Annotated in this window: 51 protein-coding genes and 1 riboswitch (1 of these 52 cut by a window edge); of the genes, 29 read left to right on the top strand and 22 right to left on the bottom strand. The window is 66.3% G+C overall.

Annotated elements, in window-relative coordinates:
- Both ISS20_RS02345 and ISS20_RS02340 read right to left on the bottom strand, forming a co-directional pair.
- Positions 1-659, bottom strand: partial view of a glycine zipper 2TM domain-containing protein gene (locus ISS20_RS02345; RefSeq protein WP_291433308.1) — the 5' portion only. It extends 139 nt beyond the left edge of the window; 659 of the gene's 798 nt are visible here — the first part of the coding sequence; its start codon is at positions 657-659; its stop codon lies off the left edge, out of view.
- A 318-nt stretch (positions 660-977) separates the two neighbouring features.
- The gene (locus ISS20_RS02340; RefSeq protein WP_291433307.1) at positions 978-1,952 is read right to left on the bottom strand and encodes a YihY/virulence factor BrkB family protein; all 975 of its coding nucleotides are present in this window, start codon (positions 1,950-1,952) and stop codon (positions 978-980) included.
- 328 nt (positions 1,953-2,280) lie between these two features.
- Here ISS20_RS02340 and ISS20_RS02335 point away from each other — a divergent pair, with 328 nt between their 5' ends.
- The 4 genes from ISS20_RS02335 to ISS20_RS02320 all read left to right on the top strand — a co-directional run bounded on the left by ISS20_RS02335 (position 2,281) and on the right by ISS20_RS02320 (position 6,992).
- The gene (locus tag ISS20_RS02335) at positions 2,281-3,054 is read left to right on the top strand and encodes an SDR family oxidoreductase (protein ID WP_291433306.1); all 774 of its coding nucleotides are present in this window, start codon (positions 2,281-2,283) and stop codon (positions 3,052-3,054) included.
- A 179-nt stretch (positions 3,055-3,233) separates the two neighbouring features.
- Positions 3,234-4,934, top strand: a complete 1,701-nt coding sequence (locus tag ISS20_RS02330) for a long-chain fatty acid--CoA ligase (RefSeq protein WP_291433305.1) — start codon at positions 3,234-3,236, stop codon at positions 4,932-4,934.
- Positions 4,935-5,041: 107 nt separating this feature from the next.
- Positions 5,042-6,193, top strand: coding sequence for a serine hydrolase domain-containing protein (locus ISS20_RS02325; protein ID WP_291433304.1), 1,152 nt, complete (start codon positions 5,042-5,044; stop codon positions 6,191-6,193).
- Between the two features lie 244 nt (positions 6,194-6,437).
- Positions 6,438-6,992, top strand: coding sequence for a shikimate kinase (locus ISS20_RS02320; protein ID WP_291433302.1), 555 nt, complete (start codon positions 6,438-6,440; stop codon positions 6,990-6,992).
- Between the two features lie 27 nt (positions 6,993-7,019).
- Here the strand turns inward: ISS20_RS02320 and ISS20_RS02315 are convergent, their stop codons facing one another.
- From ISS20_RS02315 to ISS20_RS02305, 3 genes are all read right to left on the bottom strand, one after another.
- Entirely contained in the window at positions 7,020-8,204 is a 1,185-nt protein-coding gene (locus ISS20_RS02315) for a GGDEF domain-containing protein (RefSeq protein ID WP_291433300.1), read from the bottom strand.
- 134 nt (positions 8,205-8,338) lie between these two features.
- Positions 8,339-11,155: a methionine synthase gene (gene metH, locus ISS20_RS02310; protein ID WP_291433363.1), complete on the bottom strand. Its 2,817-nt coding sequence runs from the start codon at positions 11,153-11,155 to the stop codon at positions 8,339-8,341.
- Positions 11,113-11,227: riboswitch (S-adenosyl-L-homocysteine riboswitch) on the bottom strand. It overlaps the preceding gene by 43 nt.
- A 32-nt stretch (positions 11,228-11,259) precedes the next feature.
- Positions 11,260-11,691 carry a PACE efflux transporter gene (locus ISS20_RS02305; protein WP_291433361.1) on the bottom strand — a complete coding sequence of 144 codons (432 nt, stop codon included), beginning with the start codon at positions 11,689-11,691 and terminating at the stop codon, positions 11,260-11,262.
- A gap of 105 nt (positions 11,692-11,796) precedes the next feature.
- Between ISS20_RS02305 and ISS20_RS02300 the strand changes: the two genes are divergently transcribed.
- The 6 genes from ISS20_RS02300 (at position 11,797) to ISS20_RS02275 (ending at position 18,899) form a co-directional block, all read left to right on the top strand.
- Positions 11,797-12,738 carry a LysR family transcriptional regulator gene (locus ISS20_RS02300; RefSeq protein WP_291433298.1) on the top strand — a complete coding sequence of 314 codons (942 nt, stop codon included), beginning with the start codon at positions 11,797-11,799 and terminating at the stop codon, positions 12,736-12,738.
- 172 nt (positions 12,739-12,910) lie between these two features.
- Positions 12,911-13,036 (top strand): AraC family transcriptional regulator, encoded by a 126-nt coding sequence (locus ISS20_RS02295; protein WP_366827483.1) that lies wholly within the window; start codon positions 12,911-12,913, stop codon positions 13,034-13,036.
- Between the two features lie 52 nt (positions 13,037-13,088).
- Positions 13,089-13,988, top strand: coding sequence for a PPK2 family polyphosphate kinase (locus tag ISS20_RS02290; RefSeq protein ID WP_291433296.1), 900 nt, complete (start codon positions 13,089-13,091; stop codon positions 13,986-13,988).
- Between the two features lie 147 nt (positions 13,989-14,135).
- Entirely contained in the window at positions 14,136-15,443 is a 1,308-nt protein-coding gene (locus ISS20_RS02285) for a Glu/Leu/Phe/Val dehydrogenase (protein ID WP_291433294.1), read from the top strand.
- Between the two features lie 295 nt (positions 15,444-15,738).
- Positions 15,739-17,427: an AMP-binding protein gene (locus ISS20_RS02280; RefSeq protein ID WP_291433292.1), complete on the top strand. Its 1,689-nt coding sequence runs from the start codon at positions 15,739-15,741 to the stop codon at positions 17,425-17,427.
- Positions 17,428-17,435: 8 nt separating this feature from the next.
- A complete protein-coding gene (locus ISS20_RS02275) occupies positions 17,436-18,899 on the top strand; it encodes an MFS transporter (protein WP_291433290.1) in 1,464 nt (487 codons plus the stop codon).
- Positions 18,900-18,918: 19 nt separating this feature from the next.
- Here ISS20_RS02275 and ISS20_RS02270 read toward each other — a convergent pair whose 3' ends face one another.
- Positions 18,919-20,061, bottom strand: coding sequence for a hypothetical protein (locus ISS20_RS02270; RefSeq protein WP_291433288.1), 1,143 nt, complete (start codon positions 20,059-20,061; stop codon positions 18,919-18,921).
- A gap of 207 nt (positions 20,062-20,268) precedes the next feature.
- On the opposite strand from ISS20_RS02270, the gene ISS20_RS02265 reads away from it, so the two are divergent.
- The gene (locus ISS20_RS02265) at positions 20,269-20,916 is read left to right on the top strand and encodes a hypothetical protein (RefSeq protein WP_291433286.1); all 648 of its coding nucleotides are present in this window, start codon (positions 20,269-20,271) and stop codon (positions 20,914-20,916) included.
- A gap of 56 nt (positions 20,917-20,972) precedes the next feature.
- The gene (locus ISS20_RS02260) at positions 20,973-21,614 is read left to right on the top strand and encodes a hypothetical protein (protein WP_291433284.1); all 642 of its coding nucleotides are present in this window, start codon (positions 20,973-20,975) and stop codon (positions 21,612-21,614) included.
- A 28-nt stretch (positions 21,615-21,642) separates the two neighbouring features.
- Here the strand turns inward: ISS20_RS02260 and ISS20_RS02255 are convergent, their stop codons facing one another.
- From ISS20_RS02255 to ISS20_RS02240, 4 genes are all read right to left on the bottom strand, one after another.
- Positions 21,643-23,019: an SH3 domain-containing protein gene (locus tag ISS20_RS02255; RefSeq protein WP_291433282.1), complete on the bottom strand. Its 1,377-nt coding sequence runs from the start codon at positions 23,017-23,019 to the stop codon at positions 21,643-21,645.
- Positions 23,020-23,037: 18 nt separating this feature from the next.
- Positions 23,038-24,477, bottom strand: a complete 1,440-nt coding sequence (yegQ, locus tag ISS20_RS02250; RefSeq protein WP_291433280.1) for a tRNA 5-hydroxyuridine modification protein YegQ — start codon at positions 24,475-24,477, stop codon at positions 23,038-23,040.
- 36 nt (positions 24,478-24,513) lie between these two features.
- Complete coding sequence (ttcA, locus tag ISS20_RS02245) at positions 24,514-25,461, bottom strand: tRNA 2-thiocytidine(32) synthetase TtcA (protein ID WP_291433278.1); 948 nt, start codon at positions 25,459-25,461, stop codon at positions 24,514-24,516.
- Positions 25,462-25,638: 177 nt separating this feature from the next.
- Positions 25,639-26,703: a homocysteine S-methyltransferase family protein gene (locus ISS20_RS02240; RefSeq protein ID WP_291433276.1), complete on the bottom strand. Its 1,065-nt coding sequence runs from the start codon at positions 26,701-26,703 to the stop codon at positions 25,639-25,641.
- Positions 26,704-26,888: 185 nt separating this feature from the next.
- Between ISS20_RS02240 and recQ the strand changes: the two genes are divergently transcribed.
- Complete coding sequence (gene recQ, locus ISS20_RS02235) at positions 26,889-28,748, top strand: DNA helicase RecQ (RefSeq protein ID WP_291433357.1); 1,860 nt, start codon at positions 26,889-26,891, stop codon at positions 28,746-28,748.
- Between the two features lie 140 nt (positions 28,749-28,888).
- Here the strand turns inward: recQ and ISS20_RS02230 are convergent, their stop codons facing one another.
- Entirely contained in the window at positions 28,889-29,317 is a 429-nt protein-coding gene (locus ISS20_RS02230) for a hemerythrin domain-containing protein (protein WP_291433274.1), read from the bottom strand.
- 72 nt (positions 29,318-29,389) lie between these two features.
- Positions 29,390-31,687, bottom strand: a complete 2,298-nt coding sequence (locus tag ISS20_RS02225) for a nitric-oxide reductase large subunit (RefSeq protein ID WP_099731581.1) — start codon at positions 31,685-31,687, stop codon at positions 29,390-29,392.
- A 238-nt stretch (positions 31,688-31,925) separates the two neighbouring features.
- On the opposite strand from ISS20_RS02225, the gene norR reads away from it, so the two are divergent.
- The 5 genes from norR to ISS20_RS02200 all read left to right on the top strand — a co-directional run bounded on the left by norR (position 31,926) and on the right by ISS20_RS02200 (position 38,002).
- On the top strand, positions 31,926-33,530 hold the full coding sequence (norR, locus tag ISS20_RS02220; protein WP_291433273.1) for a nitric oxide reductase transcriptional regulator NorR: 1,605 nt from the start codon (positions 31,926-31,928) through the stop codon (positions 33,528-33,530).
- A gap of 82 nt (positions 33,531-33,612) precedes the next feature.
- Entirely contained in the window at positions 33,613-34,812 is a 1,200-nt protein-coding gene (locus ISS20_RS02215) for a threonine ammonia-lyase (protein WP_291433271.1), read from the top strand.
- Positions 34,813-34,888: 76 nt separating this feature from the next.
- Positions 34,889-35,035 carry a hypothetical protein gene (locus tag ISS20_RS02210; RefSeq protein ID WP_291433269.1) on the top strand — a complete coding sequence of 49 codons (147 nt, stop codon included), beginning with the start codon at positions 34,889-34,891 and terminating at the stop codon, positions 35,033-35,035.
- Positions 35,036-35,125: 90 nt separating this feature from the next.
- Positions 35,126-35,836, top strand: a complete 711-nt coding sequence (gene queC / locus ISS20_RS02205; protein ID WP_291433267.1) for a 7-cyano-7-deazaguanine synthase QueC — start codon at positions 35,126-35,128, stop codon at positions 35,834-35,836.
- 294 nt (positions 35,837-36,130) lie between these two features.
- Positions 36,131-38,002 (top strand): phosphoenolpyruvate carboxykinase (GTP), encoded by a 1,872-nt coding sequence (locus ISS20_RS02200; RefSeq protein ID WP_291433265.1) that lies wholly within the window; start codon positions 36,131-36,133, stop codon positions 38,000-38,002.
- Between the two features lie 188 nt (positions 38,003-38,190).
- Here the strand turns inward: ISS20_RS02200 and ISS20_RS02195 are convergent, their stop codons facing one another.
- On the bottom strand, positions 38,191-38,631 hold the full coding sequence (locus ISS20_RS02195; RefSeq protein WP_056057089.1) for a hypothetical protein: 441 nt from the start codon (positions 38,629-38,631) through the stop codon (positions 38,191-38,193).
- A gap of 137 nt (positions 38,632-38,768) precedes the next feature.
- On the opposite strand from ISS20_RS02195, the gene ISS20_RS02190 reads away from it, so the two are divergent.
- The 5 genes from ISS20_RS02190 to ISS20_RS02170 all read left to right on the top strand — a co-directional run bounded on the left by ISS20_RS02190 (position 38,769) and on the right by ISS20_RS02170 (position 42,781).
- Positions 38,769-39,746: a LysR family transcriptional regulator gene (locus tag ISS20_RS02190; RefSeq protein ID WP_015012001.1), complete on the top strand. Its 978-nt coding sequence runs from the start codon at positions 38,769-38,771 to the stop codon at positions 39,744-39,746.
- Between the two features lie 12 nt (positions 39,747-39,758).
- Positions 39,759-40,604, top strand: coding sequence for a metallophosphoesterase (locus tag ISS20_RS02185; RefSeq protein WP_291433260.1), 846 nt, complete (start codon positions 39,759-39,761; stop codon positions 40,602-40,604).
- Between the two features lie 113 nt (positions 40,605-40,717).
- The gene (locus ISS20_RS02180; RefSeq protein WP_015011999.1) at positions 40,718-41,140 is read left to right on the top strand and encodes a universal stress protein; all 423 of its coding nucleotides are present in this window, start codon (positions 40,718-40,720) and stop codon (positions 41,138-41,140) included.
- A gap of 191 nt (positions 41,141-41,331) precedes the next feature.
- Positions 41,332-41,787, top strand: coding sequence for a fasciclin domain-containing protein (locus tag ISS20_RS02175; protein WP_291433257.1), 456 nt, complete (start codon positions 41,332-41,334; stop codon positions 41,785-41,787).
- Between the two features lie 55 nt (positions 41,788-41,842).
- Complete coding sequence (locus ISS20_RS02170) at positions 41,843-42,781, top strand: fasciclin domain-containing protein (RefSeq protein WP_291433256.1); 939 nt, start codon at positions 41,843-41,845, stop codon at positions 42,779-42,781.
- A 101-nt stretch (positions 42,782-42,882) separates the two neighbouring features.
- Here ISS20_RS02170 and ISS20_RS02165 read toward each other — a convergent pair whose 3' ends face one another.
- Positions 42,883-43,506: a TetR/AcrR family transcriptional regulator gene (locus ISS20_RS02165; RefSeq protein WP_291433255.1), complete on the bottom strand. Its 624-nt coding sequence runs from the start codon at positions 43,504-43,506 to the stop codon at positions 42,883-42,885.
- A 115-nt stretch (positions 43,507-43,621) separates the two neighbouring features.
- On the bottom strand, positions 43,622-44,533 hold the full coding sequence (locus ISS20_RS02160; protein WP_291433254.1) for a LysR family transcriptional regulator ArgP: 912 nt from the start codon (positions 44,531-44,533) through the stop codon (positions 43,622-43,624).
- 176 nt (positions 44,534-44,709) lie between these two features.
- Here ISS20_RS02160 and ISS20_RS02155 point away from each other — a divergent pair, with 176 nt between their 5' ends.
- Together ISS20_RS02155 and ISS20_RS02150 are read left to right on the top strand one after the other, a co-directional pair.
- Positions 44,710-46,047 (top strand): D-amino acid dehydrogenase, encoded by a 1,338-nt coding sequence (locus ISS20_RS02155; protein ID WP_291433252.1) that lies wholly within the window; start codon positions 44,710-44,712, stop codon positions 46,045-46,047.
- Between the two features lie 48 nt (positions 46,048-46,095).
- Positions 46,096-46,671 (top strand): NAD(P)H-dependent oxidoreductase, encoded by a 576-nt coding sequence (locus ISS20_RS02150; RefSeq protein WP_108497655.1) that lies wholly within the window; start codon positions 46,096-46,098, stop codon positions 46,669-46,671.
- 44 nt (positions 46,672-46,715) lie between these two features.
- Here the strand turns inward: ISS20_RS02150 and ISS20_RS02145 are convergent, their stop codons facing one another.
- The gene (locus tag ISS20_RS02145) at positions 46,716-47,492 is read right to left on the bottom strand and encodes a YdcF family protein (RefSeq protein WP_291433248.1); all 777 of its coding nucleotides are present in this window, start codon (positions 47,490-47,492) and stop codon (positions 46,716-46,718) included.
- A gap of 39 nt (positions 47,493-47,531) precedes the next feature.
- Positions 47,532-48,323: an alpha/beta hydrolase gene (locus tag ISS20_RS02140; RefSeq protein WP_291433246.1), complete on the bottom strand. Its 792-nt coding sequence runs from the start codon at positions 48,321-48,323 to the stop codon at positions 47,532-47,534.
- A 104-nt stretch (positions 48,324-48,427) separates the two neighbouring features.
- Between ISS20_RS02140 and ISS20_RS02135 the strand changes: the two genes are divergently transcribed.
- Together ISS20_RS02135 and ISS20_RS02130 are read left to right on the top strand one after the other, a co-directional pair.
- The gene (locus ISS20_RS02135) at positions 48,428-48,949 is read left to right on the top strand and encodes a flavin reductase family protein (RefSeq protein ID WP_015011990.1); all 522 of its coding nucleotides are present in this window, start codon (positions 48,428-48,430) and stop codon (positions 48,947-48,949) included.
- The gene (locus ISS20_RS02130; protein ID WP_291433245.1) at positions 48,946-49,536 is read left to right on the top strand and encodes an MOSC domain-containing protein; all 591 of its coding nucleotides are present in this window, start codon (positions 48,946-48,948) and stop codon (positions 49,534-49,536) included. The genes ISS20_RS02135 and ISS20_RS02130 overlap by 4 nt, the downstream gene beginning before the upstream one ends.
- Before the next feature lie 36 nt (positions 49,537-49,572).
- Here the strand turns inward: ISS20_RS02130 and yccS are convergent, their stop codons facing one another.
- The 4 genes from yccS to minC all read right to left on the bottom strand — a co-directional run bounded on the left by yccS (position 49,573) and on the right by minC (position 53,839).
- On the bottom strand, positions 49,573-51,771 hold the full coding sequence (gene yccS, locus ISS20_RS02125) for a YccS family putative transporter (RefSeq protein WP_291433243.1): 2,199 nt from the start codon (positions 51,769-51,771) through the stop codon (positions 49,573-49,575).
- Between the two features lie 170 nt (positions 51,772-51,941).
- Positions 51,942-52,208 (bottom strand): cell division topological specificity factor MinE, encoded by a 267-nt coding sequence (gene minE / locus ISS20_RS02120; protein WP_015011987.1) that lies wholly within the window; start codon positions 52,206-52,208, stop codon positions 51,942-51,944.
- Positions 52,209-52,211: 3 nt separating this feature from the next.
- Positions 52,212-53,030, bottom strand: coding sequence for a septum site-determining protein MinD (minD, locus tag ISS20_RS02115; protein WP_291433237.1), 819 nt, complete (start codon positions 53,028-53,030; stop codon positions 52,212-52,214).
- A 44-nt stretch (positions 53,031-53,074) separates the two neighbouring features.
- A complete protein-coding gene (gene minC / locus ISS20_RS02110) occupies positions 53,075-53,839 on the bottom strand; it encodes a septum site-determining protein MinC (protein WP_291433236.1) in 765 nt (254 codons plus the stop codon).
- Positions 53,840-54,010: 171 nt separating this feature from the next.
- On the opposite strand from minC, the gene ISS20_RS02105 reads away from it, so the two are divergent.
- Positions 54,011-54,931, top strand: coding sequence for a DMT family transporter (locus ISS20_RS02105; protein WP_291433235.1), 921 nt, complete (start codon positions 54,011-54,013; stop codon positions 54,929-54,931).
- A 24-nt stretch (positions 54,932-54,955) separates the two neighbouring features.
- On the opposite strand, the gene ISS20_RS02100 is transcribed toward ISS20_RS02105, so the two are convergent.
- On the bottom strand, positions 54,956-56,119 hold the full coding sequence (locus ISS20_RS02100; protein WP_291433234.1) for a GGDEF domain-containing protein: 1,164 nt from the start codon (positions 56,117-56,119) through the stop codon (positions 54,956-54,958).
- Between the two features lie 182 nt (positions 56,120-56,301).
- On the opposite strand from ISS20_RS02100, the gene ISS20_RS02095 reads away from it, so the two are divergent.
- Positions 56,302-56,521, top strand: a 220-nt coding sequence (locus ISS20_RS02095; protein ID WP_291433233.1) for a LysR family transcriptional regulator, incomplete at its 3' end; no start/stop codon positions are given.

Genomic DNA, 56,521 nt, shown 5'->3' with positions numbered 1-56,521 from the left:
TCGGTGCGCTGGAAGTGGCGCAGCGAGCCATCTTCCATGCGCACCGCCACCTGGTACACCGTGTGGGTGCGGGTGCGCTCTTCGACCTTGTGGCCCACATAACCACCGCCCACGGCACCTAGCACGGTGGCAGCGGTGCGGCCGCTGCCCTTGCCGATCTGGTTGCCCACCACGGCGCCCAGCACACCACCGGCCACGGCCCCCACGCCTGTGGCGGGGGCGGCTTGTTGAACGGCCTGCACCGACTCGACGCGACCACAGCTGCGGCACACGGGCGCTGCAGAACGCACGGGCTGGGCAGCGCCCCCGGGGGCCATGCCACCCGCCATGTCGCCGGACCGGCCTGCGCTGCCGCCGGTCTGTGGACGGTAGTTTGCTCCGCTATTCATAGCACTCTGGGCAAGCTTAACCGGCGCTTGGGCCCGTTTTTCTTCAATGATCTCGGATTCGGGCGTGCGGGGGGCCGCCGCCAGGGTGGCGGGGGCTGCAGCATCGGCTGCCGAGGGCGTGCGGTTTTGCATCACCAGGGTGGCACCCAAGGCCAACACGCTCACGCCCAGCGCGCCAATGGCCGCCCACATCCATTTCAGGGCCGGGCCCGCAGGGGCTGCAGCAGGTACAGAAGCAGGCGGGTTGGGAGAAGAAACCGTCAGGTTCATGGTCATTTCCTTGTTCAGGTCAGAGGAGTCCGCAGGGGGTAGGCGTGTAGAAAAAGCGCTGTGCGCCCGCTACGGAATGGGGCCGTAGTGTTCCAACGGCCTGGATGGTGCAAAGGTACACAGCGGCAGGCGCTGAGGTGTGGCCGGTTTGTAAGTGGCCGTAAGCAGCGGTAAACCTCTTTGGCTGGCGCTTGCCGCCTCAGGCCAAGGGTGCGGGCGCTGCCCGCGCAGCCCGGCAGCGCAATGAGCGCGACCATGACGGCCTGCAGGACCAGGGCGCCGCGCCGGCGCCCGCTTGCTGCATGCTGTTGCCAACATTTACAGCTCCTGCACCCGTGCGCGGGCCAATGCCCTCCACCGTGCCCAGGCCGGTGGGCGGCGGGGGCCGGAGTGCAGGGCATCCTCCAGCGCCTGGGCGCAGCTGGCAGAAAAGAGCAGGATGGCCGATGAAAAATAGATCCACATGAGCAACACCACCAGCGAGCCCGCCGCCCCATAGGCCGACACCACGGCTGCCGTGGACAGGTACCAGGCCAGCAGCTGCTTGCCCACCGTGAACAGCGTGGCCCCCACCACGGCGCCCATCACCAGGTAACGCAGCGACGGTTTGGGGCCCGCGCCGATGCGCATGAGCCCCACAAACAGGGCCACCGCAAACCCGAAGGCAATGGCTTCGTTGACGACCTGCAGCAGCGGTGCCAGGGGCGCCAGGGTGGGCAGGTGGGCCATGGTCAGCCGCTCTCCAGCCCAGCCCGCCAGCAGGTGGATCAGTGTGGACAACGCCAGCGACACCATGAGCAAAAAGCCCAGCGCCAGCACATAGGCCAGCCCCCGCAGCCGCAGCGACGCCATGCGCCACCACGCGGCCCGCTGGGGCGGTGTGTAGCCATCCCGGCGCCACAGCCGCTCCAGCGCGGACTGCAGCTCCACAAACACCCCGGTGGCGCCCGAGACCAGCACCACAAACCCGATGGCCGATGCCAGCCGCCCCTCGGACGGCGCCTGGGCGCTGGCCATGGCCTGGCGCACCACATCGGCCACCTGCTGGCCCATCACCGACTGCACCTGGGCGACCAGGCTGCTCTCCAGGTAGCTGCGGTCCACCCACCAGCCCAGCACGCCCACCAACAGCAGCAGCAGGGGCGCCAGGCTGAGCATGCCGTAGAACGACATGGCCGCGCTCATGCGCAGCCCATCGGCGTCCAGCCACATCTGCGCGGCGCGCCAGAACGGCTGCACCAGGCGCCAGAGCGGCAACAGGGGCTGGGCGATGCGGGCAAGCGAAGTCGCCATCAGGGACGGAGGGGGCGCGGTCATCCCCGCGAGCGTAAGGCCTGGCGGCAGCCCCATCCATCCGCCGCAGCCGCGAGGCGGGGTAGGCGCTGTCCCACACGCAGCGTGCCGGGCGCAGCGCACAGAGTTTCAAAGGTGACAGCACCGGTTTTACACGGTGCCTGGGCAGGGCTAGCATGGGGCGCAGTCGGTTGACTCGACCGCCATTGACACAGCGGCCACCGCCGCCCCAGCCGCACCTCCTCACCCACTCTGCGAGCCACAAGCCGTCGGGCCGGTCTTGGCATTCATTCACCTTCACCCCTCTCTGCACGAAAGCGTTTTTTCCATGAGCGTCAAGCAACTCTTCGATCTCACCGGCCAGGTCGCCCTGGTCACTGGCGGCTCGCGCGGCCTGGGCCTGCAGATGGCCGAAGCCCTGGGCGAGATGGGCGCCAAACTCGCCATCACCGCACGCAAGGCCGACGAACTGGCCGAAGCCAAAAAGCATCTGGAAGGCCTCGGCTACGAGGTGCTGACCGTGGTGAACGACCTGCAAAAGACCGAGGACATCCCCGGCCTGGTGGACCAGGTGGTCGAGCGCTTTGGCACCATCGACATCCTGGTCAACAACGCGGGTGCCACCTGGGGCGCCAAGGCCGAGGACTACCCCGACGCCGCCTGGCACAAGGTGATGGACCTGAACGTGAGCGCGCCGTTCTTCCTGTCGCGCGAAGTGGGCAAGCGCTGCATGATCCCGCGCGGCAAGGGCTCGATCATCGTCACGGCTTCGGTGGCCGCGCTCAAGGGCACGCCCCCCGGCATGAACACGATTGCCTACAACACCTCCAAGGCCGCCGCCCTGCACTTTGCGCGCACGCTGGCGTCCGAATGGGGGCACTACGGCATTCGCGTCAATGCCATCTGCCCCGGCTTCTTCCCGAGCAAGATGGCCAGCGGCCTGATCGAAAAACTGGGCCCTGCGATGATCGAGCGCACGCCCCTGCGCCGCATTGGCGGCGAAGAGGACCTCAAGGGCGCGGTGGTGTTTTTGGCGTCCAACGCCTCGCGGCACATCACGGGTGAAAGCATCGTGGTGGATGGTGGGGCGAGTTTGATTTGAGCCCCCCCCTGAGCCGCTGCGCGGCTTCCCCCCGCTCTCGCAGCGCTTCGCTTGCGGGCAGGGGGACGACGCCCTCGCTGCGGGGCGGCCCTTGCTCGGCGTCCCTGGCCTGGGGCGCGCCCTATCTTGCACAGCTTGCGCCTTAGACGCATAAACGCATAAAACTGGCAACACCCCCCATGTCCGACCGCCACCTCGCCCATTGGCCGCCCGGCCTGTCGCGCCACCTCACGCTGCCACAGACCCATCTGTTCCACAACGCCGAGGTGTCGGCCGCGCGTTACCCGGACAAGCCCTTTCTGGTGTTCTACGACACGCTGGTGACCTTTCGGCAGTTCCAGGAGCAGGTCAAGCAGATTGCGGGCTTTTTGCAGCAGGTGTGTGGCGTGAAGGCGGGCGACCGCGTGCTGCTGTACATGCAGAACAGCCCGCAGTGGATTCTGGCGTTCTACGGCATCCTGCGCGCCAATGCGGTGGTAGTGCCGGTGAACCCGATGAACCTCACTGACGAGCTGCGCCACTACGTGCACGACAGCGGTGCCACCGTGGCCTTTGTGCCGCAGGACCTGCATGCCCAGGCGCAACCACTGGTGGATGCGGCAGGAGGTGAATGTGGTGAGGGCAAGCTCCAGCACCTCATCGTGGCCGCCTACAGCGACTACCTGCAGGTGCCCACCGACCTGCCCGTGCCCGCCTTTGTCCGCGCCCCGCGCCAGGCCATCGATGCCCCGGGCGTCACGCTGTGGAGCGACATGCTGGCGCAGCAGCGCGCCCCCGGCCCCATCACCACCGGGCCCGACGACCTGTGCGTGATGCCCTACACCTCGGGCACTACCGGCCACCCCAAGGGCTGCATGCACACCCACCGCAGCGCCATGAGCACGCTGGTGGGCGGTGTGCAGTGGTTTTCGCGCACGCAAGACGCCACCTACCTCGCCGTGCTGCCGCTGTTCCACGTCACCGGCATGTCGGGCAGCATGAACGGGCCGCTGTTTGTGGGCGCCACCGTGGTCGTGCTGCCGCGCTGGGACCGCGACGCGGCCGCCCAGCTCATCCAGCGCTACCGGGTGACCATCTGGCAGGCCATCTCGACCATGGTGGTGGACTTTCTGGCCAACCCGTGCATCGCCGATTACGACATCAGCAGCCTGCAGGCCATCCGGGGCGGCGGCGCGGCCATGCCCAAGGCCGTGGCGCAGCAGCTGAAGGACCTGACCGGGCTGGACTACGTGGAAGGCTATGGCATGTCCGAAACCATGGCCGCCACGCACATCAACCCGCCGCACCGGCCCAAGCCACAGTGCCTGGGCATCCCGGTGTTCGACGTGGACTCCCGCGTGGTGGACCCTGCCACCTTTGCCGAACTGCCGCCGGGTGAGATTGGCGAGATCGTGGTGCACGGCCCGCAGGTCATGCTGGGCTACTGGAACAACCCGCAGGCCTCGGCCGACAGCTTTGTGATGCTGGACGGCAAGCGATTTCTGCGCACCGGCGACCTGGCACAGGTGGACGATGACGGCTACTTCTTCATGGTGGACCGCTTGAAGCGCATGATCAATGCGTCGGGCTTCAAGGTCTGGCCCGCCGAGGTGGAGGCCATGATGTACGCCCACCCCGCCATCCAGGAGGTGTGCGTGATCGCCGCGCACGACGAACGCCGGGGAGAGACGGTGAAGGCGCTGGTCGTGCTGCGCGACGCCTTCAAGGGCCAGGTGGGCGAGCAGGCCATCATCGACTGGAGCCACGAACACATGGCCGCCTACAAAAGCCCGCGCATCGTGCAGCTGGTGGACAGCCTGCCCAAATCCGGCACGGGCAAGGTGCAGTGGCGTGAGCTGCAGGAGCAGGAGCGCAGCCGCGCCGCTGCCGCGGCGTCCTGAGACAACCACAAAAGGTTTGCGATATACGCTCTGTTTTTGATAGCTACTAGCGCAATATCCACTAGCGCTATCGGCCAGATTCACCTCAAAACACACTTCCAGCCACCATGAACCCCACCGCCCTCGCGCGCCTGCGCTCCGTACTGCAAACCCATGTGGACCGGGGCCTGCTGCCCGGTGCCGTGGCCCTCGTCCACCACCAGGGCCACACCGTGCTGCACACGGCCGTGGGCCACCAGCGCCCACCCACCGCAGGATCTGCCACGCCCACCATGGCGCCCGACACGGTGTTTCGCATCTACTCCATGACCAAGCCCATCGCCTCGCTGGTGGCGATGATGCTCATGGAAGAAGGCCGCCTGCTGCTTTCGCATCCCGTGGCGCACTACCTGCCCGCGTTTGCGGGCCAGCACGTATACGACGAGGCCACCGGCACCACCGTCCCCGTGCAGCGCGAGGCCACGGTGCACGACCTGCTGCGCCACACCGCCGGCCTGAGCTACGCATGGGAGGCTGGCACCGTGCCCGACGCCTATCGCGCCGCGCGCGTCGGCTCGCGCCGCCACAGCAATGCTGATCTGGTCGCTGCACTGGGCCCACTGCCCCTGGTCCACCAGCCCGGCACCCGCTGGGAATACAGCCGCGCCACCGACGTGCTGGGCGCGGTGCTGGAGGTGATCGAGGGCGAGAGCCTGGGCGCCATCCTGCAGCGCCGCGTGTTCGGCCCTCTGGGCATGCACGACACCGGCTTCGCGGTGCCCGCAGCGCAGCAGCACCGCCTGGCCGAAGCCTTTGAGCGCGACCCGCAGACCGGGCTCGGCATGCCGCTGATCGACGTGACCGCCCCGCCCGTGTTCGAGTCGGCCGGTGGCGGCCTAGTCTCCACCGCCAGCGACTACGCGCGCTTTCTGCAGCTCATGCTGGGCCGGGGCACCGCCCCCGGGCCCGACGGCCCCGTGCGCCTGCTGGGCCGCGCCACCGTGGACTTCATGACCGCTGACCACCTGGGCAGCCTGCCTGTGGCTGGCGACATCCTGCCCACCGGCTACGGCTTTGGCCTGGGTGTGGCCGTGCGCACCGCTACCGGCCAGGCCACCCGCCCGGGATCAGCCGGGCACTACAGCTGGAGCGGCCTGGGCGGCACCTTCTTTTTTGTGGACCCTGCGGAAGACCTGTTCGCGATCCTGCTCACCCAGGCGCCCGGCCAGCTGCGGTATCTGTGCGAGCTGTACCCGGCGCTGGTGTATGCGGCATTGTGATTAGCCCCCCTGAGCGGCTTTGCCGCTTCCCCCCGCTCTCGCGCTGCGCGCGGGCGGGGGGACGACGCCCTCGCTGCGGGGCGGCCCTTGCTCGGCGTCCCTGGCGGGGGCGGCGCCAGTTGCAAAGGCTACGCTCTACGCCCGGCGCCAGAGGGGCAGGCTTACACTCAGCGTCCAGTCACGGCACGCAGCGGCCTCCCATACCTGCTGGCAAGCCCGTCCCCCAGACCTCTTTCTTGAACCTATGCAGATTCGCTGCGCACTGGTCGGCATGCCCGGCTCGGGCAAATCCACCGTTGGCCGGCAACTGGCCCACCGGGCGGGTGTGCCTTTTATCGACCTGGACCACCGGCTGGAACAGACCCTGGGCACCACCATCCGCAGCTTCTTCGAGGCCGAGGGCGAAGCGCGCTTTCGCGACATCGAATCCCAGGTGCTGGCCGACGTGGCCCGCCAGCCCGGCGGCATGGTCCTGTCCACCGGCGGCGGCGCCGTGCTGCGCCCCGAGAACCGCGAGGTGCTGCGCCAGTTCGGCAATGTGCTGTACCTGCGCGCGTCGCCCGAAGAAATCTTCAAGCGCGTCAAACACGACAAGACCCGCCCCCTGCTGCAAGGCGGCAACCCCATGGACAAGCTGCGCGACCTCTACGCCCAGCGCGACCACCTGTACCGCGAGACCGCCCACTACGTCATCGAGACCGGGCGGCCGTCGGTGCACACGCTGGTCAACATGGTGATGATGCAGTTGGAAATGGCGGAGAGTGCGGGGGTCTCCGACATGCCAAACACCCCCACCTGAAGATTCTTGCTGGGCTCGCGCAGCCCGTCAGGCGGGCAACCCCTGGGCCTGCAATGCCGGTGCGCACTCTACGCGATTGCGGCCCGACATCTTGCCCCGGTACAGCGCCGCATCGGCCTGTTGCAGCCTCTCGTCCAGCGCTTCTGCACTGGCAAAGCGCTCTGAAACGCCGAGGGTGGCCGTGCACCGGATGGCCTCGTGCGCATGGCCATCAGACACCTGGCTGCATTCAATCGCATCGCGCACCCGCTCTGCCAGTTGCATGGCTCCGGTGCCGTCCGTATCGAAGGCGATGACCACGAACTCCTCGCCGCCCAACCTGCAGACCAGATCGCCCTGGCGAGCCGTGTGTCGAAGGACCTCGGCCACACCGCCCAGGACGAGATCGCCCACCTTGTGACCATAGGTGTCGTTGATGCGCTTGAAGTGATCGACGTCCACGATCAGCAAATGCGCCGTCGCGGCTGGGCGCGAGCGGAAATGCGCCTCCAGCGCATCCATCAGGCCACGCCGGTTCAAAAGCCCGGTGAGCGGGTCGTGCGCAGCCATCACGTGCAGATCATCCGTCAGGCGGTGCAGGACGAGCCATACCACCGCCGGGGGGAGCACCGTCCCCAGGAACGACATGTAAATGTAAAACGCCGTCTGGAAGGGGGTGCCCATATCGAGGCTCTCCAGGCCCCCCGAAAGAACCATCACAAGCTTCGCAGCGTTCATGGCACCCAGGCCGCCGATCAGGATCGCAAACACTGCCATCTCTGCACGCAGATGCCGGGCGAAGGTGCGGGTGCCATAGAGCAAAACCACTGCCATGGCCACAAAGAGCACAGCGCACGCAGCGGCCAGCAGCGCATAACGGGCCTCTGACCCCAGCACCGCGTGCACCAGCCACTGCGCGGCGGTGTAGCCTCCGGCCAAGGCGAGCAGGGGACGTGCCACGGGGACAGGCCGATCAAAAAACCGGGCTGCACCCAGCCCATAGGCCACGGGGGCGCAAAGCGTCAGGGTATGGTTGATGACACTCATCACCCCCCAGTGGGCAGCGCCACCCAGAAGCTGCAACACGTAGGCGATCCCCAGCAAAAGGCTACCGAGGGCAAAGACATCGGTGCCCATCTTCTTGCCACGCAGCCGGGTGCTGATCAGCACGAACATCCCGCTGAAGCAAAGAAGGTGCACGCAGAGCATGCCCAGGACAACGGTAGCGACCATGGATACGTGCAGGCTAGAAGGAAGCGACGGCGGCTGCACCGCCCGCGTCACAGCGCAACCACACGCCTGCTAACCGCCCGACCGATCGACGCTGTCTCTGTACGCAACTGTCCATGGCCGTCGCACGCGCAGCGCTACAGGTTCGGCGCCAGCAGCCGCTCCAGCACCTTCTCATCCATGCCCCTCCGCTGTGCCATGTCATGCAGCTGGTCTTCACCGATCTTGCCGACGTTGAAGTAAGCGCTGTCAGGGTGGCCGATGTAGAAGCCGCTCACGCTGGCCGCAGGGGTCATGGCCAGGCTCTCGGTCAGCCCCATGCCAATGTCTTCGGCGTTCAGTACGCGGAACAGGTCGGTCTTGGCGCTGTGGTCCGGGCAGGCGGGGTAGCCGGGCGCGGGGCGGATGCCCTGGTACTTCTCGGCAATCATGTCGTCGTTGCACAACTGCTCGCCCGCTGCGTAGCCCCACAGGTCAGTGCGCACACGATGGTGCAGGGCTTCGGCAAAGGCTTCGGCCAGGCGGTCGGCCAGGCTTTTGAACAGGATCGCGGAGTAGTCGTCCAGCGCGTCGATGAAGGCCTTTTCCTTCTTCTCGATCCCAAGGCCTGCCGTCACGGCGAACATGCCGGCGTAGTCGGCAACGCCGCTGGACTTGGGCGCCACAAAGTCGGCCAGGCAGCGGCTGGGGCGGGTCACGCCGTCGATGGTGTGTTTCTCGGCCTGCTGGCGCAGGCCGTACCAGGTCATGGCCACTTCGGTGCGGGTGTCGTCGGTATAGAACTCGATGTCGTCGTCGTTCACGCTGTTGGCGGGCAGCAGGGCCATCACGCCGCTGGCCGTGAGCCACCGGCCTTCGATGATCTTCTTGAGCATGGCCTGCCCATCGGCAAACACACGCGTGGCTTCCACGCCCACGATCTCGTCGGTGAGGATGGCAGGGTACGGGCCGGCCAGGTCCCAGGTCTGGAAGAACGGGCCCCAATCGATGTACTTGGCCAGCTCGGCCAGGTCGAAGTTCTTGAACACGCGGCGGCCCAGCGCGCGCGGCACGGCGGGCTGGTAGGCCGACCAGTCCACGGGCGTCTTGTTGGCGCGGATCTTGGCCAGGGGCCACAGGGGCGTGGCCTTTTTGTTGGCGTGCTGGGTGCGCACCTTGTCGTAGTCGGCATTCAGCTCGTCCACATAGTTCTGCACGCCATCGCCCAGCAGGCTTTGCGCCACGCTCACGCTGCGCGAGGCGTCGGGCACATAGACCACGGGGCCTTCGTAGTGCGGAGCGATCTTGACGGCGGTGTGCACGCGGCTGGTGGTAGCGCCGCCAATGAGCAGCGGGATCTTCTTGATGCGAAAGTGCTCATCCTTCTGCATCTCGCCGGCCACGTACTGCATCTCTTCAAGGCTGGGGGTGATCAGGCCCGACAGGCCCACGATGTCTGCCCCCTCGACCTTGGCGCGCGCCAAAATCTCGTGGCAGGGCACCATCACGCCCATGTTCACCACTTCAAAGTTGTTGCATTGCAAGACGACGGTGACGATGTTCTTGCCGATGTCGTGCACGTCGCCCTTGACGGTGGCGATGACGATCTTGCCCTTGCTGCGCACGTCGCGGCCTGCCGCTTCGTCCTGGCGCTTTTCTTCCTCGATGTAGGGGATGAGGTGGGCCACGGCCTGCTTCATCACGCGGGCGCTTTTGACCACCTGGGGCAAAAACATCTTGCCCGCGCCGAACAGGTCGCCCACCACGTTCATGCCGTCCATGAGCGGGCCTTCGATGACGTGCAGCGGGCGGCCGCCCTTGGCCAGGATGGCGCGGTAGGCCTCTTCAGTGTCTTCGGTGATGAAGTCGGTGATGCCGTGCACCAGCGCGTGGCTCAGGCGCTCGCCCACGGTCTTGGGGTGCTCGGGCGTGCCGCGCCATTCGAGCTTCTTGCTTTCGTCCTTGGCACCGCTCTTGGCGGTTTCGGCGATCTCGACCAGGCGTTCGCCGGCGTCGGGGCGGCGGTTGAGCACCACGTCTTCGACGCGCTCGCGCAGCACGGGCTCCAGGTCGTCGTACACACCCACCATGCCCGCATTGACGATGCCCATGTCCATGCCCGCCTGGATGGCGTGATACAGAAACACGGTGTGGATGGCTTCGCGCACGGGGTCGTTGCCCCGGAAGCTGAACGACACGTTGGACACGCCGCCCGACACCTTGGCGCCCGGCAGGTTCTGCTTGATCCAGCGCACGGCCTCGATGAAATCGACGGCGTAGTTGTTGTGCTCTTCGATGCCCGTGGCCACGGCAAAGATGTTGGGGTCGAAGATGATGTCCTCGGGTGGAAAGCCCACTTCATCGACCAGCACGCGGTAAGCGCGTTCGCAGATCTCGATCTTGCGCGCGAAGGTGTCGGCCTGGCCTTGCTCGTCAAACGCCATCACCACGGCGGCAGCGCCGTAGCGCTTGACGAGGCGCGCCTCGTGCTTGAACTTCTCCACGCCCTCTTTCATGCTGATGGAGTTGACGATGCCCTTACCCTGGATGCAGCGCAGCCCGGCCTCGATCACCTCCCACTTGGAGCTGTCAACCATGATGGGCACGCGCGCGATGTCAGGCTCGGAGGCGATGAGCTGCAGAAAGCGCACCATGGCTGCCTTGCTGTCGAGCATGGCCTCGTCCATGTTGATGTCGATGACCTGGGCGCCGTTCTCCACTTGCTGGCGCGCCACGGCCAGGGCTTCTTCGTACTGGCCGTTCAAAATCATGCGCGCGAACGCCTTGGAGCCGGTGACGTTGGTGCGCTCGCCGATGTTGACGAACAGCGTGCCCTCGCCAATGGAGACGGGCTCCAGGCCGGACAGCTTCATGGGGGGCAGGGAACGGGCAGACGCGGACATAGGACTCACCTGTGCAGGGGCAGCAGAAAAACAGGTGAGCGTCGTTGCGGTGGTGGCTGGGGCCTTGCGCAGGCCCCGCGTGCCCAAGCCTGACGACCGCCCCCGAGAGGAAAGGGATGGGCCGCTGCAACGCTCCTTGGACAGCCTGTGATTTTAGCGGCTGACGTGCCAGCAGCTTAGGCAGCGGCAGGCTGCGCCGACGCAGGCAGGCCAAATACCCGGTCGAACCCCCAGTTGAAGACAAAGGTGTAAACGAGGAAAAACACGATGAGCGCCAGGTCCATCACGAAGGCCTGCCACAAGGTCACATCAAACCACCAGGCAAACAGCGGCACCAGGGTAAAGACCAGCCCCCCCTCAAACCCCACTGCATGGGCCATGCGGCGCCATACCGTGCGGCCCCGCACGGCCTGGCGGGCCTCCCAGCGCTCGAAAACCCAGTTGAACAGCAGGTTCCACGCCACGGCGATGACCGAGGCCGCAACCGACGCCACACCGGAGTGCGCCGCGCTCTGGCCGGTGAGCACCGCCAGCCCGAAGGTGGCCACCACGATGGCGATCAGCTCGTACAAGGTGACATACAGCACACGGCGGCGAACGCCCTGCAGGCCAGGCGCGGAAGAAGTCGAAGAAACATTCATGGAGCTACTTTATGTGCGTCATGCTGATATATAAAGTCAGCTTATTTCAGATTTACTGATAGATAGACCCCCATGGCCTTTTCGTCCGATAGCGTGCAGGTGTTTCTGGCGGCGCTGGACCACGGCTCGTTCTCGGCCGCCGCGCGGGCCTTGTCGCGTGTGCCGTCGGCGGTGAGCATGACCATTGCGCACCTGGAGGCCGAGCTGGATGTACAGCTGTTTGACCGCAGCGGGCGCGAGCCCCGGCCGACCGCAGCCGCCCGCGCGCTGGAGCCCCAGGCCCGGCTGCTGGCGGGGCAACTGCAGCAGCTCAATGCCCAGGCGCTGGCGCTCACGCAGGGGCTGGAGGAGCGGCTGACCCTGGCGATTGCCCCCGAGCTGCTGGCCTCGCGCTGGACGGAGGCGCTGGCGGCACTGGCGCAGGAGCACCCACTGCTGCAGATTGAGGTGCTGGCCGCCCCTCAGGTGGATGCGCTGGCGCTGCTGCACAGCGGCCGCGCACAGCTGGCGCTGGTGTTCGAGCGGCCCAGCATCGATGGGCGCGAAGGTTTTCAGGAAGTGGCCACCGAAACACTGGTGGCGGTGATGGCGCCGCAGCACCCGGTGCTGGTCGCTGCCCGCAGCGCCGTCCAGGCGCGCGGTGCACCGCCCGAGGACGCCATGCTGCGCGAGGAGCACCTGACCACGACGCGCCAGATTGTGGTGGCCAGCCGCGACCTGGCACAGACCGACCCGCGTTTTGTGTTTGCCCGCCACCACTGGCGCACCGACAACCACCTGGCCGCGTTGGGACTGATCGAGGCCGGCCTGGGCTGGGGCTGGCAGCCGCGCGCGCTGGTGCAGTCGCGCATCGAGGCAGGGAGGCTGGTGGAAATGCCGTTTGAGAACCTGAGCAACGGCACCGCGCTGTGGGTGGATGTGGTGTGGTCCAAGGAGCGACCTCTGGGCCTGGGCGCTGCCCGTTTTGTGGCGCTGATGCGCGACAACCGGGCACTGCAGGCTGACCTGGCGTGATATGGACCATTTCCGGGCGATAGCGCTAGTCGATCATGTCGTAAAAGCTATCAAATTCATAGCATCATCCTCGACCGCTGGCTTCCGATAGTCCCGGCACTTGCCATCTTGTGGTACCCACAGGCGGTGCACCCACCCACCGCGCGCTGCCAGGGCGCGCACCTGGGCACGGGTGGTGGGGCTCAAGCGCATTGCCGAGGACCTGGGCTTTGCCAGCGAGGCCGGACTGCACCGCGCGTTCCGCCTGGTCACGGGACAAACGCCGCGGGCCTACCGTGTGGCGCATGGGGTTCGCTGAGCCACGTTACGCTCAGCGAACCAAACACCGACACCAGCCCAAGGAGCCCTACATGCCCAACAACCTGCCCAGCGTTCAGACCTCCCCCGTTTTTCAGGCCAGCGACAAAGCCCTGGCCGAGCTCTGGGCCCAGTGGCAGCCGGGCCCGCCCCGCCTGCCTGGCCAGGGCGCAGGCAAAGCGCCCACGCTGGACCACTTCAGTCCTGGGGACAAGCCGCTTTCAGCGGGCAACAAGGCCGCTGACAAGGCAGCGGTCGAGGCCTTGGCCACTGAGCTGGATGCGCTGCAGAACCTGTTCTACGCGGACAAGCGCTACAAGCTGCTGGTGGTGCTGCAGGGCACTGACACCTCGGGCAAGGACGGCACCATCCGGGGCGTGTTTGGCCGCATGAGTGCACTGGGCGTGCACGCCGTGGGCTGGAAGGCACCCACCGAGACCGAACTGGCGCACGACTACCTGTGGCGCATTCACCAGCAGATGCCGCAAGCAGGCGACATCACGGTGTTCAACCGCAGCCACTATGAGGATGTGCTGGTGCCGGTGGTCAACGGCTGGATCACGCCCGAACAGCAGCTTCAGCGCCTCGCCCACATCAACGACTTCGAGCGCATGCTCAGCGAAACAGGCACCATCGTGCTGAAATTTCTGCTGCACATCAGCCCCGAGGAGCAACGCGAACGCCTGCAGGAGCGGCTCGACGACCCGGCCAAGCACTGGAAGTTCAGCATGGGAGACATCGAAGTGCGCAAGCAGTGGGCCGACTATCGCAAGGCCTACAACACCCTGTTGGCCGCCACGCACACGCCTTGGGCGCCATGGACCATCGTGCCGGCCGACTCCAAAACCCACCGCAACCTGATGGTGGCCACGCTGCTGCGCGAGGTGCTGCGCAATCTGGATCTGCGCTATCCCACGGGGGACGCTGAGCTCGAGCACTTCACAGTGGAATAGCACTGCGGCGATGCGGCAATGCAGCATTTCCGGGGTTTCGCCAAGTTATGCATTCAATGCATAACCCACAAACACACTGGCCTTGGACAGTGCCTCAGGCGAGGCATAAGCTTCGCAGCCTGAACTGATCCCACAAGGAAATTCACCATGTCGCAACCCGTCGGCGCCCCTGCCGCACAATCCCACCCCGTGCCCTCGTACCTGCAGGCCGACCACCTCGGCCCCTGGGGCAACTACCTGCAGCAGGTGGACCGCGTCACCCCGTACCTGGGCAGCCTGGCGCGTTGGGTGGAAACACTCAAGCGCCCCAAGCGCATCCTGATCGTGGACGTGCCGATTGAGCTGGACAACGGCACCATCGCCCACTACGAAGGCTACCGCGTGCAGCACAACCTGAGCCGTGGCCCCGGCAAGGGCGGCGTGCGCTTCCACCAGGACGTGACGCTGTCCGAAGTGATGGCCCTGTCGGCCTGGATGTCGGTGAAGAACGCGGCGGTGAACGTGCCCTACGGCGGTGCCAAAGGCGGCATCCGCGTGGACCCCAAGAAGCTGTCAATGGGTGAGCTGGAGCGCCTGACGCGCCGCTACACCAGCGAGATCGGCCTGCTGATCGGCCCGTCCAAAGACATTCCTGCGCCTGATGTGAACACCAACGGCCAGATCATGGCCTGGATGATGGACACATATTCGATGAACACCGGCGCCACCGCCACCGGCGTGGTCACCGGCAAGCCCGTGGACCTGGGCGGCTCGCTGGGCCGTGTCGAGGCCACCGGCCGCGGCGTGTACACCGTGGGAGTGGAAGCCGCCAAGCTGACCGGCCTGGCACTGGACGGTGCCCGCGTGGCCGTGCAGGGCTTTGGCAATGTGGGTGGCATTGCCGCCAAGCTGTTTGCCGAAGCGGGCGCCAAGGTGGTGGCGGTGCAAGACCACACCGGCACCATCTTCAACAGCAAGGGCGTGGATGTGCCCGCGCTGCTGGCCCATGTGAAGACCCGTGGCGGCGTGGGCGGCTTTGCCGGCGCCGATGTGATGAAGGCTGAAGAGTTCTGGGGCGTGGACTGCGAGATCCTGATCCCTGCCGCGCTGGAAGGCCAGATCACCAAGGACAACGCGGGCCAGATCAAGGCCAAGCTCGTGATCGAAGGCGCCAACGGCCCCACGACCACCGAGGCCGACGACATCCTGCACGACAAGGGCGTGCTGGTGCTGCCCGACGTGATCGCCAACGCCGGCGGCGTGACGGTGAGCTACTTTGAATGGGTGCAGGATTTTTCCAGCTTCTTCTGGAGCGAAGACGAGATCAACGCCCGCCTGGTGCGCATCATGCAGGAGGCCTTTGCGGGCATCTGGCAAGTGGCGCAAGAGCACAAGGTGAGCCTGCGCACCGCCACCTTCATCGTGGCCTGCCAGCGCATCCTGCACGCCCGCGAAATGCGCGGCCTGTATCCATAAGCCCTCGCCCGCCCCACCGGCCCGCCCCTTACCCGGGGCAGGCCGCCACACCACCGCCAGCCGCTGCGATCCAGCCCTGGCGGTTTTTATTTGCCCAGGCCTTGCGCAGCCACCGTGGCTGTTGCGCCGTGGCGACGCTGCAAGCGAGCGCAACGGCCGTTCAAGGCCCCAGAACGACCGCGCAGCCGCCGCAGAAACCAAAAGATACGCACACATACAAATGGTGATCTTTCCCCCGGACCTTGCGTGAAAAACTGCCTGGACTTTGCACTCACGCCGTCTTCGGGAGATTCTGGTGGCCCTTCCATCCCTGCGCAGCCTGCTGGCGCGCTTTCTGCTCAGCCGCCTGCGCACCGCGCGCTCCGTGGCCCGTCTGGCGTACCGCCTGCACCCCCATAAACCCGCGCTCATCGACCGGCGCGGCACCCTCACCTACGCGCAGCTGCAGGATCGCGTGTACCGCCTGCAAGCCTGGATGCAGGCCCAGGGCGTAAAAAAAGGGGATGTGGTCTTCACCTGGCTGCCCGAGACCGGCGAGCAGTACGAAACCCGGCTGGCCACCTTCGAGAACGGCACCATCTTTGCCAGCTTCCACAAGCACCTGCCGGCCGAGGCAGCGCTCACGACCATGGGCCGCGTCAAGCCCGCCGTCTTCATCCATGACCCGCTGCTGAGCGCGCCCATCGTGCAGGCCGTGCGCGAGCAGCTGCCCGGCCTGCGCATGCTGGCGCTGGGGGATGAATACGAGCGCGCCCTGGCGCAGCAGACCCCGTCCGCTGGTGCGACCGATGTGCACGAGGACGATGTATTTGCGCTGCACATGACCTCAGGCACCACGGGCCTGCCCAAGTCTATTGGCTACAGCAACCGCAAGTACCTGGACAGCGTGCGCCTGATCTCGCGCGCCATCGACTTCAAGCCGCCAGCGAACGGGCCGGACGTGAACATGCTGGGCCTGCCGCTCACCGGCCCGGGCTCGGGCCTGGTGCTGCCCACGCTGCTGGCGGGCGCGGCGCTGGTGATGCCCGAGGACTTCCGCGCCACCACGCTGGCCGGGCTGATCCAGAAGCACCGCGTGTCGCGCGCTTTTCTGTCGCCCTCGGCCATCATCGACCTGCTGGACGAGCCCACGCTGGGCCAGTACGACCTGTCGTCCCTGACCCATGTGCCCTACGGCTCGGAGATGATGCCCGCGCCCAAGATCGCCGAGGCCATCCGCCGCTTCGGCCCCATCTTCCAGCAGGGCTACGGCTGCCTGGAGGCCCTGCCCCCCATCACCTGGCTGCTGCCCCAAGAGCATGTGGACGCGCAAGGCAACCCGCTGGGCAACGACATCCTCTCCACCGTGGGCCGGGTGATGCCGGGCGTGGACGTAGTCATCCGCGACGAGCAGTTTGCGCCGCTGCCGCTGGGACAGATGGGCCTGATCACCGTGCAGACACCGGTGCGGTTTGATGGCTACTGGCTGGACCCCGAAAAGACCAGCGAAACCCTGCGCGACGGCTGGGTAGTGATGGGGGACCTGGGCTATTTCGACGCCGCCGGCTATCTGCATGTGCTGGGTCGCAGCGCCGACCGCGTAGTGCGCCACGGCCAGGCACTCAACCCGCGCGAGATCGAGGAAGTGGCGCACTGCCATCCTGCCGTCAAGGAAGCCTGCCTGGTGCAGCACGGCGCCGCCGCCGTGCTGGTAGCCAGCCTGCGGCAAAGCTGGCGCAATGACCGGGGCACCCAGGCCCTGGAGCACGACCTGGCGGAGTTTCTGGTGCAACACCTGCCGCCTGAGATGCAGCCCGACGATGTGCGCCTGGTCACAGAGATTCCGCGCAGCTTCCTCAACAAGATGCTGCGGCGCGAGGTGCGCCTGATGCTGGAGGCCATGCCGCCGCGCAGCAGCGCGGCGCACACGGCGCGCGCAGAGCCTGTGGCGGGCTCGATGGCGACTGCTCCCCAGGCCGAAGCAATGGCATCCGCACACCCATGACAGCCCCCATGAACATACAGCCCGCTCCGCTCAGCCTGGGCACCAAGCTCGGCTACGCCGTGGGCAATGTCGGCCTGCAGATGCTGATTGCAGCCATGAGCTTCCTGCTCATGATCTTCTATACCGATGTGGCCCTGGTGCCTCCGGCCGTGGCCGGTGCAGCGCTGCTGGTGGGCAAGGTGTGGGACACCATCAACGACCCGCTGTTTGGCTGGCTGACCGACCGCACGCGCTCGCGCCACGGTCGCCACCGCGTGTACCTGATCTACGGCGCCCTGCCCCTGGCGGTGGTGGCTGCCGCCGTGTGGATGGTGCCGCCAGGCCTGAGCCCCTGGGCAGCGTTTGTGTGGATTGCCGTCACCTACACCTTGTTCGACACCGTGATGACGCTGGTGCAGCTGCCCTACCAGGCCATGGCCGCCAACATGACACAGGACTACGACGAGCGCACCAGCCTCACGGCTTTTGCATCCATGGGTGCCCTGCTGGGGTTTTTTGCGGGCAGCGTGTTCATGCCTCTGCTGGTGCGGGCCGCGCCGGATGCACGCGCGGGCTACGCACTGGCAGGCGCCTGTTTCGGGCTGGCCGCCGGGGTGGCCGTGGCGGTAGTGGCCTGGCGCGTGCGCGAGCCCGCCACCACCGTCAACGCACCGCCCGCAGCCACCGCAGCGGCAGAACCCGGCTGGGTGTCGGTGCGCAGCACCCTGCTGGCCACGCTGCGCAACCGCCCGTTTGTGATGCTGGTGAGCGCTGCGGGTCTGGTCCGGCTGGGCCTCACGCTGGTGCAGGCCTCGCTCGCATATTTCGTCATCTACCAGCTGCAGGGCGACAAGGGCGATCTGCCACGCATCATGGGCATCCTGCTCGCGGTGGTGGGCGTGTCACTGTTCGTCTGGAAGCGTGTGGTGGACCGCTGGGAGAAAAACCGGGCCTACATCCTCGGGCTGGTGCTCTGCTGCGCAGGGCTGGTGGCGCTGTACTGGGTGGGCCCAGGCCAGCAGGCCCTGGTGACGGGCATCCTGGTGGTGGTGGGCATTGGCATGGGCGCGCACTGGATCGTGCCGTTTGCCATGGTGCCCGACACCATCGACCACGGCCATATGCAGGCGGGCGAGCGCCAGACCGGCATGTACTACGGCCTGTATGGACTGGTCGACAAGCTCGCGCGCACCCTGGCCACGGTGCTGGTGGCCGGTATGCTGGAGCTGACCGGGTATGTGCCCAACGTGGCCCAGTCTGCCCAGGCGCTGCAGGGCATCACAGCCATGACGGGGCTGCTGCCGGCGCTGTGCCTGGTGCTGGCGATTCCACTGCTGATGGCCTACCCCATCACCCGCGCCCGCCATGCGGCCATGGTGCACGGCGTGGGCGCAGCAGCCCCTGCCCACCAGAGCGAACACACCCACCGCCCTGCGTGGGAACCGTCACGCACCCTGCCCGGTGGAGGGCACGACTTCGCACACAGCCGTTAGAGAGCCTGAGGGCGCGCCCTCAGGCAGACGGCGAAGGCCCCACCGGCCCGGGTGGCAACACGCCACGCAGCGCCAGACAGAAGGGCTGCGCACACTCTGCGCGGGCTGCATACGGGCAACCCACGGTCTCGCACAGGCCAGATGCCCCATTGCGCGCACGCTCGTCCTCGCGCGGCACCTGCCCGCTGGCCTGCAGCACGGCCATCTGGGTCCAAGGGTCCAGGCGGCCTGTGGTCTGCTGCAGCATGTCGCGCCCGTACACGGTGGTGGCCAGCTGCGGCTGCAGGTCCAGCACCAGCAGCGCGCTGGTACGCGGCGCGGCGGCATCCATGCCCTGCAACACCAAGGCCATCACCCCCGATTGCAGCGCCTGCCCGCCCCCGGCAAAAGGCACCTGCAGCGCGCCCGCAACGCTGGCACCGGCGCCCGTCTGCGCTGCCGATACGCTGGCTGCTGCAGGTGAGGCCTGTGCCGCCAGCCACGGCACCGGCGCGCGCAGGGTGAGCGCCAGCCCGCGCGGCCCCTCGGGTGTTGCCACCACGCCCTGGCGCACCAGCCAGGTCTGCAAGGGCGGCTGTTCGGCATCCAGCGCCCCACTCTCCAGCGCCTGGGCCATGCCCATGGGCCAGGGCTGCGCGGCCACCACGCGCTGCGGCACCCCGGCCTGGGCCGTGACCTCTGCCACCAGAGCACTCACCATGCGCAGCAGCGGCGTGCTGAGGCCGGACGCGGGCCAGGCTGCGCCACTTGTGGCGGAGGCTGCGGACGCCGCCACATGGCCGGACGTACCCGGGGTTGCGCCACGGGGCAGCGCCGATGCCCCCGGGGACGCAGCCTGCGCGGCGCCCTCGCCCCTGGCGCCCTGCAAGCGGCGATCGGCCCCGCCCGCCCTGCGCGGGTCAAAGCCCGCCGCCAACTGTTCGCGCGCCTGGGGCGAGATGCTGGCCTGGTCCGCCGGTGTAGGCAGCGGCCCGCCGGGCGGGCTGGGTGATGCGACCGATGGCGGCGGCGCGCTGGGGTCTGCGGCAGGTAAGGGTGCCGGTGCAGCAGGTTTGGGTTTGTCCAGCCCCAGCAACGCCGTCTGCCGCTGCAGCGCCGCCTCGGCCAGGAACTGGGCCACGGGCGGCAGTGCCGTGCGGGACGGATCGATCGGGAAGGTCATGCCGGGCTGCCTGGGGAATGGATGTCCGATTCTGTAGCGATTCTTACGGCGTGAACAGGCCATGGTATGGGCTGGCTTGCCAAGCGCTTCAGCTATCAACTACATAGCAAAAGGTGCAATAAAGTCAGGCGCTACCGGCGCTTTTTGCCCACAATCCGGTTCCACTGCCCGCCGCGTTGCCTCTCAGCGCGCAGCCACCTCCCCGCCATGCACCCGCACACCACAGCACGCCCACCCCTTGTCGATCGCCACCCCATGCCCCACACCGGGGTTGCGCCTGCACTGCTGCTGGCCGTGCTGGGCTTCCTGCTGTTCAGTGGGTGGATGTATGCGCCGCAGTGGGAGCGCGCCTTCCGCTCGGACGGCTCGCCGGTGTCGTGGCTGTCGAGTGCGCTGCTGCTGGCGCTCAGCGTCACGAGCCTTCGGATGGTGGGGGACCGCGCCCTGCCCCGGCGGCTGGGCGCCTGGCTGGCGCTTGCGTTTTTTGTGCTGGCGCTGGACGAGCAGTTCATACTGCACGAGCTGTGGAAGTTTCGCTGCCACGAATGGACGGATGCCTGTCGCTGGGCCCCCGTGCGCGAAGCCCCCATGCTGGCCGTGGCGGTGGTGGGCCTGCTCACTATGGCTTGGCTGCACCGCGCCTTGCTGCACACCGGCACCCGCGCCCTGCTGTGGGCGGGCCTGGCCGTGGGCTGGCTGGCGATTGGTGTGGACCAATGGCCCGAAGTGCAAACCCACTGGCCCAGCCTGCCCGAGATGCCATCGCTGCTGGCCACGCTGGAAGAAGGGCTGGAAGTGGTGGCCGAGGCGCTGGTGCTCGGGGCATTGCTGCGGCAACCGGGCAGCCTACGCTGACCGTTGCACAGACACAATCCCCACTCCACACATCCAGTGAGCCCAGAAGGTGCCCCATGCATATCACCCACCACATTTCGACCACAGTCGCCTTGCTGGCCATGGCGGCTGCAGCCTTCGCACAACCGCCAGAATTTGCCACTGCCAAAGCAGCAGTAGCTGCACTGTTCCCGAACCAGACATTCGTCGAATGGACTTCCACCGCGGGCAATTGGAACGACGATGGCGTGCAGGACCTCGCCTTGATCCTCAACGAAGTTGACGGGCCTGTGGACCGGCCGATGGAAATACGCCTTGTAGTTCTGGCGGGCAAAGCGGGCGGCGCATACACACCTCTTTCTGCCTCTTCCAGTTACTGCACGGCGCAAAAGTTCTACAACCTCGAAGCCAAGGGCACGTCGCTGTGGGTGACCGCTGTGGACAAGGCGGAAGGCGATGTATCAGCCACCACCACCTTGCAGTTCCGCTTCAGCCCACGGCGTGGCGACTTTGAACTGATCGGCAAGGAAAACGTCTGGGAGGTTCAAGGCAAGGAATACGGCCGCAGCAGCGTCAACTACCTGGCCGGCAAATTCATCACCTACGAACGGGTCAAGGGCCATGTCAAGGTCAGCAAAGAAAAGCGCTTTGCAGTCCCTTCGCTGGCCTTGCTCAACGGGTTCAACTGCAACACCTACGACGACGGCGTATCCCCTTGAGCACGGGCAGACCCTCTGCACGTGCCCATCAGGTGCACTCCTGATCCACCCAAACCCCCGCCCGGAACCACTGGCCGCCGATATTGAGGTACCAGCGCCATTCAAAGATCGGCTCGAAGCTCATGCTGCCGGGCGAAGGGGTGTCGATGCGCAGGATGTCCGCAATGCCGTCACGGTCCACGTCGATCTCGTGCACTAGCACGGCGGTATTTTTGCGCTGGGGCTTGTCCCGGATGGGCGGGTCGGCGGGCTGCATCCAGCTCGTGGCATAGCGCCTGGTCTTCACCTTCACCGCATCAGGCGGCAACTTGCCGGGCAGCACCAGGCGGGTCAGCACCTCGGCACTGTCGGACAGCTTGGCATAGCCGCGCACGGGCTGGGCTTCTTCGCCAGGGTCGTTGAACCCACGGCCGGGGTAGTGGCCGCCGCAGTAGTGCTCTTCGTTACTGATGTCCCAATAGCGCTGGCGCACGGTGTGGGCGCCCACCAGGCCCTTGTGGGTGATGGCATACACGGTCAGCGCAGGGGCGAAGGCCTGGTCGGCAGAGCCCACATCCCAGAAGCCGGTGATGTATTCGATCTCAGGCCCACTGTGGCGGTTGAACCGGCCCACGGGAGCGCCCGTGGGGATGACGCTGATGCGGATGCCCGCCACGGCGGCCAGGCCGTCGGCATCGGTCTCGTGCAGCAGAGCCACGCTGGTGTGGCTGCGAAAGTACGACGGCGCAATCGCAGGCAGGGCGGGCTTGGCGGCCAAAGGGGCCACGGCGGGAATGTTGTCGTACTCGGGGCGGGTGGCCAGCTTCAGGTCGTCCAGCGGGTTCACCGGGCGGCCACGGTCGATCTCCTGCTCGGGCTGCAGCAGTACGCCAGCGCGCATGAGCTTTTTGGCAGCCTCCCATTCAGGACGCGTGGGGTACTGCACTGGCATCTCGTGCGCATGGCTCTTGGCCAGCGTGGGCAGCTGCAGGGCTGGCGGGCGCGGCAGGGCGTTGCCGTAGGCGCGCAGGCGGTTGGGCGATGGCGCGACCCAGAAGGCGCGGGCAGCGTCCTTGCCTGCCTGGGCCAGGCTGAGGGGCTGGTCGGCCAGCAGGTTGCAGGCGATGTGGGCCTGGAGCGGCTCCGCCAGCAGGGGCCCCAGGCGGGCATCGCCCGCATAGAGCACGGCGCACCAGCCGTCGCGTTCGGTGAGCTGCTGCAGCACGGTGTTGGCGGGCACCTGGGCCACCACGCGCGCCTGCGGCTGCGTAGACTCGCGCAGGTTGACCCAGGAGCCCTGCACGTAGCGCGACTTCGCAGGCGCTACGGCCGGGACCTGGGCGATGGCGGAGCCCGCCAAGGCCGCAGCCAGCAAAGCAACAGTAGCCACACGGCGGGGCTGCGTGGCATGCAACAGCGTCTTCATGCGCAGCCCCTGTGAAAATCAAACCGCCACAGCGGGCTCTGCCGCTTCAGCAGGCGGTTGCGATTCAATCACCCGAGCCAGCAGCGCGCCGCTGTAGCGCGCGGGCAGCGGGATCCACACGCGCACCGGGCTGCCCTGCGCGACCTGTACAGGCTGGCCTTCCACATTGCGCATTTCCTGCAGGCGCACGGTGATGTTGCCGCTGGGGTGCACCACCTCAACCAGGTCGCCCACAGCAAAGTGGTTCTTGGTTTCCACCTGCACCCAGTCGCCTGACAGCCCCACCTCGGCCTGGCCTACAGCACTTAGCACCTCGCCCACGAACTGGCTGCGCTGCGTGGCCGAATGGCCGCTGAGGTAGTTCTGGTAGTCGTTGCTGGGGCGGCGCTCCAGCAGGCCGCCGGTGTAGCCTCGGTTGGACAGGCCTTCGAGCTCGATCAGCAGCTCGGGGTTGAAGGGCCGGCCCGCCACGGCGTCGTCGATGGCAAGGCGGTACACCTGGGCGGTGCGGGCCACGTAGTACAGGCTCTTGGTGCGGCCCTCGATCTTGAGCGAATCGACGCCGATCTGCGCCAGGCGCGCCACGTGCTCCACCGCACGCAGGTCCTTGCTGTTCATGATGTACGTGCCGTGCTCGTCTTCCATGATGGGCATCATCTGCCCAGGGCGGCCCGCTTCTTCGATCAGGTAGACCTTGTCGGCCTTGGGATGACGCTCGCCGTTGCCGGTGGTGGAGGCAAACGATTGTTCCGCCTTCTGCTGCGCGGCCTCGAAGTTGAAGTCACCTTCCATCTTCTGGGCAATGGCTTCGCCGGTGGTCGGGTCGATGTCGGCGTCGTGCGTGGCGTAGTTCCAGCGACAGGCATTGGTGCAGGTGCCCTGGTTGGGGTCGCGGTGGTTGAAGTAGCCGCTGAGCAAACAGCGGCCCGAGTACGCAATGCACAGCGCGCCGTGCACGAACACTTCCAGCTCCATGTCGGGGCATTCCTGGCGGATTTTCTCGATCTCGTCCAGGCTGAGTTCGCGCGAGAGGATGACGCGCTCCACGCCCATCTTTTGCCAGAACTTCACGGCCGCCCAGTTGGTGGTGTTGGCCTGCACCGAGAGGTGCACCACCTGCTCGGGCCACTTCTCCTTGACCATCATGATCAGGCCCGCGTCGGCCATGATGAGGGCGTCGGGTTGGCAGTCGATCACGGGCTCGATGTCGCGCAGGTAGGTGCGGATCTTGTCGTTGTGCGCAATCAGGTTGCTGGTCACAAAGAACTTCTTGCCGCGTGCGTGGGCCTCGTCAATGCCTTGCTTGATCTGCTCCATGCGGAACTCGTTGTTGCGCGCGCGCAGGCTGTAGCGCGGCTGGCCTGCGTACACGGCGTCGGCGCCAAAGTCGTAGGCGGCGCGCATCTTGTCGAGCGAGCCGGCGGGCAGGAGCAGTTCGGGGGCTTTGAGCGTGGTCATGGGGTGGCCCAATCTAAAAATCGTCGGGGGTCGGGTTCAGCGGGGCATCAGGGGCAGGCCCGCGAGCATGCCCACGGCCTGCGCGGGCAGTTCTTCGGCGTCAAAGGCCTTGTCACCATCGGCGTCGGCCACGCCGTTGGGTACCAACCCCTTGAAGTCGAACTGGCGCGGGTCCATGAAGTGCGAGGGCACCAGGTTGCGCAGCGCCACGGCCATGTTTTCGATGCGGCCGGGGTAGAGCTGCTGCCAGTCGCGCAGCATCTGGCCGATCTGCTTGCGTTGCAGGTTCTCCTGGCTGCCGCAGAGCGTGCAGGGGATGATGGGGAATTTGCGGTGCTCGGCCCAGCGGGTGAGGTCGTCCTCGGCCACATAGGCCAGCGGGCGGATGATGAGGTGGTCACCCCTGTCGCTCTGCACCTTGGGCGGCATGCCCTTGAGCTTGCCACCGAAGAACATGTTCAAAAAGAACGTCTGCAGCATGTCGTCACGGTGGTGGCCGAGCGCTATTTTTGTGCAGCCCAGCTCGTCGGCCACGCGGTACAGGATGCCCCGGCGCAGGCGGCTGCAGAGGCTGCACATGGTCTTGCCTTCGGGGATATGCTCCTTGACGACGCTGTAGGTGTCCTGCGTTTCGATGTGGAAGGGCACGCCCACTTTCGTCAGATATTCGGGCAGCACATGGGCCGGAAAGCCCGGCTGCTTCTGGTCGAGGTTGACGGCGATCAGCTCGAACTTGTGGCCGTTGCGCTGCTGCAGCATGCGCAGCACGTCGAGCATGGCGTAGCTGTCTTTGCCGCCCGACACGCACACCATGACCTTGTCGCCGTCTTCAATGAGGCCAAAGTCTGTGATGGCCTGCGCTACTTGGCGCACCAAGCGCTTTTCGAGCTTGAGCGCGGCGTGGGCGGCGGCCTTTGCGGCCACTGCGGGTGCGTCGTCGCCTTCAACGGTTGATTGAGCGGGCGGGGTGGCGGTATCAAGCATGGGGTGGGCAGACCAGGGGGCGGTATCGGGGAGGCGCAATGGTGGGGGATTGCAAGGTTGCCGCACCGGGCGCCACCCTGCAATGGGCTGCCGCACTGCGCTGGTACGGCATTGACTACTATTTCTATAGCTGTTGGCGCTTATGGAATAAGCGCCAACAGCCCATTTCACTCACATTCAGGCTTCGGCAGGGTAGAACATCTTGCGCGTAGGCACGCTTTCCACAGCCTTGGCGATGGCGCCAATGTGGTCCGGCGTGGTGCCGCAGCAGCCGCCCAGAATGTTGACCAGCCCCTCGGCCGCGAACTCGTGCACCAGGCGGCTGGTGATCTCGGGGGTCTCGTCAAAGCCGGTGTCGCTCATGGGGTTGGGCAGGCCGGCGTTGGGGTAGCAGCTGATGAAGGTGTCCTCGGCCACGCGGTTGAGCTCCTGGATGTAGGGGCGCATCAGCGTGGCGCCCAGCGCGCAGTTCAGGCCAATGGCCAGCGGGCGCGAGTGGCGCACGCTGTGCCAGAAGGCGGTGACCGTCTGGCCCGAGAGGATACGGCCCGAGGCGTCGGTGACGGTGCCGCTGATGATGAGCGGCAGGCGCTCGCCGCTCTTTTCAAAGAACTCGTCAATCGCGAACAGCGCGGCCTTGGCGTTCAGCGTGTCGAAGATGGTCTCGACCAGCAGCACGTCGGCGCCGCCTTCGACCAGCGCCTCGGTCTGCTCGTAGTAGGCAGCGCGCAGGGTTTCAAAGTCGATGTTGCGCGCACCGGGGTCGTTCACGTCGGGGCTGATACTGGCCGTCTTGGGCGTGGGGCCGAGGGCGCCTGCGACAAAGCGGGGCTTGTCGGGCGTGCTGTACTTGTCGCAGGCGGCGCGGGCCAGCTGGGCGGACTTGAGGTTCATCTCGCGCGCCAGTTCGGCCATCTTGTAGTCCTCTTGCGCAATGGTCGTTGCACCGAAGGTGTTGGTCTCGATGAGGTCGGCGCCAGCGGCCAGGTAGCGCTCGTGGATGTCGCGGATCACGTCCGGGCGTGTGATGCTCAGCAACTCGTTGTTGCCCTTCACGTCACGCGGGAAGTCCTTGAACCGGTCGCCCGCCCCATCGGGGCCGGTGTAGCCCTCACCCCGGTACTGCGCCTCACCCAGCTTGAAGCGCTGGATCATGGTGCCCATGGCGCCGTCGAGGATGACGATGCGTTGGGCGAGGATGTCGGGCAGTTGCGCGGCGCGCGTGTAGTGGAGGGCTTGCATAGCCCGCTATTGTAGAAAGCCAGCCCCTCGCCCTCTTGCAGCGCACAATATGCGCCTGCCGCGCACGGGGCCAAGCCCGGGCGCGCCCAAAAATTTTGGCCCTATCGGCACCAAGCGCTTGTTTTGTATGCGCTGGCAGCTATCAATTTCAGAGTATCCGCTTGTCCTCTCGCCTGTCTCCCGCGCTGTCCCCTGCCCATTCCGTTTTGCAGGACATTTTTGGCTACGAGCAGTTTCGCGGCCCGCAGCAGGCCATTGTTGAGCATGTGATCGCTGGCGGCGACGCCCTGGTACTCATGCCCACGGGCGGGGGCAAGTCGCTGTGCTACCAGGTGCCGGCCATCGTGCGCCAGCAGCAGGGGCGCGGGGTAACCATCGTGATCTCGCCGCTGATCGCGCTGATGCACGACCAGGTGGGCGCGCTGCACGAGGCGGGGGTGGATGCGGCGTTTCTCAACTCCACGCTGAGTTTTGACGAGGCGCAGGATGTGGAGCTGCGCCTGCAGACGGGTGATATCACCCTGCTGTACGCCGCGCCCGAGCGGCTGAACACGCCGCGTTTTCTGGGCCTGCTCGACAGCCTGTACGAAGGCGGCCACCTCTCGCTGTTTGCCATTGACGAGGCGCATTGCGTGAGCCAGTGGGGCCACGATTTCCGCCCCGAGTACCGCGCACTCACCGTGCTGCACGAGCGGTATGCGGGGGTGCCGCGCATTGCGCTCACCGCCACGGCCGACGACCTCACACGGGCCGACATCATCGAGCGCCTGCAGCTCGAAGACGCGCGCCTGTTCATCAGCAGCTTTGACCGGCCCAACATCCGCTACACGATTGTCGAGAAGAAGGACGCAACCACCCAGCTGCTGCGCTTCATCGAACGCGAGCATGCGGGCGAGGCCGGCGTGGTGTATTGCCAGTCCAGGAAGCGCGTGGAAGAGCTGGCCGCCACGCTGAGCGACGCGGGCATCACCGCCCTGCCTTACCACGCGGGGCTGGACACGAAAGTGCGCCAGAAGAACCAGGACCGCTTCCTGCGCGAGGAAGGCATCGTGATGGTGGCCACCATTGCGTTCGGCATGGGCATCGACAAGCCCGATGTGCGTTTTGTGGCCCACGTGGACATGCCCAAGAACATCGAGGGCTACTACCAGGAAACGGGCCGTGCAGGCCGCGACGGGCTGAACGCCGACGCCTGGATGGCCTATGGCCTGAACGACGTGGTCAACCAGCGCCGCATGATCGACGAGAGCCCGGCGGGCGAAGAGTTCAAGCAGGCGCTGCGCGGCAAGCTCGATGCGCTGCTGGCGCTGGCCGAAGCCACCGACTGCCGCCGCGTGCGGCTGCTGGCCTACTTTGGCGAGCAGTCCACGCCCTGTGGCAACTGCGACAACTGCCTGAACCCACCGGCGGTGTGGGACGCCACGGATGCGGCACGCAAGCTGCTGTCCACCATCTACCGCGTGAACCAGGCCAGCGGCATCAGCTTTGGCACGGGGCACATCATGGACATATTGCGCGGCAAGAAAACAGAGAAGGTGGCGCAGTTCGGGCACGAAAAAATCTCCACCTTCGGCATTGGTGCGGACCTGACAGAGCCCCAGCTGCGCGGCGTGCTGCGCCAGCTGATCGCCACCGGCGCGTTAGGCTTACAGAAGGTGATGCTGGACAGCGGCCACAGCTTTGACACGCTGTGCCTCACCGAGGGCTCGCGCGCGGTGCTCAAGGGCGAAGTGCCGGTGCAGCTGCGCGAATCGGTGTCGTCCGCCCCCGCCAAGCGCACGCGCAAAGGCAGTGCCCCCCCGGCCGCCGCTGCCAACCTGGGGCCCGATGCACAGGTGCGCTTCATCAACCTCAAGGCCTGGCGCGCCGAGGTGGCACGCGAGCACAACCTGCCCGCGTATGTGATCTTTCATGACGCCACGCTGGCAGCCATTGCCGAGCGCAACCCCACATCGCTGGACGACCTGCAGGGCATCAGCGGGATGGGGGCGAAGAAGCTGGAGGCGTATGGCACCGAGGTGCTGAGGGTCAGCCAGCAGGGCTGACCCTCTGTCGAAGGCTCTAAGAAACCAGCGACAGATGCCAAGGTCAAAAAAAACCGGCCTGTCAGGCCGGTGAAGGAAGGTGCCCAAAGGCCCTACCGATGGATGGGGGGAAATCCTGGTACGCGCGGGTATTGCGTCTTTCAAGCGCAGGCGATGGCCTCCTCTTCCTCGATGCGCGGATAGAAGTCATGATCTTCGCGCTGCATGCGCTCGAACACGCGGCGCAGCACCACATTGGCCTCGTTGCGGAAACCCTGCGCATCGCGGCGCACGTTCTCGGCCGTGTTCCAGCGACGCGCAAAGGCGTCGTAGGTGCTGGCAATCGATGCCATCTCGCTTTGGTACTGGCGGCCCAGGCGCGCCAGTTCGGCGTTGCCGCCGCGCTGCAGTGCGGGGTACAGCACCTGGTCTTCCACGGCCAGGTGCAGCTTGATGGTGCCGCTCATCGCCACGATGCCCTGCGCGATGGCGCTGGCGTTGGCCTCCACGCCTGCATGGGCCAGGGTGCGCAAGGTGGCGATGCGGCGCAGGATGTCGGTGTGCTGGTGCTTGAATTTTTCGAGGTTCATGGTCAGTCCTTGTGGGATGAATGAAGGGCCTGCGCTGCCGCCGAGGGTGGTGGCAGCAGCGCGTGGCACGGATCAGCGGCGGGCCTCCGCCAGGTAGGTCCCTGCGGTGGCTGCCGGTGCCCGCGAGCCAAACACGCCGCTCACAACCTGCCAGGCCATGGCCAGCGCACCCACGATGAAGACCACGTCGCCGAAGGTGCGCACCCAGCGCAGCGTCTGGATGAAGGGCTGCTGCATGAAGGCCTCGCCCCGGGCGTACCACAGGCCTTCACTCACGCTGGCGTGGAACTGGAACAAGCCGATGGGCAGCAGGCTGGTGGCGATCATCAGCACCAGGCCCGCGTTGAGCCACCAGAATCCCGTCTTCATGAGCCGTTCGCTGAACACCAATTGCGGGCGGATGTAGCGCAGCACCAGCAGCGTGAAGCCCAGCGCCAGGAAGCCGTAGACACCGAACAGCGCAGCGTGGGCATGCACCGGCGTGGTGTTCAGGCCCTGCACGTAGTACAGCGAGATGGGCGGGTTGATCATGAATCCGAAGACGCCCGCGCCCAGCATGTTCCAGAAGGCCACGGCCACAAAACACATCAGCGGCCAACGCAGGCGGGCCATCCAGGGCGTGCGGTGCTGCAGGCGCCAGTGTTCCCAGGCCTCGTGGCCGAGCACGACCAGGGGCACCACTTCGAGCGCGCTGAAGGCTGCGCCTACCGCCATCACCGGTGTGGTGGTACCCGCAAAATACAGGTGGTGGAAGGTGCCGGGCACACCGCCCAGCATGAACAGCGAGGCCGAGGCCAGGCTGGCCGTGGTGGCCATTCGCACCGACACGAGCCCCAGCGTGGAGAAGATGAAGGCCAGCGCCGTGGTGGCGAAGACTTCGAAGAAGCCCTCGACCCACAGGTGCACCACCCACCAGCGCCAGTACTCCATCACCGACAGGTGCGTGCGTTCGCCGTAGAAGAAGCCCGCGCCGTAGAACAGGCCGATGGCCACCACCGACGCCGTCAGCAGCGCCAGCAGGTTCTTGTCGCCGCCGGGAGTGCGCAGCGCCGGCACGATGCCGCGCAGCATGAGCACCAGCCAGAAGGCGATGCCGGTGAACTTGCCGATCTGCCACAGGCGGCCCAGGTCCACGTATTCATAGCCCTGGTGGCCGAGCCAGAAGTTCCACTCGGGCGGCATGATCTGCGCGATGGCCAGGTAGTTGCCGACGAACGAGCCCACCACCACCACGACCAGCGCCCAGAACAGGATGTCCACGCCCAGCTTCTGGTAAGCCGGGTCCTTGCCGCCGTTGATGAGCGGCGCGAGGAACAGGCCGGCCGCCAGGAAGCCCGTGGCGATCCAGAACAGCGCGCTCTGGATGTGCCAGGTGCGCACCAGCGAATACGGGAACCACTGCGACACGTTGATGCCGTAGAACTGCTGGCCCTCCACCGTGTAGTGGGCCGTGAAGCCGCCCAACATCACCTGGAAGCTGAACAGCGCGACGATGAGGAACAAATACTTGCCCAGCCCGCGCTGCGAGGGCGTGAGCGGCACGCGCGAGAGCGGGTCGTGCTGGGGTGGCGTGGGCTCCACCTCGTCGTGTTTGCGCAGGAAGGACCAGCCCCACACAAGGAAGCCCACGCCCGCCATCATCACGACCACGCTCATCACCGACCAGACCATGTTCTCGGCCGTGGGTTGGTTGCCGATCAGCGGCTCGTGGGGCCAGTTGTTGGTGTACGTTGCACCGGATCCCCCATCCTTGCCAGGCCGCTCGGTGGCGGCGGCCCAGGCCGTCCAGAAGAAGAAGCCCATCATCTGCGCGCGCCGCTCGGCGCTGGGCAGGGTGTTCTCCTTCATCGCGAAATGTTCGCGCGTCTTGTGCAGTGCGGGGGCATCGCTGAAGAGCTGGTCGTAGTACAGCGCCGTCATCGCGATCGCGTCGGCCCGCACCGAAGACACGGTGGCCACTCCCGTCTCCGGGTTGTAGGTGTTCGTGCGGTACTCGGTCTTCATGCGGTCGCGCAGCACGGCCTGGGCGGCGGCGTCGATGTCGGCAAACGGCTTGCCGTGCGCGCGCTCGGCCGCGACGTCAAGCCAGTTGAGCAGCTCGCGGTGCAGCCAGTCGGCCGTCCAGTCGGGTGCCTGGTACGCGCCGTGGCCCCAGATGGAACCCAGTTGCATACCGCCCACCGACTGCCAGGCGGTCTGACCGTCGAGGATGCTGTCGTGGGTGTAGAGCACTTCGCCCCCGGCCGTGGCGATCTTGGCGGGGATGGGCGGCGCGGTGCGGTAGACCTCGGCGCCGTAGTAGCCCAGCAGGCTGAAGGTGACGATGAGCACGCCAATCAGCGTGAACCAGAGCTTGCGGTAGTTACCCATGGCGGGCCTCCTGCTTCAAGAGAACAACAACGAAAGGGCGGCGCCAGCGTGCGCTGACGGCATGGGGTCGGGGTCTTGTGGTCATGGCTTTTCTGAACGAGTGAATCGGTGTCACTGCCCACATCGCAAGCGCCGGGCCAGGGTCGCAGACCTATCAAATCAACCACTTACACCAGTCATGGTTTTTTTGACCATCCCTTAATGGGGTTTAATTCACCCATTAAAGGTAAATATCACCATGGACGATAGCCCCCTGCTGGCCGACCTGGCCACCGACCTGCCCCAGGCCGTGCGCCTGCAGCGGCTGGCCGACCACCTGCGCACGCGCTTTCAATGCGGCGCCGTGGCCCTGCTGCAGCTGGAAGAAGACCACCTGCGCCCCGTGGCCGTGGAGGGCCTGGTGCGCGAGGCGCTGGGCCGGCGTTTTGCGGTCGGCCAGCACCCCCGGCTCGCGGCCATCCTGGCGCGGCGCGAGGTGACTTGCTTCGACCACGACAGCACCCTGCCCGACCCCTACGACGGCCTGCTCGACACCCTGGTGGGCGAGCCCCTGCCCGTGCACGACTGCATGGGCGTGAGCCTGTGGGTGGACGGCCAGCCTTGGGGTGTGCTGACGCTAGACGCACTGCAGACCGGCACCTTTGGCGCGGCCGCACGTGCCGCGCTGGCCGACTGCAAGGTGCTGGTGGAGGCGGCCGTGCGCATCTCGCGGCTGGAGCGAGAGGTGCAGGCGCTGCGCAGCGCCCCCCACACCCGCAGCGCCGACGACGAGCGCACCACCCGCGCGGGCGATGGCGACATGGAGATCGTTGGCCAGAGCGAACCCTTGCTGCGTCTGCTGCACGAGCTCACGGTGGTGGCGGGCTCGGACCTGCCGGTGCTGTTGCTGGGCGAAACCGGTGTGGGCAAGGAGCTGTTTGCACGCCTGCTGCACCGCCAATCCACGCGCCGAACCAAACCGCTGGTGCACGTGAACTGCGCGGCGCTGCCCGAGTCGCTGGCCGAGAGCGAACTCTTTGGCCACGTGCGCGGTGCGTTCTCCGGTGCGGTAGCCGACCGGCCCGGACGCTTCGAGGCGGCCGATGGCGGCACGCTGTTCCTTGATGAGGTGGGCGAGCTGCCGCTGGCCGTGCAGGCCAAGCTGCTGCGAACGCTGCAGAACGGCGAGATCCAGCGCCTGGGCGCCGACCGCCCGCGTCGCGTGGATGTGCGCGTGATCGCCGCCACCAACCGCAATCTGCGCGAGCAGGTGCGCGACGGTGCATTCCGCGCCGACCTGTACCACCGGCTGTCGGTGTACCCCGTGCCTATCCCGCCGCTGCGCGAACGCGGCAACGATGTGCTGCTGCTCGCGGGCCGGTTTCTCGAGCTGAACCGTGCGCGCCTGGGCCTGCGCAGCCTGCGCTTGTCTGCCAGCGCACAGGACGCACTGCGCCGCTACCCTTGGCCGGGCAACATCCGCGAGCTGGAGCATGTGGTCAGCCGCGCCGCCCTCAAGGCCCTGAGCCGCGGCGTGAACCGGGCCGACATCGTGACGCTGGAGTCTGCGCTGCTCGACCTGGATGCCGACGCCGCCAGCGTGGCCCATAACCCTCCGGACGCCGGCACCCCCGCAGTGGCCACCACTTCGCCCACCCCCGCCACCGCCGAGGGCCCGCTGCGCGACGCCGTAGATGCCTGCCAGCGGCACACCATCACGCAGGCCCTCGCCCGCCACCATGGCAACTGGGCCCAGGCCGCGCGTGCGCTGGAGGTGGACGCGAGCAACCTGCACAAACTGGCGCGCAGGCTGGGCCTCAAATATGCAATCAAAATTGATAGCATTCAGCGCATGAATTTCTAGCGCTTGCGGCACTTTTCATTCATTTTCTTGCCCGGCACCCGCTACGGTGCTCCACCGGCCCGCGTTGCGCCACAATCGGCCCATGCTGACCCTCCAAGATATCCGCGACGCCGCCACCCGCCTGCAAGGCCAGGTGCTGGACACTCCTTGTGTGGAATCCAAGACGCTCTCGCAGATCGTGGGCGCGCAGGTGTTCCTCAAGTTCGAGAACCTGCAGTTCACCGCCTCCTTCAAGGAACGGGGCGCCTGCAACCGGCTCACGCTGCTGACGGACGAGGAGCGCGCAAGGGGTGTGGTGGCCATGAGCGCCGGCAACCACGCGCAGGGCGTGGCGTACCACGCGCAGCGCCTGGGCCTGCGCGCCGTGATCGTGATGCCGCGCTTCACGCCCGGCGTGAAGGTGGAGCGCACGCGCGGTTTTGGCGCCGACGTGGTACTGCATGGCGACACTCTGGAGGAAGCCCGCGCCCACGCCTATGCACTGGCCGATGCGCAGGGGTTGACCTTTGTGCACCCGTATGACGACGAAGGCGTGGCCGCCGGCCAGGGCACGCTGGGCCTGGAGATGCTGCAGGCCGTGCCCGACCTGGACACCCTGGTGATTGCCGTGGGCGGCGGCGGGCTGATCTCGGGTGTGGCGACGGCGGCCAAGGCGATCAAGCCCGGCATCGAGGTCATCGGCGTGCAGACCATGCGCTTCCCGGCCATGGTGAATGCGGTGAAGGGCACGCACCACCCGCAGGGCACCTCCACCATTGCCGAGGGCATTGCGGTGGGCACGCCGGGCAAGATCACGCAGGAGATCGTCAAGCGCCTGGTCGACGATCTGGTGCTGGTGGACGAAGGCGACATCGAACAGGCCGTGCTGATGCTGCTGGAGATCGAAAAGACCCTGGTCGAAGGCGCAGGCGCCGCAGGCCTGGCCGCGCTGGTGCGTTACCCCGAACGCTTCAAGGGCAAGCGCGTGGGCCTGGTGCTGTGCGGCGGCAATATCGACCCGCTGCTGCTGGCCGCGATCATCGAACGCGGCATGGTGCGCTCTGGGCGCCTGGCGCGCATCAAGGTCAGCGCGCGCGATGTGCCCGGCGTGCTGGCGCGCATCACCGCCACCGTGGCCGACGCGGGTGCCAACATCGAAGAGGTGCACCACCAGCGCGCCTTCACCATGCTGGCCGCGCAGAACGTGGAGATCGAACTGGTGCTGCAAACCCGCGGCAAGACCCATGTGGATGAGGTGCTGACGCAGTTGCGCACGGCGGGCATGCAGGCCGATCTGATCTGAGGGACAGCAGGGTTTTGCGCCCTGAAGGGACAGTCGCAGCTAGAATTGCGCAAGTTTTAAGCATCTGGAGCCCACCATGTCTGACCACAACACCTCGCACGCCCCCGCCACGCCATCCAACGACCCCGTGGAAAACGTCGTTTCCGTGATGCCCGTGGTGCTGCCAGTGGTGGGCGGCATCATGATGTTCCTGCTGGCGTTCATCGCCGTAATGATGGCCTGACCGCTCCGGCGGCCATCGCACCAGCCCCGCAGAGCGGGGCTTTTTTTCGTCCCGCACCACCCCTATCCCCGTCTGACCTGGAGAACCCCCATGAGACCCGGACACGCACTCGTCCTTTTTTCTGGAGGCCAGGACTCCACCACCTGCCTGGCCTGGGCGCTGGAACACTTTGCCCATGTCGAAACCATCGGGTTTGACTACGGCCAGCGCCACCACATCGAGCTGCAGGCACGGCAGACGGTGCTGTCATCGCTGCGTGCACAGTTCCCGCACTGGGCGGCCAAGCTGGGGGATGACCACATGCTCGACCTGTCAGTGCTGGGCCACATCAGCGACACGGCGCTGACCAGCGACACCGAGATCCAGATGACCGCCGCCGGCCTGCCCAACACGTTTGTGCCCGGGCGCAACCTGCTGTTCTTCCAGCTGGCTGCTGCCGTCGGCTACCGGCGTGGCCTGCACACCCTGGTGGGCGGCATGTGCGAGACCGATTTTTCGGGCTACCCCGACTGCCGTGACGACACGCTCAAGGCGCTGCAGGTGGCGGTGTCGCTGGGCATGGGGCAGCGTTTCACCTTCGACACCCCACTCATGTGGCTGGACAAGGCCGAGACCTGGGAACTGGCCCGAACCCTGGGTGGGCAGGCGTTGGTCGATCTGATCGTGAACGACTCGCACACCTGCTACCACGGCGTGCGCGACACGCTGCACGCCTGGGGCTATGGCTGTGGCACCTGCCCGGCGTGCGCGCTGCGCAGGAGCGGCTACGAGCGGTGGAAGGGCAATTCGGCCAGCCTTTGATGGAACGGAGCGGACAAAGTCATGCATAACCTCATGTTTTTTTTGCATGGTTTTGACCCCTGTCTGACAGACAAACCGGCGGCAGATTCATAAAATTGACATCCCAGCCGACCCGCGGAATCCGTGGAACTAGCCTCCACCCGTGGGGCTGACACACGCTCCCGCCCGCCGACTGAGCACGAAAGCCGTTTTTTCAAAGGCAGCGCTCAGCACCGCAACTGCGCCAGGCCTCGCCGTGACCCGCCCGGTCCGCTTCCTTTGAAAAAACGTTTTTTCAACTTAGGAAGCTCCCCGATGAACGCACCCACGATGCAGGGCCTGAATCTCAACGCCCCCGCTTACGTCAAAAACGCTCGGTTGCTCGCCTGGGTGGCCGACATGGCCGCCCTGTGCAAACCCGACAGCATCTACTGGTGCGATGGCTCCAAGGAAGAGTACGACCGCCTGTGCCAGCAGCTGGTCGACGCTGGCACCTTCAAGAAGCTCAACCCCGCCAAGCGCCCTGGCAGCTTTCTGGCCTGGTCCGACCCGTCGGACGTGGCCCGTGTGGAAGACCGCACCTACATCTGCTCGGCCGCCAAGGAAGACGCCGGCCCCACCAACAACTGGATGGCTCCCGCCGAAATGCGCGCCACGCTGCAGCCGCTGTTTGACGGCTGCATGAAGGGCCGCACCATGTACGTGGTGCCCTTCAGCATGGGCCCGCTGGGCAGCCACATCGCCCACATCGGCGTAGAACTGACCGACAGCGCCTACGTGGCCGTGAACCAGCGCCTGATGACCCGCATGGGCAAGGCCGTGTACGACGTGCTGGGCGTGGAAGGCGAATTTGTGCCCTGCATGCACACCGTGGGTGCCCCCCTGGCCGAAGGCGAAAAGGACACGACGAGCTGGCCCTGCAACCCCAAGGTCAAGTACATCGTCCACTACCCAGAAACGCGCGAGATCTGGTCGTACGGCTCGGGCTATGGCGGCAATGCGCTGCTGGGCAAGAAGTGCCTGGCACTGCGCATCGCCTCCACCATGGGCCGCGACCAAGGCTGGCTGGCCGAACACATGCTCATCCTGGGCGTGACCAACCCCCAAGGCAAGAAGTACCACGTGGCAGCGGCCTTCCCCAGCGCCTGTGGCAAGACCAACTTCTCGATGCTGGTGCCGCCCGAAGCCGGTTTTGCCGGCTGGAAAGTCACCACCATCGGTGACGATATCGCCTGGATCAAGCCCCATGCCGACGGCAAGATGTACGCCATCAACCCCGAGGCGGGTTACTTTGGCGTGGCCCCCGGCACCAACATGCACACCAACCCCAACTGCATGCGCAGCCTGGACAAGGACGTGATCTTCACCAACGTGGCCCTGACGGACGACGGCGACGTGTGGTGGGAAGGCATGGAAAAGGACACCGGCAAGCTGCCCGACCATTTGATCGACTGGCAGGGCAAGGACTGGACGCCGCAAATCGCCAAGGAAACTGGCGCCAAGGCCGCCCACCCCAACTCGCGCTTTACGGTGGCCGCCACCAACAACCCCGCGCTCGATGCGCAGTGGGACGACGCCAGTGGCGTGGCGATTGACGCGTTCATCTTTGGCGGCCGTCGCTCCACCACGGTGCCGCTGGTGACCGAAGCCCGCACCTGGACCGAAGGTGTGTACATGGCAGCCACCATGGGCAGCGAAACCACCGCCGCCGCCTTTGGCGCCCAGGGCGTGGTACGCCGCGACCCGTTCGCCATGCTGCCCTTCTGCGGCTACAACATGAGCGACTACTTCCAGCACTGGCTCAACATGGAAGGCAAGATTGCCGCCACCGGCAAGACGCCGCCCAAGGTGTTCTGTGTGAACTGGTTCCGCAAGGACGAGGGGGGCAAGTTTGTGTGGCCTGGCTATGGCGAAAACATGCGCGTGCTCAAGTGGATGATCGACCGCATCGAAGGCCAGGCCCCAGGCCAGGAAACCATGTTCGGTGTGGCTCCGCAGTACGCAGAGATCAACTGGACGGGTCTGGATTTCAGCGCCCAGCAGTTCCAGGCAGTCACCAGCATTGACAAGGCGGCCTGGGCCGAAGAGTTCAAGCTGCACGATGCGCACTTCGAACAGCTGGCCTACCACCTGCCAAAGGCGCTGCTCGATACCAAAGCGCAGCTGGAAAAGCGTTTGGCCGCCTGACACTGCAGCGTTCAATCAAGGAAGCTGACCATTCAAAGCCGTCCCGCTCTTGCGGGGCGGCTTTTTTTTGCTCCTGGGGGCACTGCAAGAACACCACCGAACGGGACACAACGGGGCATAAAAAAAGCCGTGGCATTTGCCACGGCTTCGAATCGGCTTAGCTGCGCAGCGTGCGCTGCGCGGATGCTTCAGTAGTATTTGCGAATGCTGTTCACCGTGGGGATGCCCATGGCATGGTTCAGTTCAGCCATGATCCGGGGATCCTTCAAGGCGACTTGCCAGGTGCGCTGATCTTCGGCAGCGCGGCGGCGGCTTTCAGCCCATGCCAGCGCAGTACCGCGCAGCGCAACACCGGCGCGGCGGGCGGGGCTGGTCAACAGGGCCAGGGCCGCAAAGGCCACGAGCCACAGCACCATCCAGGCAGCCAGCAGGTGGCCTTCGGTCCAGGTGTCGATGACCTGGTTGGCCACCACCAGCAGCGCGGAGACCACGGCGGCCAGCAGCAAGGAGGCTGCGCCACGCGCGCCGTCAAAGTGGGCGGCAGCGCTCTTCAGGGCGGCGGCTGCGTTTTCGGCGCGGACAACGCCGGGGTGTTCGGTGGGGTACTCAACGTGTGCAAAGGCGGTCATTTCGGTTTCCCTTTTCTAACGCTTGTGGCGAGATTGCCGGGCGATGGGGTGATATTAGGGTTTACCCTTTGCATGTTCAAGTTTATATTTTGAATCATTGATATTCATGCCAGTGATGAATATGCTCTTGGGTCACCATGACTCCCTTGAACTTCCGCTCCCTGGACCTGAACCTGCTGCGCGTCTTTGACGAGGTGATGGCCGAGCGCAGCCTTACCCGGGCGGCACACAAGCTGTCCATCACCCAGCCGGCCGTCAGCAACGCCATGCGGCGACTGCGCGACGTGGTGGGCGACGAACTGGTGGTGCGCAGTGGCCAGGGCGTGGAGCCGACGCCGCGTGCACTGGCACTGTGGCCGCCCGTGCGCGAGGCCCTGGCCCATTTGCAGGAGTCCCTGGCGCCAGGGCACTTTGATCCGGCAACGGCCGAGTCCACCTTTGTACTGGCCATGGCCGATGCCACGGCGGCGACGCTGGTGCCCGCCCTGGTGGAGATCATCGAACGAGAAGCCCCCGGCATCTCCATCCGCGTGCTGCCTCTCACCACGCGCGACCCCCGGCGCCTGCTGGAAGAAGAGGCGGCCGACATGGCCGTGGGCTACTTTCCCGCTGCGCTGGCCGACCTCACGGCGCGGGCGCAATCGGGCGGCGTGGTGGCCTTTGAAAGCCGCCGGCTGTACGACGGCGAGTACGTGTGCGTGATGCGCCAGGGCCACCCTTTGGCCGACGCCCCCCTGACGCTGGACACCTACTGCGCAGCGCGGCACATGCTGGTGAGTTTTTCGGGGCGCCCTTTCGGCTTCATCGACGAAGCCCTGGCGTCGCTGGGCCGCGAACGCAAGGTGGTGATCACAGTCAACCAATTCTTCACGGCCGGGCGGGTGGTGTCGGGCTCGGACCTGCTGACAGTGCTGCCGCGCCACTTTGTCCCGGTGACCGGCATTGCCGACGCCCTGGTGCAAAGGGCACTGCCGCTGGACGTACCCGCTGTGCACGTGGACGCCCTGTGGCGCCGGCGTGGCCCGCAGCAGGCCGCGATGACCTGGCTGCTGCAAGCTCTGGCGCGCTCGGCGCGACGCACCTTCCCGGGGCAGGATCTGCACGGTACGCCGTAGACTGCACGACTGATGAACATCCAGCTTTTGTCCGACCTCCATCTGGAGGCGCACCCGCACTTTGTGCCTGAACCCGCCCCTGGCGCCGACGTGCTGGTGCTGGCGGGGGACGTTGGCTCCTACCAGCAAGGCTCGCAACTGGGCGACGACGACTTCGGCCTGGCCCGGTTTTCGCCCCTGCCCCAACATGCTGCCTGGCCGACACCCGTGCTGTTTGTGCCGGGCAACCACGAGTACGACGCCCAGGACTTCGATGCCGCTCATGTGCGGCTGCGCCAGACCTGCGACCGCCTGGGCATTGCGTGGCTGGAGCGTGAAACCCTGGTGCTGCAGGGCACGCGTTTTGTGGGCACCACGCTCTGGAGCGACTTTGATGCACTGGCCGACCATGAGGGCGCCACCGACCTCACGCGCAGGCTCAAGCTGCGCGACAAGGCTTTTCGCGCGGCCAATTTTTACCTGCGCAAGACAGGCGGCACGCGCGATGCAGAGCCATTTCTGGCCGAACCCATGCGCGAGCAGGCGCTGGCCTGCCAGCAATGGCTGCGCGATGTGTTGCAGCAGCCTTTTGACGGCACCACCGTGGTCGTGACCCACTTTGCACCCAGCCTGCGCAGCGCTGATCCCCGCTATGGCTTGGTGCCAGGCACAGCGGGGTTTTGCAATGCGCTGGATGACCTGCTGATGTACACCCCGCTGTGGCTGCATGGCCACCTGCATGCGCCCAGCGACTACACCGCCCAGGGCAAGCGCAGCGACGGATCCGCCTGGCAGTGCCGGGTGGTGGCCAACCCGCTGGGTTATGCGCGCAAGGGAGAGCAGGTGGCTTTTCAGCCGCGCTGCGTGGTCACCGTATGATGGCCATGCAGTTCGTACGAATTCGCCACGCGCCGGACAAAACAACATGACCCAGGTCAAGACAACAGGCGCCAGCGCAGAGTAGTCTGCCTCATCCCTTTTCGGAGAACACCATGAACATCCTGCTTGCTGTCGATGGCAGCGCTTACACCAAGAAGATGCTGGCCTATCTGGCCACCCACGAAGAGCTGCTGGGCGGCACCCACACCTACACCGTGCTGACGGTGCAGGCCCCTCTGCCCCCGCGCGCGCGCGCTGCGCTGGGCAAGGAAGTGGTGGACAACTACCACGCCGAAGAAGCCGAAAAAATCCTCGCCCCCGTGTGCAAATTCCTGGGTCGCCACGGCGTGGATGCCAAGCGCAGCGTCAAGGTGGGCGCGGTGGGCGAGACCATTGCCAAGGTGGCAGACACCGGCAAGTTCGACCTGCTGGTCATGGGCTCGCACGGTCACGGCGCCATCGCTACGCTGGTGATGGGCTCGGTGACCACCCAGGTGCTCGCCCACAGCAAGGTGCCGCTGCTGATCGTTCGCTGAACGCACGGGTCCACGGCGCACAACTGCGCAACACCCACCAAAAAGCCCTGCCTTGCAGGGCTTTTTTTCATTTCGTTACGACCAATCAGTTATTGAATAACCAAACGGTTTACTTTCGTACCAAATGGTTATACATTCGCGCCACGCCCATCTTGGCGTGTCAATTCCATCGAAACCGAGAGGAACGACCCATGAAGAAGACCCTGATTGCACTCGCTCTGACCGCTGGCGCCACCTTCAGCGCCATGGCGCAAGACATCGTTGACACCGCCGTGAAGGCGGGCAACTTCAAGACCCTGGTGGCCGCCGTGCAGGCTGCCGGTCTGGTGGACACCCTCAAGGGCCCCGGCCCGTTCACGGTGTTTGCGCCCACTGACGAAGCCTTCGCCAAGATCCCCAAGGCCACGCTGGATGGCCTGCTGGCCGACAAGGTAGCACTCACCAAGGTGCTGACATACCACGTGGTGCCCGGCAAGGTCATGGCCAAGGACGTGAAGGCCGGCAAGGTCAAGACCGTGCAGGGCCAAGAGATCACCGTGTCCACCAGCATGGGCGTGATGGTGGACCAGTCCAAGGTGATAGCAACCGATGTGGCCGCCAGCAACGGCGTGATCCATGCGATCGACACCGTGCTGATGCCCAAGTAAGCGCACCGCACCACAGCTCTTTTCATCCACCATCCATTCACGAGGAGAAGCCGCCATGAACACCATATTCAATCGCCGTACCGTCCTGATGGCAGCCGCCCTGGGCGCCAGCACCACCCTGCTGCAAGCCTGCGGGGGCAGCGACGACGAGCCCCAGCGCAACATCGTTGAGCTCGCACAAAACACCCCGGAGCTGAGCATCCTGGTCGAGGCTGTGGTCGCCGCTGGCCTCGCGCCTACGCTGAGCACGGGTACGCTCACCGTGTTCGCGCCCACCAACGCAGCGTTTGCTGCATTGCTGACCGAACTGGGCGTGACCAAGGAAGCGCTGCTGGCCAACAAGCCCCTGCTGACCGCTGTGCTTACCTACCACGTACTGGGCAGCAAGGTGATGCGGGCCGACGTGCCGCTGGGCAAGGCGATCACCCCGGTGTCGGGTGGCTTCTTCAAGATCGAATCGAACAACGGCCTCAAAATCACCGATGGCCGAAACCGCGTGAGCACCGTCACCAGCACCGACATCCAGGCCAGCAATGGCGTGGTGCATCTGGTGGACAAGGTACTGTTGCCCGCCGACAAAGACATCGTTGCCACAGCGTCTGCCCTGCCTGACTTCAGCATCCTCGTGGAGGCCGTCGTGGCTGCTGGCCTGGTAAGCACGCTGCAGGGCGCAGGCCCATTCACCGTGTTTGCGCCCACCAACGCGGCTTTTGCAGCCCTGTTGACCGAGCTGGGTGTCACCAAGGAAGCGCTGCTGGCCAACAAGGCCCTGCTGACCCAGGTGCTGACCTACCACGTGGTGCCCGCGCGCGTGCTCAAGGCCGAAGTGCCCGTCAATACCGCCATCACCACCGTGCAGGGCCAAACGTTCACCATCAACTCCAGCCTCGTGATCACCGACCAGAACATGCGCACCAGCAAGATCGTGGCGGCCGACGTGTTCACCAAGAATGGCGTGATCCACGTGGTGGATAAGGTGATCTTGCCCAAGTGACAGGACCGCAGGTGCTGCCCGGCTACCGGCGCAGCACCCACACAGCAAAAAGCCCGGCATGCCGGGCTTTTTTATGGGTGCGGCTTATCGGGCCACCAGGCTCAACGCGCCGCCAGGCCGTCAAAACAGGTGCGCACCACCAAGTCCACGATTTCGGCGTCTGAATACTGGCCGCCTTCCTTGAGGAAACTCACCACCGGGTCGCAGGCACGCGCATACAGGGTGTACAGCACCACCAGAGGTGGCAGCGTGGGGCTGATCACGCCCTGGGCCTGGGCCTGGGTGATCCATTCGCCGATCTGGTCGCTCACGGCCACCAGTCCGTTCAGGTAGTCCTTGTTGGCCATCAGCACGGCACGCAGCGTGGAATTGCGGCTGGGCAGCAGGGGCATCTCGTTGGTCAGCAGGCGCTCCAGCGACCAACGCACCAGCGCATGCAGCTTCTCCAGCGGAGGCATGTCGGCCGGCAAGCCCGCCAGATAGGCCTGGACGCGCCCGAGGATCTGCACCATCGCGGCGCTGCACAGCTCTTCCTTGCTGCAGAAATGCTTGTACAGGCTGGCCTTGGCAATACCCACGGCGTTGGCCACGTCGTCCATGGTCATGGCGTCGAAGGCCTTTTCACCCAGCAGGCGGCAGGCGGACTGGAGGATGGCATCCTCGCGGGCCTGGTGCATCTGCTCCTTGAATGAGACTTTGGGTTGCGGCGTTTGCATGGAGTCCATTTTATACATTACGGTAAAAAAATAAATGACTAAGTTGCAATGCAACTACGTCGTTCACGTTTTTGCCAGCACAAACCGTGCCTTGCACCCCGCCGCCGGGAAACAGGAGCCCGTGTCAGGACACCAGGGCCTGGGCGGCCGCGCCCGTCAACGCTGCCGACAACGCATCCAGCAGCTCGGACTCCAGGTTCCAGCAATGCCAGTAGAGCTGGATCGGGAGCGAACGCCCGGGGGCCAAGTCCACCATGCTGCCGTCAGCCAGCGCCTGCCGCGCCATCAGCTCGGGCATCACCCCAACGGCCCAGCCCGCCGCCACCGCACGCATCTGTGCCTCGGAGCCTGGCACAAACAGATGGTTGAGCGCCACGCGCTTGAGCCCGAACGCACGCGCGACAAACTCCGCCGCCATGTCGTCTTTGCGGTTGAACGACAAAAACGACACCTCGCGAAAGTTGTGCGGCGTGAGTCCTTGCGGCAGGTACTGCTGCGCGTAACTGGCCGACGCTACCGCCACATAAGGCATGGCACCCAGCGGCACCATCTTGCAGCCACGCAATGCCTGCTTGAGCGTGGTCACGCAGCCCAGCACCTGGCCCGAGCGCAGCCATTCCTGCGTGAAGTCCTGGTCGTCCACGATGATTTCGAGCGGCAGGCGCTGGCGCACGAGGTCGTGCAGCGCGCCCATGGCCCAGGTGGCAATGCTGTCGGCGTTGATGGCAATCGATATGCGCTCGTCCTCGCGCGAGCCCCCTGGTGCGCTGGGCGCCAGCTCCTGCAGATCGCGCTCCAGGTCGGCGCGCAGCAGCCGCATCTGCTTGGTGTGCTTGAGCAGCAACTGCCCCGCCGACGTGGGCCGCAGCGGGCGGCTGCGCACGATGAGCACCGAGCCCACCTGCGCCTCCAGCGCGCGCAGGCGCTGCGAGACGGCCGACTGCGTGACGTTCAGGCGCTGCGCGGCGCGCTCGAAGCCGCCCTCTTCGACGATGGCGGCAAGGCATTCCAGGGCGGCGGGATCGTAGGTGCTCATGGTCTCGGACTCGAACAAAAGAGGGTTGTCTCCGCAGCGCTATTCATTAGGTGCGCTGATGTTTTTGGAGTAAGTTTAATTTTGCTTTTAGTTGAATGCAATGTCGCGCACACTGCGCCCCATCGTGTCCCGCACTGGGGCGTGTGGCACGCAAAGGCTCACAAGGCATTCCGCATATGAAAACCATTGTTCTCGGCGCCGGCATCATCGGCATCAGCACGGCGTGGCACCTGCTGGAACGCGGTCACGAAGTCATCGTGATCGACCGCCAGCCCGATGCAGCACTCGAAACCAGTTTTGCCAACGCGGCACAGATCTCGGTGAGCTACTGCGAGCCCTGGGCCAACCGCGAGGCGCCGCTCAAGGCGCTCAAGTGGATGTTCGACAAGGAAGCGCCGCTGCTGTTTCGCCCGCAGATGGACTGGCAGCAATGGCGCTGGGGCCTGCAGTTCCTCGCGCAGTGCAACGACGCGGCGTTCGAGCGCAATGTGCAGCAGATTGTGGCGCTGGGCGCCTACAGCCATGCCGCGCTGAAGGACCTGGTGAAAACCACGGGCATCGAATACAACCGGCTCGAACGCGGCATTGCCCACTTCTACACCGACCAGAAATCGTTTGACGCCGCAGGCCATGCGGTGGAGCTGATGCGCAAGCACGGTGTGCAGCGCCGTCTGGTGAGCCGCGACGAGCTGCTGCAGATCGAACCGGCCTTCAAGGCCTACGGCGACAAGATCACCGGCGGCACCTACACCAACACTGACGAGAGCGGCGATGCGCGTGTGTTCACGCAGGAACTGGCCCGCCGCTGTGCGGCACGCGGCGTGCAGTTCCTGTACGGCCACGATGTGCTACGGCTGAACAAGATTGGCAATGCTATTGATTCTGTAGCTGTCATGCCAAATTCCACTAGCGCAAGCGGCAAAAAAGACTTCATATTGAAGGCGGACGCCATTGTGGTGGCCTGTGGCTCGTACAGCGCACCGCTGCTGCGCAGCGTGGGCGTGGACCTGCCCATCTACCCGGGCAAGGGCTACAGCGCGACCTTCCCGCTGCTCAGGCCCGAGGGCGCGCCCATGGTCTCCACCATCGACGACGGCAAGAAGATCGCCATGAGCCGCCTGGGCAACCACCTGCGCGTGGCGGGCACCATCGAGCTCAACGGCTGGGACCTGACACTCGACAGCTCCCTGGCCCGCGCGCGCTGCCACATGCTCTCGCGCCGCATCGAGGCCATCCTGCCCGGTGTGTGCGACACCCGCACGCCCGAGGAAGGCGGCAACCCGCAGTACTGGACCGGCCTGCGCCCCGCCACGCCCACCAACATCCCGTTCATCGGCCGCACCCGCGTGGGCAAGCTCTGGGTCAACGCGGGCCACGGCACGCTGGGCTGGACACACGGTGCAGGCTCGGGCAAGGCCCTGGCCGAACTGATCAGCGGCGAGCAGCCTGCGATGAACTTTGGTTTTCTGGGTGCCGAAGCCGTGCGCGCGCCGCGCGGTGTGGTCCCGGCCTGAGGGACGGCGCCCACCCAGCGCCTGCAGACACGGGCCGGTGCCGCTACGATGCCGGCCATGTCTGCACCCCACTACCTCTTCCTCACCACCTCCACCCGCGAACCCGGCCACCTCGGCAACACCGAATGGCTGGCGCGGCAGGCCGCAGCGGCCCTGCCTGCGGGCACGGAGCAAACGTGGCACCACCTCGCACGCATGCAGTTGCCGCCCTTTGTGGACCAGCGCCACACCACCGGCACCTACGCACCGCCCGAGGGGGACATGAAAACCCTGCTGGACGCCACGCTGGCGGCCAGCCACATCGTTTGGGTGGCGCCGGTGTACTGGTACAGCATTCCCTCGCCGCTCAAGACGTACCTTGACCACTGGAGCGCCTGGATGCGTGTGCCAGGCCTGGACTTCAAGGACGCCATGGGCCGCAAGACGCTGTCGCTCATCACCACCAGCGGCGACCGCACCAAGGCCCAGCCCATGATCGATTCGGTGGCGCTGTGCGCGCAGTTCCTGTCCATGACGTGGGGCGGCGCACTGTGGGGCAAGGGCGGCCCCCCGGGCGCCGTGCAGGCCGATGCGCAGGCGGTGGAGGCAGCCAGCCGCTTCCTGGTCACACCCGCTGCAGGCTGATCTCAGAGCCTGTGGACGATCCGCAGAGGATCGTCAACGAGCTCTCAGCGGTCCAGCGAAGCACGCTGGGCCACTATGCCGAGCCACTCGTGCAGCGCCAGGCTGCTGTCGGACAGGGCCGAGGCGCGGGGCAGCACGCGATAGAGCTTGCGTGACGGCCCCCCTTTGAAGCCCATGGGCGCAGGCAGCACCTGCAGCCCGGCGTGTTCAAAGTCCTTCGCCGCCCGAACCATGTGCCAGCCGTGGGTGACGAGCGCAATGCGCTCGATGCCCGAGGCCTTGAGCAGGACAGCCGATTTTTCGGCGTTGTTGCGGGTGTCGAGGGATTCCACTTCGGTCCAGCGCACGCGGCCCTTGAACTCCCGCTCCACCACGTCCTTCATCACCAGGGCCTCGGCCCGTGTGCCGCCCGTGGAGCCCCCCGTGGCCAGGATGGGCAGGCCGGTCTGCTGCTGCAGGTAGGCGGCATAGCGAACCCGCTCGCGCGCGCCCCGGCTGAGCACGTCCACACCGTATTCGGGCGCCACGGTGTCGGCGCCGCCACCCAGCACCACGATGGCCTGCACCTTCGCCTCGGGCAACTGGCGCGGCGTGACCGCGGGGTAGCGCTCCAGGCTGCGCACCAGAGCGTCCGACACCGGCGGCCAGGACAGTACCAGCACCGACAGCAGCGACAGCACCACCAGCGTGTTGCCGGTGCGGCGGTGGTAGCGCGCCAACCACAGGCCAAACAGCGCCAGCACGATGCTGGATACCGGCGGCAACAGCAGCGCAGACAGAATTTTCTTGAGGGCAAACAACATGGAGAAGGCAGCGTTCATGCCCGGGCGCGGCGGCCGGGCGAGCCAAGATCAAAAGGGTCAGTGCAGCGTGCGCCGCTGGGCCAGAAAATCGAGCAGCGCAGCGTCAAACCCCTCGGGGTCTTCCAGCTGGGGCCAATGCCCCACATGAGGCAGCAGCACCGTCTGCGCATCCGGCAGCACCTGGGCCAGGGCCTGCAAGGCCGCAGGTGGTGTGCAGCGGTCCTGCTCGCCCCCCACCAGCAACACGGGCATGGCCAGGTGCGCGAGCGCGGCGGCGTCCCGGTCAAACGTGGGCAGGGCCTCCAGCGCACGGCGATAAGCGCCCGGAAACACCTGGCCCAGCGCGTGGCCCGCCAACCGCACGCCTTCGGGCAGGGCCCCGGTGCCGATGCACTGTGGCACCAGGGTCTGGGCCAGTTGCTCCATGCTGCCGCCCGCGTCCAGGGCCTTGAGGGCCTGCTCGCGCGGTGCCACCCAGTCTTGCACGGCCTGGGCGTCCAGCGCCGGGCCGCCCGCGCACAGCACCATACGGCGCACCCGCGAGGCATCACGCACGGCGGCTTCCAGCGCCACCATGGCGCCCATGCCATGACCCACCAGGGTGACGGGGCCGCAGCGCAGCGCATCGATCAGCGCCAGGCAGCTTTGCGCCAGCGCCTTGAAGGTGTAGGGCTCCACCGGTGCGCTGCGGCCATATCCGGGCATATCCCAGGCCACGGCACGGTAGCCGGCCATTGCCAAGGTCTCCACCTGGGGCGCAAAGGTGAGGTGGTCGCCATCGGCATCGTGCAGCATGAGCACGGTGGGGCCGGAGCCCAGGGTGGTGAAGGTCGGGAACAGTGCAGCCATGCGGTGAAAAGCAGAAGTAAACCCCGCAACAGCGCAGCGGAGGGTGGCGCCTGATAATAGGTCCTGTTGCTTGCCCCCACGCCGCCACCGCTGGCGCCGCTTTTGTGAACCCATCGCTCCCCCGCCCCGCCCTCGCCCTGCCGCCGAGCTTTTCGACCCGCGAATTCCGCAATGCGCTGGGCATGTTCGCCACGGGCGTGACCATCGTGACCGCCCGCAATGCCGCGGGCGAACTGGTGGGGCTTACGGCCAGCTCGTTCAATTCGGTGTCACTGGAGCCCCCGCTGGTGCTGTGGAGCCTGTCGCACGGCGCCAGCACCATGCCGGCCTTTGCCAACGGCTCGCACTACGCCATCCATGTGCTGGCAGCGGACCAGAAAGACCTGGCCGAACGGTTCGCCACCCGCGGTATTGACCGCTGGGCCGGCCTGGAGCACCGCCCCGGTATCAGCGGTGCGCCGCTGCTGGCCGGTGCCGCCGCCACGTTCGAGTGCTTCAACCGCAGCCAGTACAAGGAGGGTGACCACACCATCTTTGTGGGCGAGGTGGAGCGCTGCGAGCACCGCGAGGGCGCGTCGCCCCTGCTGTACCACGGCGGCAAGTTCTACACCGAGCACCCGCTGTGACGGCGCCCGTCATCGTCGTACGCCACGTGAACGTCGGCTCCGCCCGACGGCTGAAGGTGGGCGAACGGTCCGTGCTCACCGCCATCGGCAAAACATCCTCCACCGGCCCCGTGGCCGTGGGCCCGCTGGGGCTGGCGGGCGACGAGCAGGCCGACCTGAGCGTGCATGGCGGCCTGGCCAAGGCGGTGTATGCCTACCCCGCCGCCCACTATGCGTTCTGGCAAGCGCAGCGCCGCGACCGGGGCGTGAGCCTTTTCGACGAGGCGCTGCCACCAGGCTTCATGGGCGAGAACCTCACAATCGACGGCCCGCTGGAACACGAAGTGTTTGTGGGCGACGAGTGGCATTTCCCAGACTGCGTGCTGCGCGTCACGGCACCGCGCGAACCCTGCTTCAAGTTCAATGCCGTGATGGGTTTTGCCCAGGCTGGCCGCGCCATGGCAGTAGCGGGTTGCTGCGGCTACTACCTGGCGGTGGACCGGCCCGGCACGATTGCCGCCGGGCAGACCGCCACACTGGTCGCAGGGCAACGCGGGCTCAGCATTGCACAGGCTTTTGCGGGCAAGTTCGCCAAGCACGCGCGTTGAACCGCTGCGACAGCCCCCGGGCACTGCGCGCTTCCCCTATTCCGTAGTCACCAGCTGACGCGCCTGCGCCTGCAGCTGCGGGAACACCTTGCCCACCAGCTGCAGCTGCGCCGCCATAAGGCTGTGCGCGCTGGGCGCTGCCGGTACCGTGCCCCACTCGCGCAGCACCTGGGCCACCGCTGGAGCGCTGTGGGCCTTGCGCACCCGGCCTGACTGCTGCGCGCGTTCCAGCTCCAGCGCCAGCTGCTGCAGGGATGCCAGCAGGCTTTGCGCCAGCTCGCGTGTGGCCTCGTCCATGGGCTGGGCGGCCGCACCACCTCGCTGGGCACCCAGGGCCGACAGGTAGTTGAGCTGGGTGTGCGACAGGCACAGGAAATTTCCCACCACCTCAGCGTTGCCACGCACATGCAAGGGCTCCTTGAGCATGGCACTGTACGAATTGGACAGCGCGGCATCGGCGTTGTGGGCATTGCGCCGGGCCAGGCGGTAGGCCAGGTGGTCGCATTTGCCCCCCTGGTACTGCGCCAGGATCTCCCGCAGGTACAACGCCTGGGTCTGCAGCACCTGGGCCGCCAGCCGGGGCCAGTGGCGCGACTGCCACGACGGCAGCACCAGCCACGAGGCCACGGCCGCGATCAGGCAGCCCACCACGGTATCGAGCAGGCGCGCGGAGATCACGCCGCTGGCCGCGCCCATCTGGTGAAAGCTGAGCAGCAACAAGGTGGTGACCGCCGCCGTGGCCAGGGTATAGCGGGTGTGCCGCGCCCCAAAAAACACCGCGCCCCCCAGCACCAGCAAGGCGGCCTGCACCAGCTCGCCCGGAAACAGCTGGATCACCGCCCACCCCAGCGCAAGCCCCATGGCGGTGCCCTTGGCGCGCTCCATCAGCCGCGTCTGCGTGGCCGCGTACTGCGGCTGGCTCACGAACACGATGGTCAGTAAGATCCAGTATCCATGCGGGTCGGCCGTGGCCTGCATGAGGGCAAAACCCGCCATGAGGGACAGGCTCAGCCGCAGGCTGTGGCGCAGCCAGGGAGACTGCAGCTGCCAGTGTGATCGCAGGCGTGTCCAGGCATCGCGCAGGCTGCGGGGCTCCCGGTCAAACAGTGCGTGGTCCACCGCCACTTCGGCGTTGCCGGCTGGCAGCGCCAGCGCACTGGCAAACACCCCGGCCAGCGCCGTCAGGTTGTCGCCCAGCGCATGCAGCGACCGCAACGCCCGGGCCTCAGCGGGTGCGGACACGACACCGCTGGACTGCGCCTGGGACTCCAGGTGCGCCACAGCGGCCTGCATGTCCTCGATGGCGCGGGCCGTCACGCCCCAATGCTGGGGCACGGACTGCGCCTCGATCGCCACCGACAGCTTGAGCGCCTGTTCACCCAGCAGCGTGAGCACGCGCTGGCAGCGGTACAGCACATCGCTGTGAAAGAACGACTGGGCCAGCAGGTCGTAGTGCTCGTGCGACGAACTCACGCGCTCGTGCACGTCCTGCGCCGCCAGGTACTGGTGCATGGCCGTTTGCAGCCACAGCGGGGGGGCGCCGGCACCCATGCGGCTGATCAGGCTCTCCTTGGTGGCGTTGAGGGCGTCCACCACGCGGCCGTTGTGCAGTGCCAGCGCCATGCGGCGGCGCTCCAGGTCCACATCCCGCACCGGCTCCAGCAACAGCGCCTTCAGGCGCAGGTATTCGCCCAGCATGGCGTAGAGCTTGGCGAGGCGGTAACGCACCGGCGCACGCGGCAGCACGGCATGCCACAGCACCGACACCACCCCGTACCAGGCCGCACCCGCCAGCATGCGGGGGATGGCGTCACCCGCGCCCGCACGGCTGCTGTGGGCGGCCAGCCCCGCATAGATGAACAGGATGAGCGAGCCAAAGGCAATGGCGCGGTAGCGCTCGCTCAGTGCCCCCAGCATGGTGATGCCGAAGGCCAGCAGCGCCATCACGCCCATCAGCACCCAGGGCCAGGACACCGCCGCCCAGACTGCCCCCGCCATGAGGCCAAAACACGCCAGCGCCAGGCACTGCGCCCGCAGGCGTCCGCGCCAGCTGTCGTCGGTTTCGGTGAGCGCGCTGGCGATCACCCCCAGCAGCACCGGCATCAGCTCGGCCTGCCAGTCGGCCCACCAGCCATAAGCCAGCACGGCGGCCAAGGCCACCAGGGCACGCGCGCCGCGCGTGACGCCTTCATGGTTGCGTGCGCGCTGCCAGCTGAGTTTCCAGGTTGTGTCCACAGGAGCCTTATTGCCGAAATATCAGGGATTACCCTAGTACGGTTAGCAATTGTCAGGCCAAATCAGACGGAGCCGGCCCAAAAAGAAACCCTGCCGCGCAGGGTTGCGGGGCAGGGTCTGGGGCGATGCCGGGGCACGATGGGAGTGCGTGGCCCGGCGGCAGTGGCGGCCTATCGCACGGTATCGGGCAGCTCGATCTTGACTTCCAGCACTTCCAGGTTGTCCTGGCGTTCCAGGTGCACCTTGAGGTCGTCGGGGTTGATCTTGACGTACTTGGAGATCACCGCCACCAGCTCGCGCTGCAGCGCGGGCAGGTAGTCGGGCTCGGACGCATTGCGGCCGTTGCGCTCGTGCGCCAGGATGATCTGCAGCCGCTCCTTGGCAACGCTGGCGGTTTTTTTCTTCTCGCCGAGCAGGAAGGACAGGAAAGAAGCCATGGCTTATTTGCTCCCGAACAGGCGTTTGAAGAAGCCTGGCTTTTCCGCATCAATGAAACGCAGCGGCTTGTCGGTGGCACCCAGGAAGCGGTCGATCACGTCCTTGTAGGCCTCGGACACATCGGTGCCCTGGGCATGGATGGCTGGGGTGCCCTGGTTGGACGACTGCAGCACCACTTCCGACTCGGGGATCACGCCGATCAGCTTGATGCGCAGGATGTCCTGGATGTCTTCCAGGCTCAGCATCTGGCCGTCCTGCACACGGCTGGGGTTGTAGCGGGTGATGAGCAGGTGCTCCTTGATGGGCTCGCCGCCTTCGATGGCGCGCTTGGTCTTGCTGCCCAGCATGCCCAGGATGCGGTCGGAGTCGCGCACGCTGGAGACTTCGGGGTTGGTCACCAGCAGCGCCTCGTCGGCAAAGTGCATGGCCATGAGCGCGCCGCTCTCGATGCCGGCGGGCGAGTCGCAGACGATGTACTCGAAACCCATCTCTGCCAGGTCCTTGAGCACCTTTTCCACGCCGTCTTGCGTGAGCGCGTCCTTGTCACGCGTCTGGCTGGCGGCCAGCACGAACAGGTTGTCGCACTGCTTGTCCTTGATGAGCGCCTGGTTCAGGTTGGCCTCGCCGTGGATCACGTTGATCAGGTCGTACACCACGCGGCGTTCGCAGCCCATGATGAGGTCCAGGTTGCGCAAGCCGACGTCAAAGTCGATCACGGCGGTCTTGTGGCCGCGCAGGGCGAGGCCGGTGGCAAAGCTGGCACTGGTGGTGGTCTTGCCCACGCCACCCTTGCCGGCGGTCACGACGACGATTTTGGCCATGTGTTGCTGATTCTCTGTGGGGTTGGTACGAATAGGGGAAAAGGTCAGGCCAGCGGCTCGATGAGGAGCTTCTCGCCGTCGAGCCGCACCTGGGCCGGCTTGCCGCGCACATCGGTGGGCAACTCGGTCTCGGTGGTGCGGTAGATGCCTGCGATGGAGACCAGTTGTGGCTCCAGGCAGGTCGAAAAGATGCGGGCTTCGGTGTTGCCCCGCGCACCGGCAATCGCGCGGCCACGCAGCGGCGCATAGACGTGGATGTTGCCGTCGGCAATCACCTCGGCGCCAAAGCTCACCACGGCCATCACCACCAGATCGGCGCCGCGCGCATACACCTGCTGACCCGAGCGCAGGGGCTTGTCCACCACCACGGTGCCGGGGCCGGGCATGGGCACTTCGCGCACCACTTCCACCTCGACCTCGCGGATCACCTCACGCACCACTTCCTGCACCGGCGCTGGCGCCTCGGTGCGCGCAGGGGGGGCATCGGGTGCTGCGGCCAGGCCTGCGGCGCGCGCAGCCTCCATCTGGGCAGTGCTGCCGCCGCGCACGGCCACAGGCAGGGTGTTGTGCTCGCGCAGCGCGGCTGCGATGGCCGCAAAGTCGATGGGTGCTTCGGCCTCACGCACAGGCGCCAGGTCGATCAATACGGGGTCGTTGTCAAAAAAGCCCGGGGCATCGGCCACACGCTCGGCCAGATCGGCTGCGAACTGGGCGGCGTCGGTGGTCTTGAGCAGCACCGCCACCACCGGCAGCGAGGCGCTCTTGAGGTCAAAGCTGGAGCGGGACTGCGCCGCCGTCGTAAGGGCCATGAGGGAGGTAGTGAAAGGAGCGCGGGAACCTGTTTCAGAAGGCGCAAAGTGTACCGTGGGCCTGTGTAAGCGTCCGTATGCGCATTTTCGGCATTCACAGCGGACTGCAAGGAGGTCAGCGGATGCACCCAGGCGACCGGCAGACCCAGCGCGCCCTTTGATAATGCGCCGATGCCCTCCACCCGCAAAACACACATCGACGCCCTCGCCATCTCCCTGCTGCTCGCCTGCTGCATGTTCTGGGGCTTCCAGCAGGTGCTGGTCAAGGCCACGGTGGCCGAAGTGGCGCCTGTGTTCCAGGCGTTTGTGCGCTTTGCGCTGGCCACGGTGGCCGTGGCGGCCTGGTGCCTGTGGCGTGGCGTCAGTCTTGCCAGCACGGGCGAGCCCGCCGGGGCCACACGCGCCGGGCTGCTGGCGGGGGCGCTGTTTGCAGGCGAGTTCGCGTGCATCTACCTGGGCCTGCAGTACACCACCGCGTCGCGGCTCACGGTGTTCTTGTACGCGTCGCCCTTTTGGGTGGCGCTGCTGTTGCCGCGCTTCATCCCCGGGGAGCGCTTGCAGGGCTGGCAGTGGCTGGGCCTGGCAGCGGCATTTGTGGGCGTGGGGCTGGCGCTGGGCGACGGGCTGCTGGGCCATGCCAGCACGGCGCTGCCACAAGGCTGGCTGGGAGATCTGCTGGGGCTGGCTGCGGGCCTGATGTGGGCGCTGACCACGGTGGTCATCCGCACCACGCCGCTGGCGCGTGTGGCGCCTGCCAAGCAGCTGCTGTACCAGGTGGGCGTGAGCACAGCAGTGCTGCCGCTGCTGTCTCTGGGCCTGGGCGAGGCGTGGGTCTGGCAGTTCAGCGGCTTTGCCTGGGGCTCGCTGCTGGTGCAAGCGCTGGTGGGGGCGTTTGTGAGCTACTTGGCCTGGATGTGGATGCTCGCGCACTACCCGGCGACCAAGATCTCGGTGTTTGTGTTCCTCACGCCGGTGTTTGCGCTGCTATTTGGCGCGCTGTGGCTGGGTGAGCCCGTGACGCCCGGGCTGGTAGCGGCACTGGTACTGGTGGCGACGGGGATTGTGCTGGTGAACCGGCGGCCTGCGGGCTGAGGCCCTGCGACCTGTGCAGCAGCCCTATCGCCATTCGACGCGGTTTCTGCCCGCGTTCTTGGCGGCGTACAGCGCCTCGTCGCTGAGTCCGATCTGCGCGTCCAGGGCCCGGGGGGAATCGTCTGGAATGCCGGCGTGCACGCCGACGCTGAGGGTGATCGGCACCATGGCGTTGGCCAGCCGCACGGGCGGCGACTCGATGGCCTTGCGCACATGCTCTGCCAGGCGCAGAGCGCCGGCTTGGTCGGTGGCAGGCAAGACCGCCAGAAACTCTTCTCCGCCATAGCGGGCGACCACGTCGGCCTGGCGCAGCCGCTGGCGAATGCGCAGCGCCACTTCGCGCAGCACGGCGTCTCCGGCCAGATGGCCATAGGTGTCGTTGACGCGCTTGAAGTGGTCGATGTCCAGCATCAGGAAAGCCAAAGGTTCCCCCTGGCGCCGAGCGCGCGCGCCCAGCGCTGGCAGCAGGTCTTGCAGGGCACTGCGGTTGTACAGACCGGTGAGGCTGTCGTGCGTGGCCAGGGCGTGCTGCTGCTCCAGGGCGAATTCCATCTGCATCAGCACAAAGCCCATGCTGTTGACCAGCAGAACGGCCATCACCGCGAAATAGGTCAGCCCCTGCACCTGGCCCGGCACGTTGTAGACGGCATCCCAATCCGACGCCCACACCATGTAAGCGGTGCGCACGACCAGCGTGAGCACCAAGCCCGCGCAGCCGGCAATCAGGACCCAGCGGCCCGTCAGGCGCCGCTCGACCAGCGCGGGGCCCCAGGCCTGGTACAGCAACATGCCGGCCATCACGCTCTGGATGCCGGCAACCAGGATGTTGCGCCAATGGTCGTCCCGCATGAACCACAGCACCACCACCATGTTGACGGCAAGCGGCAACCACACCAGCGCCGAGCGCACAGGCTGCGCGCGGTGCCGCTGAAACGACGCGATCGCCAGCGTGTGCAGCACCAGCGTCAGGCCGCTAAGCAGGTTGGTTGCCAGGATCGACACTTCGGTCCAGCCGAATGCCCGCAGGCCGAACGCCGGGTAGGACAGCGCATTGACCACCAGCCCCAGCCCCCACAACGCCAGCCCCCGATGCAAGCGGGCACGCAGGGCCACAAACACAATCGGCAGCGCCTGGGCGGTCGCAGCGGCCATGGTGGCGGCCAGCAAAGTGGCAAGGTCGAGCGTCATGGGCAAGGTGCAGGGGTGGGGCGAACCGCTGGCAGAGGCGGCGTGGGCCATTCGATCCAGGCAGTCTAATGCGCGCCGGGCTGGGATACCTTGATCCGACAAGGCCACAGGGCGCTTTGGCAGCCTGCACCGCTGCGGCAGCAACCGCAGAGTGCCCAACCCCGCATGTGAAAATCCCCCGCATGCCACCCCGCCTGCCTCCGCTGAACGCCGTCCGCGCCTTTGCGGCGGCAGCGCGGCACCAGAGCTTTACGCACGCCGCGCTGGAGCTGCACGTCACCCACAGCGCCATCAGTCGCCAGATCAAGGCGCTGGAGGCCCACCTGGGCGTGGACCTGTTCGAGCGCAAGACCCGGCAGGTGCTGCTCACCGCGGCAGGCCACCAGTTCCATGCGCAGGTCG

This window comes from Acidovorax sp. (assembly GCF_016783915.1).
Lineage (GTDB): Bacteria > Pseudomonadota > Gammaproteobacteria > Burkholderiales > Burkholderiaceae_C > Acidovorax.
Note: the sequence above shows the minus strand (reverse complement) of the source record. Positions and strands in the feature narration are given on the sequence as shown.

What these genes read in the sequence shown, in the direction of transcription:
- ISS20_RS02340 (WP_291433307.1), bottom strand. Translation starts at nt 1,952, where the DNA reads ATGGCGACTTCGCTTGCCCGCATCGCCCAGCCCCTGTTGCCGCTCTGG.
- ISS20_RS02335 (WP_291433306.1), top strand. Translation starts at nt 2,281, where the DNA reads ATGAGCGTCAAGCAACTCTTCGATCTCACCGGCCAGGTCGCCCTGGTC.
- ISS20_RS02330 (WP_291433305.1), top strand. Translation starts at nt 3,234, where the DNA reads ATGTCCGACCGCCACCTCGCCCATTGGCCGCCCGGCCTGTCGCGCCAC.
- ISS20_RS02325 (WP_291433304.1), top strand. Translation starts at nt 5,042, where the DNA reads ATGAACCCCACCGCCCTCGCGCGCCTGCGCTCCGTACTGCAAACCCAT.
- ISS20_RS02320 (WP_291433302.1), top strand. Translation starts at nt 6,438, where the DNA reads ATGCAGATTCGCTGCGCACTGGTCGGCATGCCCGGCTCGGGCAAATCC.
- ISS20_RS02315 (WP_291433300.1), bottom strand. Translation starts at nt 8,204, where the DNA reads ATGGTCGCTACCGTTGTCCTGGGCATGCTCTGCGTGCACCTTCTTTGC.
- ISS20_RS02300 (WP_291433298.1), top strand. Translation starts at nt 11,797, where the DNA reads ATGGCCTTTTCGTCCGATAGCGTGCAGGTGTTTCTGGCGGCGCTGGAC.
- ISS20_RS02290 (WP_291433296.1), top strand. Translation starts at nt 13,089, where the DNA reads ATGCCCAACAACCTGCCCAGCGTTCAGACCTCCCCCGTTTTTCAGGCC.
- ISS20_RS02285 (WP_291433294.1), top strand. Translation starts at nt 14,136, where the DNA reads ATGTCGCAACCCGTCGGCGCCCCTGCCGCACAATCCCACCCCGTGCCC.
- ISS20_RS02275 (WP_291433290.1), top strand. Translation starts at nt 17,436, where the DNA reads ATGAACATACAGCCCGCTCCGCTCAGCCTGGGCACCAAGCTCGGCTAC.
- ISS20_RS02270 (WP_291433288.1), bottom strand. Translation starts at nt 20,061, where the DNA reads ATGACCTTCCCGATCGATCCGTCCCGCACGGCACTGCCGCCCGTGGCC.
- ISS20_RS02265 (WP_291433286.1), top strand. Translation starts at nt 20,269, where the DNA reads ATGCACCCGCACACCACAGCACGCCCACCCCTTGTCGATCGCCACCCC.
- ISS20_RS02260 (WP_291433284.1), top strand. Translation starts at nt 20,973, where the DNA reads ATGCATATCACCCACCACATTTCGACCACAGTCGCCTTGCTGGCCATG.
- ISS20_RS02255 (WP_291433282.1), bottom strand. Translation starts at nt 23,019, where the DNA reads ATGAAGACGCTGTTGCATGCCACGCAGCCCCGCCGTGTGGCTACTGTT.
- yegQ (WP_291433280.1), bottom strand. Translation starts at nt 24,477, where the DNA reads ATGACCACGCTCAAAGCCCCCGAACTGCTCCTGCCCGCCGGCTCGCTC.
- ttcA (WP_291433278.1), bottom strand. Translation starts at nt 25,461, where the DNA reads ATGCTTGATACCGCCACCCCGCCCGCTCAATCAACCGTTGAAGGCGAC.
- ISS20_RS02240 (WP_291433276.1), bottom strand. Translation starts at nt 26,703, where the DNA reads ATGCAAGCCCTCCACTACACGCGCGCCGCGCAACTGCCCGACATCCTC.
- ISS20_RS02230 (WP_291433274.1), bottom strand. Translation starts at nt 29,317, where the DNA reads ATGAACCTCGAAAAATTCAAGCACCAGCACACCGACATCCTGCGCCGC.
- ISS20_RS02225 (WP_099731581.1), bottom strand. Translation starts at nt 31,687, where the DNA reads ATGGGTAACTACCGCAAGCTCTGGTTCACGCTGATTGGCGTGCTCATC.
- norR (WP_291433273.1), top strand. Translation starts at nt 31,926, where the DNA reads ATGGACGATAGCCCCCTGCTGGCCGACCTGGCCACCGACCTGCCCCAG.
- ISS20_RS02215 (WP_291433271.1), top strand. Translation starts at nt 33,613, where the DNA reads ATGCTGACCCTCCAAGATATCCGCGACGCCGCCACCCGCCTGCAAGGC.
- ISS20_RS02210 (WP_291433269.1), top strand. Translation starts at nt 34,889, where the DNA reads ATGTCTGACCACAACACCTCGCACGCCCCCGCCACGCCATCCAACGAC.
- queC (WP_291433267.1), top strand. Translation starts at nt 35,126, where the DNA reads ATGAGACCCGGACACGCACTCGTCCTTTTTTCTGGAGGCCAGGACTCC.
- ISS20_RS02200 (WP_291433265.1), top strand. Translation starts at nt 36,131, where the DNA reads ATGAACGCACCCACGATGCAGGGCCTGAATCTCAACGCCCCCGCTTAC.
- ISS20_RS02195 (WP_056057089.1), bottom strand. Translation starts at nt 38,631, where the DNA reads ATGACCGCCTTTGCACACGTTGAGTACCCCACCGAACACCCCGGCGTT.
- ISS20_RS02190 (WP_015012001.1), top strand. Translation starts at nt 38,769, where the DNA reads ATGACTCCCTTGAACTTCCGCTCCCTGGACCTGAACCTGCTGCGCGTC.
- ISS20_RS02185 (WP_291433260.1), top strand. Translation starts at nt 39,759, where the DNA reads ATGAACATCCAGCTTTTGTCCGACCTCCATCTGGAGGCGCACCCGCAC.
- ISS20_RS02180 (WP_015011999.1), top strand. Translation starts at nt 40,718, where the DNA reads ATGAACATCCTGCTTGCTGTCGATGGCAGCGCTTACACCAAGAAGATG.
- ISS20_RS02175 (WP_291433257.1), top strand. Translation starts at nt 41,332, where the DNA reads ATGAAGAAGACCCTGATTGCACTCGCTCTGACCGCTGGCGCCACCTTC.
- ISS20_RS02170 (WP_291433256.1), top strand. Translation starts at nt 41,843, where the DNA reads ATGAACACCATATTCAATCGCCGTACCGTCCTGATGGCAGCCGCCCTG.
- ISS20_RS02165 (WP_291433255.1), bottom strand. Translation starts at nt 43,506, where the DNA reads ATGGACTCCATGCAAACGCCGCAACCCAAAGTCTCATTCAAGGAGCAG.
- ISS20_RS02160 (WP_291433254.1), bottom strand. Translation starts at nt 44,533, where the DNA reads ATGAGCACCTACGATCCCGCCGCCCTGGAATGCCTTGCCGCCATCGTC.
- ISS20_RS02155 (WP_291433252.1), top strand. Translation starts at nt 44,710, where the DNA reads ATGAAAACCATTGTTCTCGGCGCCGGCATCATCGGCATCAGCACGGCG.
- ISS20_RS02150 (WP_108497655.1), top strand. Translation starts at nt 46,096, where the DNA reads ATGCCGGCCATGTCTGCACCCCACTACCTCTTCCTCACCACCTCCACC.
- ISS20_RS02145 (WP_291433248.1), bottom strand. Translation starts at nt 47,492, where the DNA reads ATGAACGCTGCCTTCTCCATGTTGTTTGCCCTCAAGAAAATTCTGTCT.
- ISS20_RS02140 (WP_291433246.1), bottom strand. Translation starts at nt 48,323, where the DNA reads ATGGCTGCACTGTTCCCGACCTTCACCACCCTGGGCTCCGGCCCCACC.
- minE (WP_015011987.1), bottom strand. Translation starts at nt 52,208, where the DNA reads ATGGCTTCTTTCCTGTCCTTCCTGCTCGGCGAGAAGAAAAAAACCGCC.
- minD (WP_291433237.1), bottom strand. Translation starts at nt 53,030, where the DNA reads ATGGCCAAAATCGTCGTCGTGACCGCCGGCAAGGGTGGCGTGGGCAAG.
- minC (WP_291433236.1), bottom strand. Translation starts at nt 53,839, where the DNA reads ATGGCCCTTACGACGGCGGCGCAGTCCCGCTCCAGCTTTGACCTCAAG.
- ISS20_RS02105 (WP_291433235.1), top strand. Translation starts at nt 54,011, where the DNA reads ATGCCCTCCACCCGCAAAACACACATCGACGCCCTCGCCATCTCCCTG.
- ISS20_RS02100 (WP_291433234.1), bottom strand. Translation starts at nt 56,119, where the DNA reads ATGACGCTCGACCTTGCCACTTTGCTGGCCGCCACCATGGCCGCTGCG.